The 55,983-nt window shown below is 68.7% G+C and carries 60 protein-coding genes and 1 tRNA gene (1 of these 61 only partly in view); 54 read left to right on the top strand and 7 right to left on the bottom strand.

The window, feature by feature from the left end:
* The 29 genes from VGV06_13520 to VGV06_13380 form a co-directional block, all read left to right on the top strand.
* Positions 1-1,774, top strand: the 3' portion of a protein-coding gene (locus VGV06_13520; GenBank protein HEV2056172.1) for a heavy metal translocating P-type ATPase. The gene continues 662 nt to the left of window position 1, outside the view; 1,774 of the gene's 2,436 nt are visible here — the last part of the coding sequence; its start codon lies off the left edge, out of view; the stop codon is at positions 1,772-1,774.
* Positions 1,771-2,655, top strand: coding sequence for a DUF2889 domain-containing protein (locus tag VGV06_13515; GenBank protein ID HEV2056171.1), 885 nt, complete (start codon positions 1,771-1,773; stop codon positions 2,653-2,655). The genes VGV06_13520 and VGV06_13515 overlap by 4 nt, the downstream gene beginning before the upstream one ends.
* Positions 2,656-2,668: 13 nt before the next feature.
* Positions 2,669-3,391, top strand: coding sequence for a dienelactone hydrolase family protein (locus VGV06_13510; protein HEV2056170.1), 723 nt, complete (start codon positions 2,669-2,671; stop codon positions 3,389-3,391).
* Between the two features lie 97 nt (positions 3,392-3,488).
* Positions 3,489-4,106 carry a TetR family transcriptional regulator C-terminal domain-containing protein gene (locus VGV06_13505; protein HEV2056169.1) on the top strand — a complete coding sequence of 206 codons (618 nt, stop codon included), beginning with the start codon at positions 3,489-3,491 and terminating at the stop codon, positions 4,104-4,106.
* 87 nt (positions 4,107-4,193) lie between these two features.
* Complete coding sequence (locus VGV06_13500; GenBank protein HEV2056168.1) at positions 4,194-4,817, top strand: RNA polymerase sigma factor; 624 nt, start codon at positions 4,194-4,196, stop codon at positions 4,815-4,817.
* Entirely contained in the window at positions 4,814-5,365 is a 552-nt protein-coding gene (locus VGV06_13495) for a glycine/sarcosine/betaine reductase selenoprotein B family protein (GenBank protein HEV2056167.1), read from the top strand. The genes VGV06_13500 and VGV06_13495 overlap by 4 nt, the downstream gene beginning before the upstream one ends.
* Before the next feature lie 27 nt (positions 5,366-5,392).
* Positions 5,393-5,680: a hypothetical protein gene (locus VGV06_13490; GenBank protein ID HEV2056166.1), complete on the top strand. Its 288-nt coding sequence runs from the start codon at positions 5,393-5,395 to the stop codon at positions 5,678-5,680.
* Between the two features lie 85 nt (positions 5,681-5,765).
* Positions 5,766-6,077, top strand: a complete 312-nt coding sequence (gene rplU / locus VGV06_13485; GenBank protein HEV2056165.1) for a 50S ribosomal protein L21 — start codon at positions 5,766-5,768, stop codon at positions 6,075-6,077.
* A 4-nt stretch (positions 6,078-6,081) separates the two neighbouring features.
* A complete protein-coding gene (rpmA, locus tag VGV06_13480) occupies positions 6,082-6,339 on the top strand; it encodes a 50S ribosomal protein L27 (protein ID HEV2056164.1) in 258 nt (85 codons plus the stop codon).
* A gap of 27 nt (positions 6,340-6,366) precedes the next feature.
* On the top strand, positions 6,367-7,386 hold the full coding sequence (gene obgE / locus VGV06_13475; protein ID HEV2056163.1) for a GTPase ObgE: 1,020 nt from the start codon (positions 6,367-6,369) through the stop codon (positions 7,384-7,386).
* The gene (gene proB / locus VGV06_13470) at positions 7,365-8,507 is read left to right on the top strand and encodes a glutamate 5-kinase (protein HEV2056162.1); all 1,143 of its coding nucleotides are present in this window, start codon (positions 7,365-7,367) and stop codon (positions 8,505-8,507) included. The genes obgE and proB overlap by 22 nt, the downstream gene beginning before the upstream one ends.
* A 2-nt stretch (positions 8,508-8,509) precedes the next feature.
* Complete coding sequence (locus tag VGV06_13465) at positions 8,510-9,766, top strand: glutamate-5-semialdehyde dehydrogenase (GenBank protein HEV2056161.1); 1,257 nt, start codon at positions 8,510-8,512, stop codon at positions 9,764-9,766.
* An 8-nt stretch (positions 9,767-9,774) separates the two neighbouring features.
* Complete coding sequence (gene nadD / locus VGV06_13460; protein HEV2056160.1) at positions 9,775-10,398, top strand: nicotinate-nucleotide adenylyltransferase; 624 nt, start codon at positions 9,775-9,777, stop codon at positions 10,396-10,398.
* Entirely contained in the window at positions 10,398-10,769 is a 372-nt protein-coding gene (rsfS, locus tag VGV06_13455) for a ribosome silencing factor (GenBank protein ID HEV2056159.1), read from the top strand. Before nadD ends, rsfS begins: the two co-directional genes overlap by 1 nt.
* Before the next feature lie 73 nt (positions 10,770-10,842).
* Positions 10,843-11,208: a TraR/DksA family transcriptional regulator gene (locus VGV06_13450; GenBank protein HEV2056158.1), complete on the top strand. Its 366-nt coding sequence runs from the start codon at positions 10,843-10,845 to the stop codon at positions 11,206-11,208.
* Between the two features lie 23 nt (positions 11,209-11,231).
* Complete coding sequence (locus tag VGV06_13445; GenBank protein ID HEV2056157.1) at positions 11,232-12,515, top strand: lipopolysaccharide assembly protein LapA domain-containing protein; 1,284 nt, start codon at positions 11,232-11,234, stop codon at positions 12,513-12,515.
* Entirely contained in the window at positions 12,485-13,246 is a 762-nt protein-coding gene (locus VGV06_13440; protein ID HEV2056156.1) for a ComF family protein, read from the top strand. Before VGV06_13445 ends, VGV06_13440 begins: the two co-directional genes overlap by 31 nt.
* Before the next feature lie 107 nt (positions 13,247-13,353).
* Positions 13,354-14,358 (top strand): type I glyceraldehyde-3-phosphate dehydrogenase, encoded by a 1,005-nt coding sequence (gap, locus tag VGV06_13435; GenBank protein HEV2056155.1) that lies wholly within the window; start codon positions 13,354-13,356, stop codon positions 14,356-14,358.
* Positions 14,359-14,373: 15 nt separating this feature from the next.
* Entirely contained in the window at positions 14,374-15,561 is a 1,188-nt protein-coding gene (locus tag VGV06_13430) for a phosphoglycerate kinase (GenBank protein HEV2056154.1), read from the top strand.
* Positions 15,561-16,340: a triose-phosphate isomerase gene (tpiA, locus tag VGV06_13425; GenBank protein HEV2056153.1), complete on the top strand. Its 780-nt coding sequence runs from the start codon at positions 15,561-15,563 to the stop codon at positions 16,338-16,340. The genes VGV06_13430 and tpiA overlap by 1 nt, the downstream gene beginning before the upstream one ends.
* A 7-nt stretch (positions 16,341-16,347) precedes the next feature.
* Positions 16,348-16,641: a preprotein translocase subunit SecG gene (gene secG, locus VGV06_13420; protein HEV2056152.1), complete on the top strand. Its 294-nt coding sequence runs from the start codon at positions 16,348-16,350 to the stop codon at positions 16,639-16,641.
* 1 nt (position 16,642) lies between these two features.
* Positions 16,643-18,304: a peptide-binding protein gene (locus tag VGV06_13415; GenBank protein ID HEV2056151.1), complete on the top strand. Its 1,662-nt coding sequence runs from the start codon at positions 16,643-16,645 to the stop codon at positions 18,302-18,304.
* Positions 18,305-19,297 (top strand): ABC transporter permease, encoded by a 993-nt coding sequence (locus tag VGV06_13410; GenBank protein ID HEV2056150.1) that lies wholly within the window; start codon positions 18,305-18,307, stop codon positions 19,295-19,297. It abuts the gene before it with no gap.
* 1 nt (position 19,298) lies between these two features.
* Positions 19,299-20,195, top strand: a complete 897-nt coding sequence (locus tag VGV06_13405; GenBank protein HEV2056149.1) for an ABC transporter permease — start codon at positions 19,299-19,301, stop codon at positions 20,193-20,195.
* Between the two features lie 43 nt (positions 20,196-20,238).
* Positions 20,239-20,323: transfer RNA gene (locus tag VGV06_13400), tRNA-Leu, on the top strand.
* 51 nt (positions 20,324-20,374) lie between these two features.
* The gene (locus VGV06_13395) at positions 20,375-21,538 is read left to right on the top strand and encodes a glycosyltransferase (protein HEV2056148.1); all 1,164 of its coding nucleotides are present in this window, start codon (positions 20,375-20,377) and stop codon (positions 21,536-21,538) included.
* Positions 21,528-22,691: a glycosyltransferase family 1 protein gene (locus VGV06_13390; GenBank protein ID HEV2056147.1), complete on the top strand. Its 1,164-nt coding sequence runs from the start codon at positions 21,528-21,530 to the stop codon at positions 22,689-22,691. Before VGV06_13395 ends, VGV06_13390 begins: the two co-directional genes overlap by 11 nt.
* Positions 22,684-23,802, top strand: coding sequence for a sialidase family protein (locus VGV06_13385; GenBank protein ID HEV2056146.1), 1,119 nt, complete (start codon positions 22,684-22,686; stop codon positions 23,800-23,802). Before VGV06_13390 ends, VGV06_13385 begins: the two co-directional genes overlap by 8 nt.
* The gene (locus VGV06_13380) at positions 23,802-24,527 is read left to right on the top strand and encodes a hypothetical protein (GenBank protein HEV2056145.1); all 726 of its coding nucleotides are present in this window, start codon (positions 23,802-23,804) and stop codon (positions 24,525-24,527) included. Before VGV06_13385 ends, VGV06_13380 begins: the two co-directional genes overlap by 1 nt.
* A gap of 13 nt (positions 24,528-24,540) precedes the next feature.
* On the opposite strand, the gene VGV06_13375 is transcribed toward VGV06_13380, so the two are convergent.
* Positions 24,541-24,942 (bottom strand): hypothetical protein, encoded by a 402-nt coding sequence (locus VGV06_13375; GenBank protein HEV2056144.1) that lies wholly within the window; start codon positions 24,940-24,942, stop codon positions 24,541-24,543.
* 338 nt (positions 24,943-25,280) lie between these two features.
* Here VGV06_13375 and lipA point away from each other — a divergent pair, with 338 nt between their 5' ends.
* The 17 genes from lipA (at position 25,281) to VGV06_13290 (ending at position 40,394) form a co-directional block, all read left to right on the top strand.
* Positions 25,281-26,207 carry a lipoyl synthase gene (gene lipA / locus VGV06_13370; GenBank protein HEV2056143.1) on the top strand — a complete coding sequence of 309 codons (927 nt, stop codon included), beginning with the start codon at positions 25,281-25,283 and terminating at the stop codon, positions 26,205-26,207.
* Between the two features lie 94 nt (positions 26,208-26,301).
* Complete coding sequence (locus VGV06_13365; GenBank protein ID HEV2056142.1) at positions 26,302-26,631, top strand: NADH-quinone oxidoreductase subunit A; 330 nt, start codon at positions 26,302-26,304, stop codon at positions 26,629-26,631.
* The gene (locus tag VGV06_13360; GenBank protein HEV2056141.1) at positions 26,622-27,080 is read left to right on the top strand and encodes an NADH-quinone oxidoreductase subunit B; all 459 of its coding nucleotides are present in this window, start codon (positions 26,622-26,624) and stop codon (positions 27,078-27,080) included. The genes VGV06_13365 and VGV06_13360 overlap by 10 nt, the downstream gene beginning before the upstream one ends.
* 9 nt (positions 27,081-27,089) lie before the next feature.
* The gene (locus VGV06_13355; protein ID HEV2056140.1) at positions 27,090-27,587 is read left to right on the top strand and encodes an NADH-quinone oxidoreductase subunit C; all 498 of its coding nucleotides are present in this window, start codon (positions 27,090-27,092) and stop codon (positions 27,585-27,587) included.
* A gap of 2 nt (positions 27,588-27,589) precedes the next feature.
* Positions 27,590-28,963, top strand: coding sequence for an NADH-quinone oxidoreductase subunit D (locus VGV06_13350; protein HEV2056139.1), 1,374 nt, complete (start codon positions 27,590-27,592; stop codon positions 28,961-28,963).
* Positions 28,953-29,441 carry an NAD(P)H-dependent oxidoreductase subunit E gene (locus VGV06_13345; GenBank protein ID HEV2056138.1) on the top strand — a complete coding sequence of 163 codons (489 nt, stop codon included), beginning with the start codon at positions 28,953-28,955 and terminating at the stop codon, positions 29,439-29,441. Before VGV06_13350 ends, VGV06_13345 begins: the two co-directional genes overlap by 11 nt.
* The gene (gene nuoF / locus VGV06_13340) at positions 29,441-30,712 is read left to right on the top strand and encodes an NADH-quinone oxidoreductase subunit NuoF (protein HEV2056137.1); all 1,272 of its coding nucleotides are present in this window, start codon (positions 29,441-29,443) and stop codon (positions 30,710-30,712) included. Before VGV06_13345 ends, nuoF begins: the two co-directional genes overlap by 1 nt.
* Positions 30,705-32,315 carry a molybdopterin-dependent oxidoreductase gene (locus VGV06_13335; GenBank protein HEV2056136.1) on the top strand — a complete coding sequence of 537 codons (1,611 nt, stop codon included), beginning with the start codon at positions 30,705-30,707 and terminating at the stop codon, positions 32,313-32,315. The genes nuoF and VGV06_13335 overlap by 8 nt, the downstream gene beginning before the upstream one ends.
* Complete coding sequence (locus VGV06_13330) at positions 32,312-33,424, top strand: complex I subunit 1 family protein (protein HEV2056135.1); 1,113 nt, start codon at positions 32,312-32,314, stop codon at positions 33,422-33,424. Before VGV06_13335 ends, VGV06_13330 begins: the two co-directional genes overlap by 4 nt.
* Before the next feature lie 2 nt (positions 33,425-33,426).
* Positions 33,427-34,065 carry an NADH-quinone oxidoreductase subunit I gene (locus VGV06_13325; GenBank protein HEV2056134.1) on the top strand — a complete coding sequence of 213 codons (639 nt, stop codon included), beginning with the start codon at positions 33,427-33,429 and terminating at the stop codon, positions 34,063-34,065.
* Complete coding sequence (locus VGV06_13320; protein ID HEV2056133.1) at positions 34,065-34,568, top strand: NADH-quinone oxidoreductase subunit J; 504 nt, start codon at positions 34,065-34,067, stop codon at positions 34,566-34,568. Before VGV06_13325 ends, VGV06_13320 begins: the two co-directional genes overlap by 1 nt.
* Position 34,569: 1 nt before the next feature.
* Entirely contained in the window at positions 34,570-34,872 is a 303-nt protein-coding gene (gene nuoK / locus VGV06_13315; protein ID HEV2056132.1) for an NADH-quinone oxidoreductase subunit NuoK, read from the top strand.
* 4 nt (positions 34,873-34,876) lie between these two features.
* Complete coding sequence (gene pdhA, locus VGV06_13310) at positions 34,877-35,875, top strand: pyruvate dehydrogenase (acetyl-transferring) E1 component subunit alpha (GenBank protein ID HEV2056131.1); 999 nt, start codon at positions 34,877-34,879, stop codon at positions 35,873-35,875.
* A gap of 4 nt (positions 35,876-35,879) precedes the next feature.
* Positions 35,880-36,857, top strand: a complete 978-nt coding sequence (locus VGV06_13305) for a pyruvate dehydrogenase complex E1 component subunit beta (protein ID HEV2056130.1) — start codon at positions 35,880-35,882, stop codon at positions 36,855-36,857.
* Between the two features lie 14 nt (positions 36,858-36,871).
* The gene (locus VGV06_13300; protein HEV2056129.1) at positions 36,872-38,158 is read left to right on the top strand and encodes a dihydrolipoamide acetyltransferase family protein; all 1,287 of its coding nucleotides are present in this window, start codon (positions 36,872-36,874) and stop codon (positions 38,156-38,158) included.
* Between the two features lie 4 nt (positions 38,159-38,162).
* Positions 38,163-39,560, top strand: a complete 1,398-nt coding sequence (lpdA, locus tag VGV06_13295; GenBank protein HEV2056128.1) for a dihydrolipoyl dehydrogenase — start codon at positions 38,163-38,165, stop codon at positions 39,558-39,560.
* 270 nt (positions 39,561-39,830) lie between these two features.
* Entirely contained in the window at positions 39,831-40,394 is a 564-nt protein-coding gene (locus tag VGV06_13290; GenBank protein ID HEV2056127.1) for a hypothetical protein, read from the top strand.
* A 1,016-nt stretch (positions 40,395-41,410) separates the two neighbouring features.
* Here the strand turns inward: VGV06_13290 and VGV06_13285 are convergent.
* The 4 genes from VGV06_13285 to VGV06_13270 all read right to left on the bottom strand — a co-directional run bounded on the left by VGV06_13285 (position 41,411) and on the right by VGV06_13270 (position 44,513).
* Positions 41,411-41,575: a hypothetical protein gene (locus VGV06_13285; GenBank protein ID HEV2056126.1), complete on the bottom strand. Its 165-nt coding sequence runs from the start codon at positions 41,573-41,575 to the stop codon at positions 41,411-41,413.
* Positions 41,576-41,681: 106 nt separating this feature from the next.
* A complete protein-coding gene (locus VGV06_13280; protein ID HEV2056125.1) occupies positions 41,682-43,526 on the bottom strand; it encodes a tetratricopeptide repeat protein in 1,845 nt (614 codons plus the stop codon).
* Between the two features lie 281 nt (positions 43,527-43,807).
* Complete coding sequence (locus tag VGV06_13275) at positions 43,808-44,122, bottom strand: YtxH domain-containing protein (GenBank protein ID HEV2056124.1); 315 nt, start codon at positions 44,120-44,122, stop codon at positions 43,808-43,810.
* Between the two features lie 19 nt (positions 44,123-44,141).
* Entirely contained in the window at positions 44,142-44,513 is a 372-nt protein-coding gene (locus VGV06_13270; GenBank protein ID HEV2056123.1) for a hypothetical protein, read from the bottom strand.
* Between the two features lie 162 nt (positions 44,514-44,675).
* Between VGV06_13270 and VGV06_13265 the strand changes: the two genes are divergently transcribed.
* From VGV06_13265 to VGV06_13245, 5 genes are all read left to right on the top strand, one after another.
* Positions 44,676-46,226 carry an acyl-CoA carboxylase subunit beta gene (locus tag VGV06_13265; GenBank protein HEV2056122.1) on the top strand — a complete coding sequence of 517 codons (1,551 nt, stop codon included), beginning with the start codon at positions 44,676-44,678 and terminating at the stop codon, positions 46,224-46,226.
* A 76-nt stretch (positions 46,227-46,302) separates the two neighbouring features.
* The gene (locus tag VGV06_13260; GenBank protein ID HEV2056121.1) at positions 46,303-47,973 is read left to right on the top strand and encodes a methylmalonyl-CoA mutase family protein; all 1,671 of its coding nucleotides are present in this window, start codon (positions 46,303-46,305) and stop codon (positions 47,971-47,973) included.
* A complete protein-coding gene (locus VGV06_13255) occupies positions 47,945-48,784 on the top strand; it encodes a hypothetical protein (protein HEV2056120.1) in 840 nt (279 codons plus the stop codon). The genes VGV06_13260 and VGV06_13255 overlap by 29 nt, the downstream gene beginning before the upstream one ends.
* A gap of 31 nt (positions 48,785-48,815) precedes the next feature.
* Complete coding sequence (locus VGV06_13250) at positions 48,816-49,529, top strand: hypothetical protein (GenBank protein HEV2056119.1); 714 nt, start codon at positions 48,816-48,818, stop codon at positions 49,527-49,529.
* Positions 49,530-49,560: 31 nt separating this feature from the next.
* Positions 49,561-50,562 (top strand): polyprenyl synthetase family protein, encoded by a 1,002-nt coding sequence (locus VGV06_13245; protein ID HEV2056118.1) that lies wholly within the window; start codon positions 49,561-49,563, stop codon positions 50,560-50,562.
* A gap of 23 nt (positions 50,563-50,585) precedes the next feature.
* On the opposite strand, the gene VGV06_13240 is transcribed toward VGV06_13245, so the two are convergent.
* On the bottom strand, positions 50,586-51,020 hold the full coding sequence (locus VGV06_13240; GenBank protein HEV2056117.1) for an FmdB family zinc ribbon protein: 435 nt from the start codon (positions 51,018-51,020) through the stop codon (positions 50,586-50,588).
* Between VGV06_13240 and VGV06_13235 the strand changes: the two genes are divergently transcribed.
* From VGV06_13235 to VGV06_13225, 3 genes are all read left to right on the top strand, one after another.
* Entirely contained in the window at positions 51,019-51,720 is a 702-nt protein-coding gene (locus VGV06_13235; protein ID HEV2056116.1) for a tetratricopeptide repeat protein, read from the top strand. The two genes, VGV06_13240 and VGV06_13235, sit on opposite strands and share 2 nt — an antisense overlap.
* Before the next feature lie 179 nt (positions 51,721-51,899).
* Entirely contained in the window at positions 51,900-53,741 is a 1,842-nt protein-coding gene (locus VGV06_13230; GenBank protein HEV2056115.1) for a hypothetical protein, read from the top strand.
* A 106-nt stretch (positions 53,742-53,847) separates the two neighbouring features.
* Positions 53,848-55,713, top strand: a complete 1,866-nt coding sequence (locus tag VGV06_13225) for a hypothetical protein (protein ID HEV2056114.1) — start codon at positions 53,848-53,850, stop codon at positions 55,711-55,713.
* A 145-nt stretch (positions 55,714-55,858) separates the two neighbouring features.
* Here VGV06_13225 and VGV06_13220 read toward each other — a convergent pair.
* A partial coding sequence (locus tag VGV06_13220; GenBank protein HEV2056113.1) for an IS110 family transposase occupies positions 55,859-55,983 on the bottom strand: 125 nt, incomplete at its 5' end.

Genomic DNA, 55,983 nt, shown 5'->3' with positions numbered 1-55,983 from the left:
GCTCGAGGCGCGCGCGCGGGGCGGCACCTCCGAGGCCATCCGGCGCTTGATCGCGCTTCGACCCAAGACGGCCCGCCTTGTGCGGGCCGGCAGGGAAGAGGACGTGCCCATCGGCCTCGTGTTGGTCGGGGACCTGCTCCGAGTGAGGCCCGGCGAGCGCGTCGCGGTGGACGGCCAGGTGGTCGAGGGCGCATCGGCCGTGGACGAGTCCATGCTCACCGGTGAGAGCCTTCCTGTCGAGAAGGGGCCGGGGACCGCGGTCGTCGGGGGCTCGGTGAACCGGACCGGCGCGTTCACCTTCCGGGCCACACGCGTTGGAAGCGAGACGGTGCTCGCCCAGATCATACGGTTGGTCGAGGAGGCGCAGGGATCCAAGGCGCCGATCCAGCGGCTGGCCGACCGCGTCGCCAGCGTCTTCGTGCCGGTGGTCCTCGTCATCGCCGCGCTTACCTTCTGCGTGTGGTGGGCGTGGGGTCCGGAGCCCTCCTTCTTCTACGCGCTGGCCAACGCCGTCGGCGTCTTGGTCATCGCCTGCCCCTGCGCCATGGGGCTGGCCACGCCCACGGCCATCATGGTCGGCACGGGCAAGGGCGCCGAGCTGGGCGTGCTCGTCAAGAGCGCGGGGGCGCTCGAGCTGCTCCACCGGGTGGGCATTGTCGTCTTCGACAAGACGGGAACGCTCACTGTCGGGAAGCCGGTGGTTACCGACGTCGTCCCGGCGCCCGGCTTCGCCGCCGACGGCCTCTTGGCGCTGGCGGCGGCCGCCGAGCAGGGGTCGGAGCACCCGCTGGGCGAGGCCATCGTCACCGAGGCCAAGGCGCGCGGGCTCGCGCTGCCGCCGGTGAGTGAGTTTCAGGCCGTCCCAGGCCAGGGCGTGGACGCGCTGGCTCCCGACGGGAGGATCCTGCTGGGCAACGCGCGCATGATGCAGGCGCGCGGCCTCGACGTCGCGGGGCTCGTGCCCGTGGCCCGGCGGCTCGCCGCCGAGGGCAAGAGTGTCGTGTACGTCGCCTTCGCCGGAGAGACCCACGGCCTCGTCGCCGTGGCCGATGTCCTCAAGCCGGACGCGCGCGCGGCGGTGGCGGCTCTCCAGGCGCTGGGCATCGAGGTCGCCATGCTCACGGGCGACACGCGGCTGACGGGGGAGGCGATCGCCCGCCAGGCCGGCATCGACCGCGTGCTGGCCGAGGTGCTGCCGGAGCAGAAGGCGGCCGAGATCAAGCGGCTGCAAGGGGAAGGCCGGTTGGTCGCGATGGTCGGTGACGGAATCAACGACGCGCCGGCCCTGGCCCAGGCCGACGTCGGTATCGCGATGGGCTCCGGCACGGACGTGGCCATCGAGGCTGCCGACGTCACGCTGATGAGGGGAAATCTCCATAGGGTCGTGACGGCGGTGGAGCTGTCGCGCCGGACCATCCGGATCATCAAGGAGAACCTGGGCTGGGCCTTCGGGTACAACATCGTGCTGGTGCCGGTGGCCGCCGGGGCGCTCTACCCGCTCTGGGGCATTCTGCTCTCGCCGATCCTGGCGGGCTTGGCGATGGCGCTGTCGTCGGTCTCGGTCGTCGCCAACAGCCTGAGGCTCAAGCGCTTCCACACCACACTGCCCGAGGAGGGAGAACGCGCCATGGCGAAGGATCCGGTGTGCAGTATGGAAGTCGACCCGAAAAAGGCCGCCGCCCAATCGAACTACAAGGGGCAGATGATCTATTTCTGCGCCGCGGGGTGCAAGCAGAAGTTCGACGCCAATCCGGAGAAGTACCTCTCCACGTGATCACCTCTCCGTACCTCGACGGCCGCGACGGCTACGAGCGGAGCATGGAAGGCTGGGTGGACAACACGCACGACGACGCCTTCACTCATACCGTGCGTCTCACCGACGACGACGCGGCCGTGGAGCTCGTGGCGGTGTGCACGCCATCGCCGCGCTATGAGGTGCGCGAGGCCGTGGCGCGGGTTCTCGACGGCGCGGCGGATCCCGCGGCCGCCGAGCGGTTCGGGCAGCTCGCCGGCGCGCGGATGGTGGCGGGCTTCAGCCGGCGCCTGGCGGAGCTGGCGGGGTCGGGGCCGGGCTCGCGGCTCCTCGTAGACGCCGGTATCGAGATCGCGCGCCTCGCGCGTCAGGCGACCAAGCTCCCGCGCGAGGCGACGGCCGGGCTGGCCGCCGGCGGCGCGCGCGCCTGCTGGGACCTCGATACTACTGGATGGATCGATCTCCCCGGCTCCTGCTTCACCTACAGCTCCGCGGGCCGCGCGCTGCTCGAGACGCGGGTCGTCTCGACGCCGATGGTCGCGGATCTCTACAGCCCGTCGCCCGGTGCGCGACGGATCTTCGTGCGGAAGAAAGTCATGCGGCTCGTGCGCACGGGATCGCGGCTCCACCTCTTCCACTCGATGCACGACAACGTCCACGGCTTCGACCTCCATGTCGAGATAAATTTGGAAGACGGAACCGTGGCCGCGGCAGACTCCATCACCTCGCGGCTGCCGTACCAGGGCATCTGCACGGAGCCCCAGGGCAAGATCGGGTCCCTCGTGGGCCAGCCGGCAGACGGGGAGCTGCGCAAGCGCATCCAGACACAGTTGGGCGGCGAGAGTGGTTGCGCCCAGCTGTACGACCTGACGGCGGACCTTCTCAAGCTCTTGAGCTTCTAGCGCGGGGGAACTCATGGACATTCGCACCGAGATGGAGTCGCTGCCCACGGCCGACGGCCTGATGCCGGCCTACGTCTGCAGGCCCGCAGGTCCCGGGCCCCATCCCGCCGTCATCGTCGTCATGGAGGCGTACGGCCTCAACGCCCATATCAAGGACGTAGCCGAGCGCATCGCGCGGGAGGGGTACGTCGCCATCGCGCCCGATCTCTTCTACCGCTTCGGCAGCCCGATCGTGCCATACGAGGACGTGCCGCGCGCGATCGGCTACATCCAGAAGTTCGACGACGCCGTCCTGATGGCGGAGCTGGGCGTGGTCATCCAGCACCTGAAGGGCCGGCCCGACGTGCGGGGCGATCGCATCGGCATCACAGGTTTCTGCGTCGGCGGCCGCATCGCCTTCCTCACCGCGTGCCGGCACCCCGCGGCCATCAAGGTCGCCGTGCCGTTTTACGGCGGCGGCATCGCGGCCGACACGCCGGCCGCGCCGATCAACCTGGCAGACCGCATCCAGTGCCCGGTGCTGTGCTTCTTTGGCGAAGCGGACCGCATGATCCCGATGGACCAGGTCAGGCGCGTGGACGAGACGCTCAAGCGGCTCAAGAAGACGGCCGAGGTGAAGGTCTACAAGGGAGCCGGGCACGGCTTCTTCTGCAACGACCGGGCCTCCTACGACCCGGTTGCCGCCCAGAACGCCTGGGAGACTATGCGCTCTTGGCTCAGCAAGTATCTGACTTAGAAGAATAAATATTCCAGATTGACACCGGAATTAGTCATGATCTAGACTTGTACTGACCGTTTGGTACAATACATTTCCAAGGGGACGTGACGGGCACATGCTGACCGAGACGAAGAGCGCAAAGGGAGCGGCAACGAGGGATCAGATCCTCGACGCGGCCGCCCGCCTGATCCACCTCCAGGGGTACCACTGCACCTCGCTCGACGATGTCCTCCGCGAGAGCGGCGTGGGCAAGGGCAACTTCTACTACCACTTCAAGAGCAAGGAAGAGCTTTGCTACGCCATCATCGACCGGCTGGTGCGCGGCTTTCTCGAGCGCACCCTCGAACCGTCCTTCGTCGATCCCGATCGCGATCCCGTCGCGCAGATCCACGGCTTCCTCGACCGTGTCCTCGACAACCTGCGCCAGCGCAACTGCGTCGGAGGCTGCCCCATCGGCAATCTCGCCTCCGAACTGTCCGACGTCCACGAGGGCTTCAGGCAGCGGCTGGCCGAGATCTTCGTCCAGTGGCGCGCGACGCTGGCCCGATCGCTCCGCCAGGGCCAGGCGTCCGGGCGGCTCAGCGCCGACTGCAATCCCGACGGGGCGGCCCACTTCCTCGTGGCCAGCCTCGAGGGCGCCATCCTCATGAGCAAGGTGACCAAGGACATCACGGTGATGGAGCAATGCGTGGACGAGCTCAAGCGACACCTGACCCTGTACTCCCGGTCTTGAGCGCCCAGTCTTAAGCCGACGACGACAAGCGTGCTCCGCACGGCGGGGCACAGGAGAGTCATGATGAGCTTCCCACAGGCGGAAACGATGACCGAGCCCGAGCCGCGGCCGGCCGGAGCCCCGCGCGTCGACCGCGACGCGGCCCTCCTGGAAGGGCTGCGCCGTGGCGATGCCGCGGCGCCAGAGCTGCTGCTCGATACCTACGGCGACCGCGTCTATCGCTTGGCCATTCGCATCACCGGCAACGAGCAGGATGCCGAGGAGGTCGTCCAGGACGCGCTCTGGACCGCAGCGCGCAAGATCGACACCTTTAAGGGCGAGTCGGCCTTCGGCAGCTGGGTGTACCGGATCACGGCCAACACGGCGTACCAGAAACTTCGCCGGCGGCGCGGCCGACGCAACGAGGTGCTGTGGGACGATCTCCAGCCCGCCTTCGACGAGCACCGCCAACACGCCGAGCCGGTCGCCGACTGGTCGGGCAAGGTCGAGGAGCCGGCGCTCCAGACAGAGCTCAGGACGGTGCTGACGACGGCGATCAACGACCTCCCGGCCGACTACCGGACGGCCTTCCTCATGCATGATGTGGAAGGGCTGTCGAACCCGGAGATCGCCGAGACGCTGCACCTGAGCCTGCCCGCGGTGAAGTCACGCGTGCACCGCTCGCGCCTTTTCCTGCGCGAGCGCCTCTCGCGCTACATGGCGGCCGCATGACCGCCCGCGCCAAGGCGGATACGCGCTGGATCGCCGATTTCCGATCACGCTATGCCGCGTGGTGGCCCGGGGCCGCGCCGCTGATCGAGCAGCACGACTACGCGTCGGCCTTCACGAGCTATCCCTGGCCGGCCTTCACCGAGACGCCCTGGACGCCGCTGACGAAGCCGCTCGCGGCCCTGCGCATCGGCGTGGTCACCACGGGCGGCCTCTATCGCACGGGCCACGACCTGCCCTTCGACGGCAAGGCTCCGGACGGGGACTGGAGCCTCCGCGCCATCCCGGCCGGGACCGCGATCCAGACGCTCGCCATCTCGCACGAGCATTTCCCCCACGAAACCGCGCGTGCGGACATGAACACGATCTTCCCGCTGGACCGGCTGCGCGAGCTCGAAGCGTGCGGCGAGATCGGCGGACTCACGCCGACCCACTACAGCCTGATGGGCTACTGCACCCGAGCGGCCGACATCGCCGAGACCATGGCGCCCGAGATCGCCTCGCGGCTCAAGGCCGAGGGCGCGGACGCGGCTTTCCTCGTACCCGTGTGACCCATCTGCCACCAGTCCGGCGGACTGGTGCAGCGCGAGATCGAGGCCTGGGGCATCCCGACCATCTCACTCTCCAACAACCCAGGGGCGACCGGGCGCGTCATGCCTCCCCGCTGGGCGCACGCACGCTTCCCTCGCGGCAGCATGCTGGGCGAGCCGGGAAACCACGACAAGCAGTTGGCCGTCCTGCGCGCCGCGCTCGCCGCGCTGGCGTCCATCACGACGCCCGGTGGGCACATCGAGCTGCCGTACCGCTGGGAGGCATCCCCGGTCATGTGGCGCGGCAAGCCGCTCCACGAAGGCTCGAACAGCTAACGCCGCGTCCTGCTTGACTTTCGAGCTCCTCCTGTGGTCACATGAGCGCTCGCTCAAATTTCATCCGAAGAGAGGTCAGAGGGCAATGGAAGCGGTCATCGCGACCGGCGGGAAGCAGTACCGGGTGGCCCCGGGCCAGGTGATCAAGGTCGAGCGCCTCGACAAGGCGGCCGGCTCGCCCGTGGAGTTCACGCAGGTGCTCATGGTCAGCAACGACGGGCGGGTGACCGTGGAGCCCAAGGCGCTTGCCGCAGCGAAAGTCACGGGCCAGGTGGTCTCCGAGAAGAAGGGCGCCAAGGTCCTCGTGGTCAAGTTCAAGCGCAGGAAGAACTACCGCCGGCACCGCGGGCACCGGCAGATCATGACCGCGGTCCGCATCACCAAGATCGAGGCATAGCGCGATGGCTCACAAGAAGGGCGTCGGCAGTTCCCGCAACGGGCGTGACTCGAATTCGCAGCGACTGGGCGTCAAGCGCTTCGGCGGGCAGTTCGTGACGTCGGGCAGCATCATTGTCCGCCAGCGCGGCACCCGCTTCAAGGCAGGCGTCGACGTCGGGCTCGGCACGGACCACACGCTGTTCGCCACCTCCGACGGCTACGTTCGCTTCGAGCGCAAGGGCGACGACAAGTACGTCAGCATCGCCCAGCAGCCAGCCTGATCGCGCCCGGCGTCCCCGGGGCCTGAGATGTTCGTCGACGAGATCGACGTCTTCGTCAAGGGCGGCGACGGGGGCGCGGGCTGCGTGAGCTTCCGGCGGGAAAAGTTCATTCCCCGCGGCGGCCCGGACGGCGGCGACGGCGGTGACGGCGGTAGCATCTTCCTCGAAGCTGATCCGTCCATCACCACGCTCCTCGATTTCCACTACCAGCGGCACTACACCGCCGAGCGCGGCCAGCACGGCAAGGGCGCCAACAAAACGGGCGCTTCCGGCGAGGACACGGTCCTGCGCGTGCCGCTCGGCACTGTGGTGTCGGGCCGCGCCACGGGCGAGCGCCTGGGAGACCTGACGGCGCCAGGCGAGCGCGTGCTCGTGGCGCGCGGCGCGCGCGGCGGGCGCGGCAATGCACGGTTCACCAGCTCCACCAATCGCGCGCCGCGCCGCGCCGACCTCGGGCGCCCCGGCGAGGAGCGCTGGATCCACCTCGAGCTCAAGCTCCTGGCCGACGTGGGCGTCGTCGGATTCCCCAACGCCGGTAAGTCCACGCTCGTCTCGCGGCTGTCGGCCGCCAAGCCGAAGATCGCGGACTACCCGTTCACCACGCTCCAGCCGAGCCTGGGGATCGTCCGGGTGGATGAGCATCGCTCCTTCGTCATCGCCGATTTGCCGGGGCTCATCGAAGGGGCCGCCGAGGGCAAGGGGCTCGGCCACCGCTTCCTGCGCCACACCGAGCGGACGCGCGTCCTCGTGCACCTGGTCGATCTCGACCCGGGCTCCGGCCGTGACCCGGTCGAGGACTGGCGCGTCATCCAGGGGGAGCTCGCCGCGTACTCCGGGGAGCTGGCGGCGCGGCCGCAGATCGTGGCGGGGAGCAAGGCCGAGCTGCCCGGCACCGAGGAGCGGCGCCGCGCGCTCGAGAGCTTGTGCGCGGCCGAGGGGCTCTCCTTCCACGCCATCTCATCGGTCACGGGCCTGGGGCTCGACGGGCTGCTGCGCGATATTGCCAAGATCCTGACGAGCCACATATGGGCGCCCGCCGCGGGCTGACACGGGCGCGGCGTCTCGTGGTCAAGGTCGGCAGCGGCCTGATCACGAGCCCGGGCGAAGGGCTCGACGGCAAGCGCATCACGGCGCTGGCCGGAGACATCGCCGCGCTCGTCGCCGAGCGCCGGGAGGTCGCGCTCGTGTCGTCGGGTGCCATCGCCGCGGGCATTGCGCGGCTGGGCCTCACGTCCCGCCCGCGCTCGATCCCGGAGAAGCAGGCCGCTGCGGCCGTCGGGCAGTCGGCGCTCATGTGGCACTACGAGCAGGCCTTCAAGCGCCACGGCATCAAGGTCGGCCAGGTGCTTCTGACCTCTCAGGACATCAGCGACCGCGGCCGGTACTTGAACGCCCGCAACACGCTGCTGGCGCTGCTCCACTTCGGCGTGCTGCCCATCATCAACGAGAACGACACGGTCGCCGTGGACGAGATCAAGGTGGGCGACAACGACAACCTGGCGGCCCTCGTCGCCCACCTCATCGACGCCGACCTGCTGGTGCTGCTGACGGACGTCGACGGCCTCTACACGGGCGACCCGCGGCGCGATCCCTCGGCGCGCCGCATCGAGACGGTCGAGGCCGTGACCGAGGAGATCCGCAAGCTCTGCTTCGACGAAGTCGGCCGGGTCTCGGTCGGCGGCATGGCCACCAAGCTCGAGGCGGCGCAGAAGGCCGGCGCCTCCGGCATCCCCATGGTGATCGCAAGCGGCCGCGAGCCCGGCACGCTGGGCCGCCTGCTCAAGGGCGAACCGCTGGGGACCCACTTCCTGCCGCGCGACGACAGGCTGGCGGCGCGTAAACGCTGGATCGCGTTCGCCGTCCCGCCGCAGGGGCGGCTGACCGTTGACGCCGGGGCGCGAAAGGCGTTGACTGAGAAGGGGAAGAGCCTTCTGCCGTCGGGTGTGGTGGGCGTCCAGGGCGAGTTCAGCGCCGGCGAGGTCGTGGCGCTGGCCGAGCCCGACGGCCAGGAGTTCGCGCGGGGGCTCGTCAACTACGACGCGGCCGAGTTGAGGAAGATCCGCGGCGCGAAGACGGCCGAGATCGAGAAGGTCCTGGGGTACAAGGGGCTCGCCGAGGTCATCCATCGGGACAACCTGGTGGTGCTCTCCGGCCCGGGAGGATGCTGACCATGGACGTGACGGCGCACGTGACCGCGAAGGCGCGGGCGGCGAAGGAGGCGGCCCGCGCGCTGGCCCTTGCCTCCACCCGCGCCAAGAACGAGGCGCTGCTTCAGATGGCCCGCGGGCTCGAGGAGAAGACGGCCCCCGTGCTCGAGGCCAACCGCGCTGACGTCGAACGCGGACGGGCCGCCGGGCTCACCTCGGCCTTCATCGACAGGCTGACGCTCTCCGAGGCGCGCATCGAAGAGATGGCGGCGGGTCTGCGCCAGATCGCGGCGCTGCCCGACCCCGTGGGCGAGACCGTCGAGGCCTGGCGCCGGCCCAACGGGATCGAGATCTCGCGCGTCCGCGTCCCGCTGGGCGTCATCGGCTTCATCTACGAGTCGCGCCCCAACGTCACGGCGGACGCCGCCGGCCTCTGCCTCAAGTCCGGCAACGCGGTGTTGCTGCGCGGCGGCAGCGAGGCGCTCGCGTCCAACGCCGCCATCGTCAACGTGCTCGGCAAGGCGGTGGAGAAGGCCGGCCTGCCCGCGGACTCGGTGCAGGTTGTGGACACCGCCGACCGCGCGGCGGTTATGGCCATGCTCACGCTCGACCGCTTCGTCGATCTCATCATCCCGCGCGGCGGCGAAGAGTTCGTGCGGCTGGTCGCCGAGCGCGCCACGGTGCCCGTCCTCAAGCATGACAAAGGCGTGTGCCACGTCTACGTGGACGCCGGCGCCGACCTCGACATGGCCGCGGCCATCGCGGTCAACGCCAAGGCGCAGCGCGTGAGCGTGTGCAACTCCATGGAGACCCTCCTCGTGGACGCCGCGGTGGCAGCACGCTTCCTGCCAAAGGTGGCGGCGCGGATGCGCGAGGCCGGGGTAGAGATGCGCGGGGACGACCGCACGCGGGCTGTCGTGCCCGACGCACGGCCGGCGACGGACGCCGACTGGGACACGGAGTACCTCGACTATATCGTCGCGATCCGGGTCGTCGACGGACTGGACGCCGCCATCGAGCACATCCGGCGCCACGGCTCCGGGCTGGCCGAGGCCATCGTGACGTCCGACCTCCGGAACAGCCGCCGCTTCACTCGTGAGGTGGACGCCGCCGCAGTCCTCGTCAACGCCTCGACGCGCCTCGTGGACGGCTCGCAGTTCGGCATGGGCGCCGAGATGGGCATCTCGACCTCGCGGCTGCACGCGCGCGGGCCCGTCGGCGTGCGCGAGCTGACCACGATCAAGTTCGTCTTGATGGGTGACGGCCAGGTGCGGGAGTAGCGGCCCCGGTGCCCAAGGTCGGCATGTTCGGCGGCTCGTTCAACCCGATCCACTTCGGACACCTGCTCCTCGCCGACGAGATCTGCGAGGCCCTGGCTTTCGACCGAGTGCTCTTCGTGCCGGCGGCCGTCCCGCCCCACAAGCCCGCGGCCGAACTGGCGTCGGCGGAGCATCGGTACCGGATGACCGAGCTGGCCGTCAGCCTACACCCGCGCTTCGCCGTCTCGGACGTCGAGCTCCACCGCCGGGGACCTTCCTACACCGTGGATACGCTCCAGGCGCTCCGGGGTGAAGGCGACCTCCATCTGCTGATCGGCTCGGAAACCTTTCTCGACCTCTTGAGCTGGCGGGAGCCGCGGGAGGTCGCCCGCCTGGCGCGTCTGGTCGTCGTGCCGCGCACGGGCGCCGACTTCGAGTCCGAGGCGCCGGCGGCCCAGAAGGTCCTCCACGAGCTTGGACTATCCGCCTTCGGTAGCGCGGACGGACCCGTGCTCTACCGCGCGGCCTCGCTGCCGATCTCGGGCTCGGACCTGCGCAGCCGCGCGCGTGACGGCAGGAGCCTCGCCTACCGGATGCCTGAGCCCGTCGCCGCCTACATCCGCGAGCACCGCCTGTACCGCCCGGCACCCTGATGGCACCCCTTTCCGCTGAAGTCACCGCGCGCCTGGCGGCCCGCGCCGCGCTGGGCAAGAACGCCGAGGACCTCGTCATCCTCGATCTCCGGGGACTGTCCACGGTCGCCGACTTCTTCGTCGTCACGAGCGCGCGCTCGACGACGCAGGCCGACACGATCGTCGAGGCCGTGCGTATGGCGCTCAAGGGCGCGGCTACGCGGCCGCGACACCAGGAGGGCAGCGCAGCGAGCGGGTGGCTGCTGCTGGACTACGTCGACGTCATCGTGCACGTCTTCGTCGGAGTGACGCGGCACTTCTACGCGCTCGAGCGCCTGTGGGGCGACGCGCCGCTCCTCTCCGTGGAGCGGGGAGCGGCCGCCGGCGATTGATTTCCGCTGGAGGGCGTGGTAGCCTTCGCCACTAATTCCGGCCCCGGACCGCCGTGTCGCGGAGGAGACAGCGATGAGGAAGGACCGCTTGGCCCAGTTCAAGAAGAAGCTGGAGGAGAAGCATCGCCAGCTCTCCGAAGGAGTGGACAAGACCGTGCTCTACGCCAAGGGTCCCGAGGACGACTCCACGAAGGACCTCGGCGACCAGGCCGCGATGTCCTACAACCGCGAGTTCCTCTTCGAGCTGAGCAACGGCGACCGCCGGGTCCTGAAAGAGGTCGTCTCCGCGCTGCAGAAGATCGACGGAGGCAGCTTCGGCGACTGCGAGCGGTGCGGGGAGGCCATCTCCGACAAGCGCCTCGAAGCGCTGCCCTTCGCCCGCTACTGCATCGACTGCCAGCGGCTCATCGAAGAAGAAGAGCGCACCGCCGCCGGGTAGCGCCGCCCGGGAGCCCTAAAGCCGTGTCCGTCCGCATCGGCGTCCTGCTTGCTCTCGGTTTCGGCGCCGCCGTCGCATACCTCGCCTCACTAAACACCGCGCGCGTCAGCATAGCCGTCGCCGCCGATTGGGCCTGGGAGGTCCCGCTGGCCGCGCTGGTGGTTGGCGCGTTCCTCGCCGGCGCGGTGCTGGCCTTGCTCCTCGGCTTCGTCCGCGACCTCGGACGCTCCTACCGCGACTACCAGCGCGCGCGCGAGGCCCGGCGCGCCGAATCCCTCGGGGACGTCTACCACCGCGGCGTGGACGCCCAGCTGTCCGGTCGCGCCGACGCGGCGCTCCAGATCTACGAGGAGCTCTTGACGCGGGATCCCGGCCACGCGCAGGCGCACGCGCGGCTGGGCGAGCTCGCGCTGGAGCGCGGAGACGCCCACGGGGCCCTGGTCCACCACCTGGACGCGCTCCGGGGCGAGGAGCGACCCGAGCTCGTGCTCGCGGCGGCGGAGGACTTCCGGCGGACGGGCCGCCCTGGGGAGGCCGCGGCCCTGCTCGAGCGCCTGCTGGTCCGCGACCACGACCACGTGGCCGCGCTTCGCGCCCTGCGCGATCTCGCCGTGGCCGAGGGGCGGTGGCAGCAGGCGCTCGGCGCGCAGGAGCGGTTCGTCGCCCTCGGCCCGGGCGAGCGGCGCCCGGAACAGGCGATGCTGGCCGGCATCCAGTACGAGCTCGGGCGGGCGCTTCTCGCCGGGGGCCAGGTTCAGGCCGCCATCGCCCGCTTCCGCGACGCGCTCCGCTCCCAGTCCGATTTCGTGCCCGCCATCATTTCGCTAGGAGACGCTCACAGGGCGGCGGGCGACAGCCGGGAGGCCCTCCGCGTGTGGGAGCGGGCGGTCGAGATCCATCCGGAGCTTCCGCTCCTGGCCCGCCTCGAGCAGGCGTACAGGGTCGAGGGCCGCCCGACACGGATGATCGCGCTGTACCAGGCTGCGAGCGCGCGCGCTCCGGAGAGCGTGCCGCTGGCCTTCGCCCTCGGCCGCGTCTATTTCGAGCTCGCCATGCTGGACGAGGCCGCCGACCAGTTTCAGAAGGTGGAGGTCCGGGAGCCGAACCTGCCCGGGCTCCACGCCGTCCTCGGTGCGATCTTCGAGCGCCGCGGACAGACGGCAGAGGCGTTCGAGGAATACCGGCGGGCGCTCACGCTCAGCGGCGCGTTCGACTGGCCCTACCGCTGTAGCGCGTGCGGGGCCGAGCACGGGCGCTGGATCGACCGGTGCCCGTCATGCCGCGGCTGGAACACGTCGCGCCCGTAGCTCCCCGCGAGGAGGCGGAGTGGCGGCAGTGGGTCACCGCCGCCCTCGACCTCGTCTTCCCTCCGCTCTGCCCGGTCTGCGACGGGATGCTCGGCGCCGGCCGGCGCGACCCGCTCTGCGGCGCGTGCTGGGAAGGCTTCGAGCGGATCGCGCCGCCGTGGTGCCGGTGCTGCGGCGCCCCGCTCGGTATCGAGGGGCTCTGCGGTGCGTGCCGGGGCCGGCGGCCGGGCTTCGCGTACGCGCGCGCGGCTGTGCTCTACGGCGGTCTCGTGCGCGAGGCGATCCACGCTTTCAAGTTCGGCGGACGGCGCGGGATGGCGAATCCGCTGGGCGACCTCCTCGCCGGGCTGGGTCTCTCTGCGCTGCCGGGCGCTGCGCCTGACGTCCTCGTGCCGGTCCCGCTCCATCCCCGCCGCGCGCGCGAGCGGGGCTACGACCAGGCGCTGCTCCTGGCCCGGCGCCTCGAGCGCGCCTGGAGCGTGCCGGTGGTGGCCGACGCCCTCCTGCGGGCCGTGCCGACCCAGCCCCAGACCGATCTCGACGCCGCGGCGCGCAGGCGGAATGTCCGCGACGCCTTCGCGGTGCGCCGCCCCGAGCTGATCGCCGATCGCCACGTCGTGCTTGTGGACGACGTGCTCACCACCGGCGCCACGGCGGGGGAGTGCGCCCGCAGCCTCTACCGGGCAGGGGCGGCCGCCGTCGGCGTCCTGACCGTCGCCCGGGCCCTCTAACCGTCCCCCAAAGACGTTGCGGGCCCGGCCCGCCCCGCCTATAATCAGGGCTCTCGTGAGGCGGAAGTCGCCGCCAATCCTCAATAATCGTCACCAAGGAGCGCATCATGGGCGTGCGGGTGGGGGTCAACGGGTTCGGGCGCATCGGTCGGGTGTTCTTTCGCGCGGCGCTCCAGGCGCCGGAGCTCGAGGTGGTGGCGGTCAATGACCTGGCGGACGCCAAGACGCTCGCCCACCTTCTGAAGTACGACTCGGTCCACGGCATCCTCGACGCCGAGGTGACGCACAAGGGCGAGGCGATCTTCGTCAACGGGCGCGAGGTGCGCGTCTGCTCCGCGAAGGATCCGGCGACCTTGCCATGGGGCGAGATGGGCGTGGACATCGTCGTCGAATCCACAGGTGTCTTCCGCGACAAAGCCACGACGACCAAGCACCTGCAGGCGGGCGCCAAGAAGGTCGTGATCACGGCGCCGGCCAAGGACCCCGACATCACCATCGTGCTGGGCGTCAACGAGCACAAGTACGACCCGGTCAAGCACGAGCTCGTCTCCAACGCCTCGTGCACCACCAACTGCCTCGCCACCGTCGCCAAGGTCCTGCTCGACAACTTCGGCATCAAGCGCGGCTTCGCTTCCACCGTGCACTCCTACACCAACGACCAGCCCATCCACGACTTCCCGCACAAGGATCTGCGCCGCGCGCGCGCGGGCGCCGTCAGCATGATCCCGACGACGACGGGCGCCGCGACCGCCGTGGGACTCGTGTTGCCCGAGCTCAAGGGCAAGCTCGACGGGATCGCGATCCGCGTGCCGACCGTCAATGTCTCGGTGCTGGACCTGACCGCTGATCTCGAGAAGCCGACGACGGCGGCGGCGGTCAATGATGCCTTCCGCGCCGCCGCGACGGGCGCGCTGCGCGGGATCCTTGACGCGACGGACGAGCAGCTGGTCTCGGTGGACTTCAACGGGAACCCGCACTCGTCCATCGTGGACCTGCAGTCCACCGCGGTCATCGACGGCACCATGGTCAAGGTCCTCGCCTGGTACGACAACGAGTGGGGCTACTCGAACCGAGTCAAGGACCTCATCCGGTATATGTCGAAGTCACTGTAGCCGGACCAAGGCAGCTTGCCCAAGCTCAGCGTCGATCAACTGGACCTCGCGGGGAAACGCGTCTTCCTCAGGGTGGACCTCAACGTCCCGCTCGAGGACGGCCGCGTCGCAGAGGACACGCGCATCCGCGCCGTCGTGCCCACGATCGAGCACTGCCTCAAGGCGGGAGCGTCGGTCATCCTCGCCTCGCATCTGGGGCGCCCGAAGGGCAAGGTCGACCCGCGCTACTCGCTCGCGCCGGTGGCCGCGCGACTCGATGAACTGCTCGGCCGACGGGTGCCCCTCCTGCCCGACTGCGCCGGGCCCGAGGTCGAGGCGGCCGCGGCCGCCCTCAAGCCGGGCGATACCGTCTTGCTCGAGAACCTGCGCTTTCACCCGGGCGAGGAGGCCAACGACCCCGAGTTCGCGCGCCGGCTTGCCGCGCTTGCCGACGTCTACGTCGACGACGCCTTTGCGGCGGCGCACCGAGCGCACGCCTCGACCGAGGGGATCACGCTCTTCCTCCAGCCCGCCGCGGCCGGGCTGCTCATGGCGCGCGAGCTCGCGGCGCTGGGGCGGATCTTCGAGCGGCCCGAGCGGCCCGTGGCCGCTGTGCTGGGCGGGGCGAAGGTCTCCGACAAGCTCGCCCTGGTCGAGCACCTGCTGACCCGAGTGGATGCCCTCCTGATCGGCGGCGGCATGGCCTTCACCTTTCTCGCGGCGCTGGGTCACGGCGTCGGCCGCTCGCTTCTCGAGGCCGACCGGCTCGAAGAGGCGCGCGGCATCCTGGCGCGCGCCAGGAGCCTCGGCGTGCGGGTGGGGCTGCCGGTGGACCTGGTCGTGGCGCCGTCCTCCGACAACGCGGACGGCGTCCGGACCGTGGGCGTGCGCGAGATCCCTGACGAGCTGATGGGCCTCGACATCGGCCCGCTGACCGTGGCCCAGTTCGGCGCCGCGCTCCAGGGCGCCAAGACCGTCGTCTGGAACGGGCCGATGGGCGTCTTCGAGAAGCCGGCCTTCGCGGCGGGCACTCTCGGTGTCGCGCGCGCGGTGTCAGGGTGCGGCGCCTTTTCCGTCATCGGCGGCGGCGACACCATCGCGGCGGTGCGGGAGGCGGGCGTCATCGACCGCATCGGCTACATCTCGACGGCCGGCGGCGCCTTCCTCGAGTTCCTCGAGGGGCGCGTGCTGCCCGGAGTGGCCGCCCTCGGCGAGGCGCCCTGATGCGGACACCCCTCGTCGTCGGCAACTGGAAGATGCACGGCGGGCTCGCCGAGGCGCGGGAGCTGGCCTCGGGAGTGCGCGACGGGCTCAAGCGCCCGCGCGGCGTGGAAGTGGCGCTCTGTCCGCCGTTCACGGCGCTGCCCGCGGTGGCGGAGGTGCTGGCGGGCTCGCCCATCGGCTGGGGCGCCCAGAACTGCCATTGGGAGGACAAGGGCGCCTTCACCGGCGAGATCGCGCCCGGCATGCTCGCCGAGCTGGGCTGCCGCTTCGTCATCCTCGGGCACTCGGAGCGCCGGCACCTCTTCCGCGAGACCGACGACGACATCGCCCGCAAAGTCGCGGCGGCGCTTCGCCACGGGCTCCAGCCGCTGCTCTGCGTCGGCGAGACCGCGGAGGAGCGGCGCCAGGGGCTGACCTTCACCGTGGTCGAGGGGCAGCTGCGCGCCGGGTGGGCCGGCCTCGGGGCCGACGAGATCGCGCGCACCGTCCTGGCCTACGAGCCCGTGTGGGCCATCGGCACCGGTGTCAACGCCACGCCCGCCCAGGCCGCGGAGGTCCACGGCTATCTGCGCGGGCTCGTTTCCGAGCTCGCCTCGAAAGAGACCGCCCAATCCCTGCGAATCCTCTACGGCGGCAGCGTCAAGCCCGACAACGCGGCGGCGCTCTGCCAGGAGCCGGACATCGACGGCGCCCTCGTGGGCGGCGCCTCGCTCCAGGCGCAAGGCTTCATCACCATCGCGAAGAAGTCCGCCTCGAGGGGCGGATCATCGAAGGAGTGACCCGCGCATGTTCACCTTGCTCGTCATCATCCACGTCATCGTGAGCCTCATCATCATCGGCCTGGTACTGCTCCAGGCGGGCAAGGGCGCCGACATCGGCTCGGCCTTCGGGGGCAGCGGGAGTCAGGCGGTGTTCGGCTCGATGAGTACGCCGACCGTCCTCGGCAAGATCACGACGGTGGTCGCCGTGGCCTTCATGGTGACGTCGTTCTCGCTGGCCGTGCTGGCCCACAACCGCTCGACGACGATCATGCCGGCTTCCGCGCCGGCAGTGCCCGCGCCCGCGCCGGAGAAGAAGTAGCATGCGCCCCGCGCGCGGAGCCACCCTGCTGGCGCTGGCCGCGCTCTTCGCCTTCGGCGGCAGCTGCGGGCGCGAGGCCGAGATCGCGGCCGACGAGACTCCGGCGGCGAACGAGAAACCCGCCCATGGCGAGACCCTGGTCCAGGCCTCGATCGGGGACATCACCGGGCTCATCCCGAATATCACGACGGATGGCGCCTCGCACGCGATTGGCGCGCTTATCTACGACGGGCTCGTGCAGACCGACAAGGACCTGAACTGGGTGTCGTCGATGGCCGAGTCCTGGCAGTTCAGCAAGGACTGCCTGACCCTGACCTTCAAGCTGCGGAAGAACGTGAAGTGGCACGACGGCAAGCCCTTCACGGCCGACGACGTGCTCTTCACCTACAAGGCCATCATGAATCCCAAGACGCCGACGGCCTACCGGAATGACTTCGAGCCCGTCAACGAAGTCACGGCGCCGGACGCCTACACCGTGCGGGTCACGTACAAGGAGCCCTTCGCCAAGGCGCTCGGAAGCTGGAGCACATACATCCTGCCCAAGCACGTGCTGGAGAAGTACGTCGAGGAGGGCAAGCTGCGGGAGGCGCCCCAGAACACGACGCAGCCCGTCGGCACCGGACCCTACCGCTTCCAGGAGTGGAAAAGCGGGGAGAAGGTGGTGCTGGTGGCCAACAAGGACTACTACGTCCAGGGGCGGCCGTATCTCGGGCGGATCGTCTACCGCATCATCCCGAGCCAGGCGACGATCTTCCTCGAGCTCAAGGCCAAGGGCGTGGACATGGCCGATCTCACGGCCGTCCAGTACGCTCGCCAGACCGACTACCCCGCCTTCAAGAAGGACTACCAGAAGTTCCAGTACCCGGGCAACGCCTACACGTACCTCGGCTTCAACCTCAAGGACAAGCGCTTCGCCGACAAGCGGGTGAGGCAGGCCTTCGCCCACGCCATCAACAAGCAGGAGCTGATCGACGGCGTGGTCATGGGGCTCGCGCGCGACGCGACGGGGCCGCTCCGACCCGGGAGCTGGGCCTACACCGACAAGGTCAAGCGCTACCCGTATGACCCGGCCAAGGCCAAGCAGCTCCTCGCCGCCGCGGGGTGGACGGACAAGAACGGCGACGGCATCCTGCGGAACAAGGACGGCCAGCCCTTCACCTTCACGATCCGGACCAACCAGGGCAACGACGAGCGGAAGAAGATCGCCGAGATCATCCAGGAGCGGCTCAAGGAGATCGGCGTCCAGACGGACATCCAGACGATCGAGTGGGCCGCCTTCCTCAAGGAGTACATCAAGCAGAGGCGCTTCGAGGCCATCGTCCTCGGCTGGAGCACGGGCACCGACCCCGACCAGTACCCGGTGTGGCATTCCTCACAGGCCGGCCCGGACCAGTTGAACCACATCTCCTACGCCAATGCCGAGGTGGACGCGCTCCTCGAGAAGGGCCGCATCTCCTGCCAGCAGAAAGAGCGCGTCGCCACCTATCACCGCATCCAGGAGATCCTGGCCGAGGAGCAGCCGCTGATCTTCCTGTACTTCAAGGACGTGCTGCCGGCGGTGTCCTCGCGTGTGCGGGGCGTCAAGCCGGAGCCGGCAGGGATCGGCTACAACTTCATCGACTGGTTCGTGCCGAAGGCCCTGCAGCGGTATACATCCGGCTAGATGGCGCTCTTCGCCCTGCGCCGGCTGGTGCTGGCGGTCCCGCTGCTGATCGGGATCACCTTCATCTCCTTCCTGGTCATCCAGCTGGCTCCGGGCGGGCCCTTCGACTACCTGCTGCCGATCGACGGCGTTGCCGACCCGACACTCGTCAAGCGGCTCAACGCGGAGTACGGCCTCGACCAGCCCCTGTACGTCCAGTACTGGCGGTGGCTGACCCGCATCGCGCGCCTCGACTTCGGCCGGTCTTTCCAGCCCGACGCCAGACCCGTCCTGATCAAGATCGGCGAGCGGCTGCCGATCACGCTCTTCATCAACTTGGTGCAGATGCTCATCATCGTCTCGCTGGCGATCCCCATCGGCGTCGGCTCGGCGACGCGCCAGTACTCGCTCTTCGACAAGGCCACCACGGTCTTCGTCTTCATCGGGTTCGCCACGCCCGACTTCTGGCTGGCCCTCCTGCTGATGATTCTCTTCGGGGTGCAGCTCGACTGGCTGCCCATTTCCGGGCTGCGCTCGCTCAACTACGAGTACCTGAGCTTCTGGCAGAAGCAGTGGGACCTGCTGAGCCACCTGGTCCTGCCGGTCTTCGTGGTGGTCTTCGGCGGCCTGGCGGGGCTCTCGCGCTACATGAGGCAGAGCATGCTCGAGGTCGTCCGCCAGGACTACGTGCAGACGGCGCGGGCCAAGGGCCTGCCCGAGCCCGTCGTCATCGGCAAGCACGCGCTGCGCAACGCGCTTCTGCCTGTCGTGACCATCCTCGGGCTTTCCCTGCCCGGCCTCATCGGCGGCGCCGTCATCATCGAGACCATCTTCGCAATCCCGGGCATGGGCCAGCTCATGGTCCAGTCGGTCTTCTCACGCGACTACCCGGTCATCATGGGCAACCTCGTCATCGTCGCGACGCTGACGCTCCTGGCCAACCTCTTCGCCGACATCGCCTACGGGCTCGTGGACCCGCGCATCCGCTTCGCGGGGCGGCGGAGGCGGCGCTAGGATGCTCCCGGCGGCCCGTGCGCGGCGAGGGGAGATCCGCCAGTTCTGGCGCACATTCTCCCGCAACCAGCTGGCCTGCTGCGGCGCAGCCGTGGTCGGCATCCTGGTCGTGATCGCGGTGCTGGCGCCGGCGCTGGCGCCGTGGGACCCGACCAAGACCGACATGAAGAGGATCCTCGAGGGGCCGTCCATGAAGCACTGGCTCGGCACCGACCAGATCGGGCGCGACGTGCTCTCGCGCCTGCTCTACGGCTCCCGCATTTCGCTGGCGGTCGGCTTCGTCTCGGTGGGGATCGCGGTGCTGATCGGCATCCTGCTGGGCGCCACGGCCGGCTACAACGGCGGCATCGTGGATGCGTTCATCATGAGGCTGGTCGACCTCATGCTGGTTTTCCCGCGCTTCTTCCTGTTGCTGGCCGTGCTGGCCTTTCTCAAGCCCTCGATCTGGACCATCATGGTGGTGATCGGCCTGACCGGCTGGATGGGCGTCACCCGCCTCGTGCGCGCCGAGTTCCTGGCGCTCCGCGAACGGGAGTTCGTCATCTGGTCGGAGTCCATCGGGGCCGGCGCGCTGCGCGTGATCTTCAAGCACATCCTGCCCAACGCGCTGGCGCCCGTGCTGGTCGCGATGACGCTGGGCATCCCGGCCGCCATCCTGACCGAATCCGGGCTGTCCTTCCTGGGCCTGGGCGTCCAGCCGCCCTACGCGACCTGGGGCAACATTCTCAACGACGGCAAGGACCTGATCACGTACGCCTGGTGGCTGACGCTCTACCCGGGGCTCGCGATCCTCGTGACCGTGCTCTCCTACAACCTGATGGGCGAGGGGATCCGCGACGCCCTCGACCCGCGGCTGCGCCAGTCGGCGGTGGGACGCGTGCTCCGGCTCGGGCGCTGATTGACAAGCCGCTCGCGGCCACGGCATACTTTGCCTTCGCCGGGCCGAAGTGGCGGAATTGGCAGACGCGCACGTTTGAGGGGCGTGTGGGGCAACCCGTGGGGGTTCGAGTCCCCCCTTCGGCACCAAGAAATGGCGGGTCAGGCGATCTTCACGGGGAGCCGGGGAGGCAGAAGCCCATGGCTCGCCTGAGCCGCCGCATCGGTGTCCTCGAGCTGCTGCCCACTTCCACTCCCGGCGGCGGACCGAAGCACGTCTATGACCTCGTCCGCGAGCTTCCCAAGAGCGAGTTTGACGTGGTGGTCGGCGCGCCGCGCGACGGGATTTTCTTTGAGCGCTTCCAGGCGCTCGGGCTCCGGGTCGTGGAGTTCCCTCGGCGCCGCCTGGGCCTCGGCCACCTGCTGCTGGCCATCCGCCTGATCCGTCAGTTCGACATTGCGGTGGTCCACACCCACGGCAAAGGGCCAGGCGTCTACGGTCGGCTGGCCGCCTGGTGGACCGAGGCGTCGTCGGTTCATACCTTCCATGGCATTCACTACGCCAACTATTCCCCCATAGGCCAGTGGCTCTATCTGGCGCTCGAGCGTCAGCTTTCGCGCCTCAGTCGCACGATCATCAACGTGTCCGCCTCCCAAAGCGTCGAGGGGCTCGGCCTCCGGCTTTTCAAGGCCGAGCAGAACGCGGTGGTCGTCAACGGCATCGCTCCGGAGGAGATAAGCCAGGCGATGTCCGAATCTCCTGTCCGCCGCGACAGCCTGGCGCTGACCGCTGACGATGTGGTGCTCGGATGCATCAGTCGCTTCGACCCGATCAAGCGGCTCGAGGTGCTTCTGGCGGCGGTCCAGCGGCTGGTCGGACGGCTCCCGCGCGTCACCCTCCTCCTGGTAGGGGCCGGCACGGAAGAGGATCGGATCCGGCGGCTGACGTTCGAGATGGGCTTGCAGGCCCGCGTGATCTTCACCGGTTTCCTGGAGAATCCGGTCCGGGTTTACCCGGCACTCGATCTCTACGTCACCGCATCGCAAAAGGAAGGCCTGCCCCTGTCCCTCGTCGAAGCGATGTGCGCCGGACTCGCCGTCGTTGCGACCGATGTGCCCGGCCACCGCGACGTCGTGATCCATGGCGAGACCGGGCTTCTGGTCCCTCCCAACGACAGCGCCGCGCTGGCCGACGCGATCGCGGAGCTCATCACCGACCCTGTTCGGCGCAGGGCGATGGGCGAGGCGGGACGGCGGCGCGCCCTCGGGAATTTCGGAATCCGGCTCATGGTGGACGCAACCGCGGCGATCTTCCGGCGGGCCCGAGCGTCCCAAGCGAGTCACCGGGACGGCGATGACGGCTGACGCGAGGCTGGCGATCAACGCGTCCATCGTCGGAGGCAACCCGACCGGGCTCGGCATCTACTCCATCAAGCTCGTTCGCGCGCTGGACGAGATCCGCAGCGACTTCTTCGTCTACGCGTCTTCCGGCGGCGCATTCGGAGCCCTTCGAGCCCGGATCGGGCGAGTGCCCCGGGCCACACGCCCGGACTATGGAGCTCGGGGACACGTCGTCCGCCTCCTGTGGCTTCAGGGCGCGCTCCGGCTGTGGCTGTCGAAGACCGGCGCGAAAGGGCTCTTGAACACCGTACCGGAAGGGGTCCTGCGCTCGCCGGTTCCCCAGGTCACGGTGGTTCACGATCTTTTGCCTCTGAGGTTCCCGCCTGAATACCCGCGCCAGCAGTACTACTTTCGCATTCTCGTTCCGCGGATCCTCAAGGATTCGAGGCTGGTGGTTGCGGACTCCGAGCACACGCGCAGTGATATTCTCGAGCACTATGGCGTTCCCGCCGGGAAGGTCAAGGTCATCTATCCGGGATACGACGCCGGCACTTTTTTCTGCAGCGAGCCCAACTCGTCGCCGCGACCGCCCGAGGATCCGTACATCCTGTACGTCGGCAATCTGCTGCCGCACAAGAACCTCCCGCGCCTTCTCGATGCCTTCGCGCTGCTTCGCCGGCGTCGTCCGTGCAGGTTGATCATCCGCGGGGAAGGCCGCCCAGCCTATGCGCGCCTCCTGCGGGAGCGGCTCGAGAGCCTGGGACTTCGCGACGCCGTCACCTTCGCGGGCTACGCGGGCGAGGACGGTCTTCGCCAGCTCTACTCGGACGCCGTGTGCCTCGTGCTCCCTTCGCTCGGCGAGGGGTTCGGTCTCCCCGTACTCGAGGCGATGGCCTGTGGGACGCCGGTCATCACGGCCAGCGCGTCCTCGCTGCCGGAGGTCGCGGGAGACGCCGCGCTCATGGTTGACCCGTATGATGCTCTCGGCTTGGCGGACGCCATGTACCGTACGCTGACCGATAGCGGCCTTCGCGAGGATCTCCGCGAGCGGGGCCTGCGGCGGGTCTCGGCCTTCACCTGGAGGCGGACGGCGCTCGAGGTTTCACGGGAGCTCGACGGGGCCGCCGGCCAGAACGAAACGCACTCTCTGGCCTCATCTCCTCACGACCGTGCGTGAGCGCGTCTGCCTGCTGGCGCTCTGTGGCTTGGCCTGGCTGGCGGGCCCCGCCGGCGCCGAGCCCCTGTACGAATGGGAGTGGACGGTTCCGCCAGGCACCCTGCTTTCGAATCAGGCGCCGACGATCGCCGCGCTCCCGGACGGCACCCTTCTCGTATGCTGGGCGGCGGGGAGCACTGAGAAGGCCAGGGATGTGCAGATCTATTGCAGCCGCTCCGGGCCCGGCTCCCGCAGCTGGGAGCGACCACGGCCGGTCGTGCAGCGCGGGGAGCGCGCGCGGGGCTCGTGGCTCAGAAACCTGACCCTGGGTAATCCCGTTCTGTTCCTCGATCACCAGCGCTACCTCTGGCTCTTCTACGCCGCCGTGGACGCCCCGTTCGGCTGGAGCGGCTCGCACGTGGACTACAAGGTCTCCAATGACCTGGGAAAAACCTGGGGCTCCAGCCGGCGACTGGTGGCGGGCTGGGGCAACATGCCGAGAAACAGCGCGCTGGCGCTGGGCTCCGACGGCCGGGTCTTGCTCCCCGTGTACCACGAGCTGTACGGCACGCACGGCTACGTCCTCGAGCTGAAGATCAACCGTGGCGTCGTCGAAGCGGTCGAGTCGCGGAGCATTCCGGGCGGTGATCACCTCCAGCCCGCGCTCGCGTGGGCCGGGCCCCGGCGGGTCGTCGCCTACTTGAGGACGGCCATCTGGAGCGTGCCCCACGTGCTCAGGTCCGAATACGACCAGTCGCGCGGCCGATGGAGCACCCCCGAAGCGCTGCTGCTCCCAAACCCGAAATCGGCCGTCGACGCGGTGAACACGGCGGACGGGGGAATCCTCCTCGCGTACAACGATTCGCCGAAAGAGCGTACCCCCCTCAGCCTGGCGTACTCGCGGGACAGCCGGCGCTTCACCAAGATTTGGGACTTCGAGATCGCGCCGGACCTGCGCTTCTCCTACCCGGCGCTGATCCGGGCGGCGGACGGCATGTACCACTTGGTGTACCGGGCTCAGGAGAGCTGGGCGCCCGCGGCGATCAAGCACGTCATGTTCAATCAGGAGTGGCTGACGCTCAGGCTTCGCTCCGCGGGAATCCCCCCCGCGGGAATTCCCAAAGGCAACTGATGACACGCCGGGTCGCCGTGATGCTCGCCGGGGTCGTGTGGCTGACGCTTCCGCTGATCGCGTCGAGCGGCGCGGCCGACTCCACGGCGCTGAGCCTGCCCGCGGACATCCCGGCGGCCGAGCGCAGCCGACTCACGGGCGTCGCTGTCGACGCGTCCATCGCGACGCGGGTCGATGGGGAACCGTTCCTGGCCCGCCGCGACATCTTTGAGTATCTTCTGAATCACCTCGCCTTCACGACCCATGTGACCCAGGCGCTCCGGATCACGCGCCTGCGCATCTGGCCGACGGCGGAGGGGCTCTTCTTTGACGAAGGGTGGGGGACGACGGGGCGGCTCTGGGTGGTCTACGCGACGGACGGGACGCGCGTCATCTATACGCGTGGCCAGCATAACATGGCGCTGCTGCCGGCGATCCATGGCGAGGTGCTTCTGATCATCGACTACCAGTACGTCCCGGGAGCTCCAGGCCGGGTTCTGGTCAAGAGCGTTGTGGCCAGCTTCGTCAAGCTCGACAGCCGGATCTTGAGCGGCGTGCTCAAGCTCGGGAGCGCCATCGCCCAGAAGACGGCCGATCGAGAAGCCCGGGGTATCGTGAAGCTCTTTGCCAAGGTGAGCCGGGCCATCGAGGAAGATCCCGCGCGTGTCTACGCGAAGCTTCGTGACCGGCCCGATGTTCCGCACGCGGAGCTGGAAGAGTTCCGGGCGCTGCTCGCGATCCGCTAAACGCGCTGGCAGCTCAGCTCGCCACCCGCCGCACCACCCGGCGCAGGACGAAGAACCCGATCCAGAGCGACACGACGAGCACGGCCGCGGAACCCGTCAACTGCGAGTCTGCCCACCACCAATACTCGGGACCCCGTACCACCACGACCTCCTTGATCTGATCCGCCGAGACCCCGTCGGGCGCAAATCCTCCCGCGGTCGCCGGACTGGCGATGGACACCTCCGAGGCAAGCAACGTGCGGACCAGCTTGGGATCGGCCCACACGTACGCCTTGGGCACCTGCAGGGGGACCGTCGCCTGTCGGCCATCGACTGACGTGACCCGGACGGTCGTGTGAGGCACGAGCGTCGCGATGTCGAACGCGACCGCGAGCGCGACGGGGAGGACGGACAGGGCGACCGCGAGACGAAGCATCGCGAACCATTATGACATCCGGCGCCCTCTCTCTTCCTCGATATAGTCGAGGACGACCAGGCCGAGGACGTCGCGTACGTCAACGGAGAGCGGGCGAAGCGGGGCAACGAGAAGGCGGCCGCGATCGGAGAGCGAGCCCTGGTCGTCGGGAGCATCGCGGCCATCACGGGCTTTCTGGTCGCGGAGATGTCGGAGCACAACTTCGGCGATTCCGAGGTGGTGATGCTCGCCTGGGTCATCGTAGCGCTCCCGTATGTCGTCTCCCGCGGAGGGCCTTTTGCGCTTGTGAAAGGTGTGCCATAATGACCGGAGTCAAACGGGAAAAAGGACAAACTTCCATGGGACTTCCGCTTCCCCTCCTCGAGCCGCTCGGGCCGCCGGCAGCAAAGAAGCCGGCGGGGCTCCCAAAGCCGGCCTGGCTGAAAGTCCGCGCGCCCGGCGGGCCGAACTACATACGGCTCAAGGGGCTCATGCGCGAGTGGAACCTCCACTCGGTCTGCGAGGAGGCGCACTGCCCGAACATCGGCGAGTGCTGGGAGGATTCGACCGCGACGTTCATGATCCTGGGGGATGTCTGCACGCGGAACTGCGGCTACTGCGCGGTCGCGCACGGCAAGCCCGTCTGGGAAGATCGCGAGGAGCCGGAGCGCGTGGGGCGCGCCGTGGGCGAGCTCGGCCTCGAGCACGTTGTGATCACGTCGGTGAACCGCGACGACCTGGCCGACGGCGGGGCGGGGGCCTTCGCGGCGACGGTGCGGGCGCTCAGGCGTTTTGCGCCCGGCTGCCGCGTCGAGCTGCTGATCCCCGACTTCCAGGGCAAGTCCGACGCGCTCCAGGTCGTGATCGACGCGGCGCCGGACATCCTCAACCACAATACCGAGACCGTGCCGCGCCTCTACAAGCTCGCGCGCCACGGCGGCCGCTATGAGCGCACGCTGGAGCTCTTCCGCCGGGCGCGACGCGCGGCGCCGCGCCTGCTGACCAAGTCCGGCATCATCCTGGGTCTGGGCGAAGCGCGCGACGAGCTGCTCGAGACGATGCGCGACCTGCGCCGGGCGGACGTCAACATCCTGACCCTCGGCCAGTATCTGCGGCCGTCGGCGCAGCACCTGCCGGTCGCGCGCTACTACACGCCCGAGGAGTTCGTGGAGCTCGGTGAAGCCGGACGCGCGATCGGCTTCGCCCACGTCGAGTCGGGGCCGCTGGTCCGCTCCTCCTATCACGCCAAGCTCCAGCTCGCCGGCGTCGTCGCCACACGATCATGAGCCAGCGCGGGACGATTTCGAACCGGTGGGGGGGGCCGGGGGAGGAGCGGCGGTCGCTCCCCCCCGGAACATAATGGAGTACGTTTCTATCCTGATGGTCTTTTCGGCTTCGGCGGCGGTCGCGGGCGCGCTGCTCGGCATCCCGCTGATGATCGCGCCCCGGCGCTACTCGGCGGCCAAGATGGAGACCTTCGAGTGCGGCAAGGATCCGATCGCGCTGCCCGAGGGACGCTTCGCCATCAAGTTCTCCACCGTCGCCATCTTCTTCATCATCTTCGACATCGAACTGTTGTTCGTCTGGCCGTGGGCGACGGTGTTCAGGAGCCTCGGCTGGTTCGGCTTCTCGGTGATGCTCGTCTTCCTGGGCATCCTGATGCTCGGCTTCCTCTACATCTGGCAGAAGCGGGGGCTCGAATGGGAGTAGGGACCTTCTTCACCTCCAAGCTCGACGAGGCGATCGGCTGGGCGCGCAAGTTCTCCATCTTCCAGTACCCGTTCGTGACGGCGTGCTGCGGCATGGAGTACATGGCCACCGCCTGCTCGCATTATGATGTCGACCGGTTCGGCGCGGGACTGCCGCGCTTCTCACCGCGCCAGGCCGACGTGCTCTTCGTTGTGGGCACCATCAGCCACAAGATGGCGCCCGTGCTCAAGCGCATCTACGACCAGATGTGCGAGCCCAAGTGGGTGGTCGCCTTCGGCGTCTGCACCTGCACGGGCGGCTTCTACAACAACTACGCGACGGTCCAGGGGATAGACACCATCATCCCCGTGGACGTCTACATCCCGGGCTGTCCTCCCCGTCCCGAAAGCGTCATCGACGGCCTGATGAAGCTGCAGGACAAGATCGCCGCGGGCGCGCAGCGCTACTAGGCCCCGATCATGGACGGATCCACCATTCTCGCGCGACTGCGCGCGCGCTTGGGCGCGCGGGTGCTCGAGACCCACGAGCACCACGGCGATCACACGGCCGTCGTTGCCCGCGAGGGCATCGTCGACGCGCTCTCGTACTGCCGGGACAACGCCGAGCTCCGCTTCGACATGCTGATGGATCTCACCGCCGTCGACTACCTCAAGTTTCCCGGCCGCGAGGATGGGCCGCGCTTCGACGTCGTGTACCACCTGTACTCCGTCGCGCACAACCATCGGGTAAGGTTGAAGGTGCAAGTCGAGCAGGACGCGGCGTCCGTGCCCACCGCCACGGGGCTCTGGCCCATCGCCAACTGGTTCGAGCGCGAGGTGTGGGACATGTTCGGCATCCGGTTCGAGGGGCACCCCGACCTCAGGCGCCTGCTGATGTACGAGGAGTTCGTGGGCCACCCGCTCCGCAAGGACTATCCCATCGAGCGCCGCCAGCCGCTCATAGGGCCCAACGTCTAGCTATGCCTGAGCGTACCGCGCGCGAGCTGTTCCTCGGAGAGGGCCCTGGCACGGGCAGCGGCAGCCAGAACCTCTACGTCAACATGGGTCCTGCGCACCCGGCCATGCACGGCATCATCCGGATCTTCGCCGAGCTCGACGGCGAGGTCGTGGTCAAGGGCGATGTCGAGATCGGCTACCTACACCGCGCGTTCGAGAAGGAATGCGAGATCGGCCCGTACAACAACGCCATCCCCTTCACGGACCGCCTCAACTACGTCTCGCCGCTGATCAACAACTTCGCCTACGCCTCGGCCGTCGAGAAGCTCCTCGACATCGAGATCACCGAGCGCTGCAAGTACATCCGCGTGGTCATGAGCGAGATCTCGCGGGTCTGCGACCACCTGACGTGCGTGGGCGCCTCCGCCATGGAACTGGGCGCCTTCACGGTCTTCCTGTACATGATCAAGGCGCGCGAGTTCCTCTGGGAGCTGGTCGAGGACGTCACCGGCGCGCGGCTGACCATCTCCTACGGCCGGGTCGGCGGCGTCAAGGCCGACCTGCCCGATGGATTCGGCATCAAGGTGCGGAAGGCCTTCGCCGAAGTGCGGCAGGTGCTCTCGGAAGTCCACACGCTCATCACCGGCAACCGGATCTTCATGGACCGCATGGTCGGCGTGGGGGCGCTCTCCGCCGGGGAGAGCATCGCCTGGGGCATCACGGGGCCACTGCTCCGTGCGGCCGGCGTGCCCTTCGATCTCCGCCGCGTCCAGCCCTACTGGGCGTACGACCGGGTCGAGTTCGAGGTGCCGCTCGGCAAGAACGGCGACAACTTCGACCGCTACCTCGTCCGCATGGCCGAGATGGGGCAGTCCATGCGCATGGTCGAGCAGGCGCTCGAGCGCATGCCGGGCGGCGCCATCAACGTGGACTTCGAGGGCCGCGAGATTCCCGTGGACGCGTACGTGGACCTGGGCAAGCAGGGCAAGACCGAAGGGCTCCTGCTGCTGCCCATCACGCTCTCGCCCAACCTCCAGGGACAGGGGCGTGCCGCGCAGGAGCGGGTGAACGTCGCCGACAAGACGGTCGTCATGCCGCCGAAGGAGACCGCCTACGGCTCCATCGAGGGGCTGATGAACCACTTCATGCTCGTGATGGACGGCTACGGTATCAGGCCGCCCGCGGGCGAGGCTTACTTCGCGGCCGAGGGCGCCAACGGCGAGCTCGGCTTCTACGTCGTCTCCGATGGCAGCGACCGGCCGTACCGCGTGCGCTGCCGCCCGCCGTGCCTGCCGCCCGTGGCCGCGCTGCCGCGCATGATCGAGGGGCAGATGGTCGCCGACATCATCCCCACCTTCGGGTCGGTGAACATGATCGGAGGCGAGCTTGACCGCTGACGCGCGGAGGCCGCAGTTCACTCCCGAGCAGTTGGCCGAGGTCAGGCGGCTCCAGGGGCTCTACCCGGACAAGCAGGGCGCGCTCCTGCCCGTGCTGCATCTGGCACAAGAGGCGTATGGCTACGTGTCGCTCGAGGTGGAGGAATACGTCGCGGGGCTGTTCGAGATGAGCCCGGCCCACGTCCACGAGGTGGTCACCTTCTACACGCTCTTCTTCCAGAAGCCCAAGGGGCGGCACGTCGTCTCCGTCTGCCACAACCTCTCCTGCCACCTCATGAACGCCAAGGGCATCATCGGGCACCTCGAAGAGCGGCTTGGAGTCTCTCCCGGAGAGACCACGCCGGACGGCCGGATCACCTTCCTCACCGTCGAGTGCCTCTGCGCCTGCGAGCAGGCGCCGATGATGCAGGTGGACGACCGGTACGAAGGCAACCTGACGCCGGAGAAAGTCGACCGCATCCTGGACGGGCTCCCCTGATGAGCGAGAACAAGACGAGCGAGAAGATCTTCACCCGCAACTTCCACCTGGCGGACTCGCACACGCTGCGGCTCTACCGGGAGACGGGCGGCTACACGGCGCTGCCCAAGGCGCTCCGGATGGAGCCGGCGGCCATCACGGAGGAGGTCAAGAAGGCCAACCTGCGGGGACTCGGCGGCGCGGCCTTTCCGACGGGCGTCAAGTGGGGCTTCATCCCGAAAGGCTCGACTGAGCCCAAGTACCTCGTGGTGAACGCCGACGAGGGCGAGCCGGGCACATTCAAAGACCGCTACCTCATGGAGCGGGACCCGCACGCCCTCATCGAGGGAATGGTCATCGCGGCGCGCGCCATCGGCTCGCACACGGGCTTCGTCTACATCCGCGGCGAGTACGTGAAGCCGTGGCGGGTCCTGGACGGCGCGGTCAAGGAAGCCTACGCGGCGGGGCTCCTCGGCCAGAACATCCAGGGCTCCGGCTTCGACTTCGACATCGTGCTCCACCGCGGCGCCGGCGCGTACATCTGCGGCGAGGAGACGGGGCTCCTGTCTTCCCTCGAGGGGAAGAAAGGGTGGCCCAAGATCAAGCCGCCGTTCCCCGCGATCAAGGGAGCGTTCGGCCACCCCACCATCGTCAACAACGTCGAGACCATCATGGCCGTGCCGCACATCATCAACCGAGGTGCTGCGTGGTTCGCGGGCCTGGGCACCAAGAGCCAGGGCGGTACCCGGCTCTATTCCGTGTCCGGGCACGTCGTGGTGCCTGGCGTCGTCGAGGCGCCGGTGTCGGTCACGCTGCGGCAGCTGATCTACGATCGTTGTGGCGGTATCCGTGGAGGCAAGAAACTCAAGGCCGTGGTGCCGGGCGGCTCGTCGGCCGCCATCCTGACGCCCGACGAGATCGACATCCAGATGGACGTGGAGGGGCCCAAGAGCAAGGGCTCCATGATCGGCTCCGCCGGCATCATCGTGATGGACGAGACCGTGTCCATTCCTGAGGCGCTCATGGTCGTCGCGCGCTTCTACGCGCACGAGAGTTGTGGCCAGTGCACGCCGTGCCGGGAGTCCACGGGCTGGATCTACAAGATGTCCCGGCGCATCATCGAGGGCAAGGGGCGCAAGGAGGACCTGGACACGATCCTGGACGTCGCGAAGCGCGGCGCCGGGACGACCATCTGCGCCTTTTACGACGGCGCCGTCGGGCCGTACATCAGCTACATCGAGAAGTTTCGCTCGGAGTTCGAGGACCTGATCATGCGCTCTGCCCATGCCTAAGCTCACGATCAACGGGAAAGAGGTCGAGGTCCCGGAAGGGACCAACCTCATCGAGGCCGCGAAGGCCGCCGGCGCCGACGTGCCGCACTACTGCTACCACCCGGCGCTCTCGATCGCCGGCCAATGCCGGCTCTGCATGGTGGACATCGACAAGGTGCCGCGCCCGCAGATCGCGTGCAACATCCAGGCGGCCGAGGGCATGGTGGTCCACACCGAGACCGAGCAGGTCAAGGAGACCCGGCGCTCGATGATGGAGTTCCACCTGATCAACCACCCGCTGGACTGCGCCGTGTGCGACCAGGCGGGCGAGTGCTTCCTCCAGATCTACTACATGAAGCACGGCCTGTACGACCCGCGGATGACGGACGAGAAGGTCCACAAGCCGAAGGCAGTGCCGCTCGGCCCCCACGTCATCCTCGACGCCGAGCGCTGCATCCTCTGCTCGCGCTGCGTCCGCTACTGCGACGAGGTGACGCACACCGGCGAGCTCGGCATCTTCCACCGGGGCGACCACTCGGAGATCGGCCTCTTCCCGGGCAAGACGCTCGAGAACAAGTACTCGGGCAACGTCATCGACATCTGCCCGGTCGGCGCGCTGACGGACCGGGACTTCCGGTTCCAGGTGCGCGTCTGGTACCTCGACACGGCCAAGAGCGTCTGCAACGGCTGCGCCCGCGGCTGCAACATCGAGGTCCACACCAACAAGCACCGGACCCACCACAACGAGGGCCGGCGCGTGGCGCGGCTCAAGCCCCGCTTCAACGCGGACGTCAATAAGTGGTGGATCTGCGACGCCGGCCGATACGGGTTCAAGTGGATCGACGACAAAAGCCGGCTCGCCCAGCCGCTCCATAGAGTCGGCGCGCAGGCCACGGAAGTGTCGTGGGACCGCGCCCTGCCCGAGCTCGTCACGACGTTGCAGCGCACGCGGCCCGAGGAGATCGGCTTCCTCGCCTCGCCCCAGATGTCGAATGAAGACCTCTGGGTCCTGCGGCGGCTCGCCGAGCAGCTGGGAGTGAGGAACGTCGACTTTCGGGTGCCGCCGCGCGCGCCGGGCGACGAGGACAGCTTCCTGATCCGCGCCGACAAGAACCCCAACAGCCGTGGCGCGGAGTTGCTCGGCATTGGGCCTGGGCAGGGGGCCCTGGACGCCGCCGGGATGCTGCGCGCCGCCCGCGAGAAGCGGCTCAAGCTCCTCTGGGTCTTCCACCACGACCTCTGGGCCGCGGCCTGGCCGGAGGCCGAGGTGCTGGAAGCTCTCGAGGGCGCGGAGACCGTGGTCTTCCAGGGCACGAACGCGAACGACGCTTCCGCCAGGGCACACCTCGTGCTGCCGAGCGCCGCCTACGTGGAGCGCGAGGGCACCTTCACGAACTTCGAGGGGCGCGTCCAGCGCTTCCGCACCGCGCTCACGCCCCCGGGAGAGGCCTGGCCCGACTGGATGATCCTGTCCTTCGTCGGGAAGGCCCTGGGCTTCCAGGACTCTGTCTTCGCCGCCGAGCGCTCCGAGCAGGTCTTCAACGCGTTGGCAAAGACCGTGCCGGCCTTCGCCGGCATGACCTATCGCGGCATCGGCGACGCGGGCGCGACGGTGAAGGCATGAGCGGCACGGCTCTCGATCTCCTGCTGATCGCCCTGCCCGTCGCGTTCACGATGTTCGTGGTGCTCAACTTCGGCGGCCTCTTGACCTGGGTCGAGCGCAAGCAGTCGGCCATCATGCAGGACCGGATCGGCGCCAACCGCGCGAGCATCTTCGGCATCCGCATCTTTGGCCTGCTCCACCCGCTGGCCGACGCGATCAAGATGCTGACCAAGGAAGATTTCATGCCGGCACGCGCCGACCGGCTGATGTTCACGCTGGCGCCGTTCGTGTCGGTCTTCTTCGCGCTGGCGGCCTTCGCCTCGATCCCCTTCGGCGACACGCTCTGGATCGCCGGGCGCGAGATCCAGCTTCAGGCGGTGACGCTGAACGTCGGCGTCCTCTACGTGCTGGCGATGCTCTCCCTCGGCGTCTACGGGCTCATGATGGCCGGGTGGTCCTCGGCCAACAACTACGCGCTCCTGGGCGGCCAGCGGGCCGCCGCGCTCATGATCTCGGCGGAAATCGCCATCGGCGCCTCGATCATGGGCGTGGTCATGGTCTACGGCTCGCTCAATATGCAGGATATCGCCCGCGGCCAGGGACTGCCCCTCCTGCCGCAGTACTTCGGCCCGTGGATTCCCGCCTGGGGCATCCTGACCCAGCCGCTGGCCTTCGTCCTCTTCCTCACGGCCGGCATCGCGGCGACCAAGCGCATCCCCTTCGACATGCCCGAGGGCGAGTCGGAGATCATCGGCTACTTCGTGGAGTACAGCGGCATGAAGTTCGGCATGTTCGCCATGGCGGACTTCCTCGAGACCGTCGTGATCGCGGGCATGACGACCGGGCTCTTCCTGGGCGGCTGGCAGGTTCCGTACCTCGCCTCTTCGGGCTTCTCGTTCCCGTGGGGGCTCGAGGTGCCGCTGGCCCACCTCCTGGTGACCGCGCTCCAGGTCGGCGCGTTCCTCACCAAGGTCGTCGTCCTGATCTGGTTTCTCATGCTGATCCGCTGGACGCTGCCCCGCTTCCGCTACGACCAGGCGATGCGGCTGGGCTGGCTGGGTCTCTTCCCGCTGTCCATCCTTAATATCGTGCTGACGGGGCTGGTGCTCCTGCTCCTGGGAAAGGCCTGAGCATGACGTCACCCTACCAGGCATCCAACACGCCCGCGGATCCGAGGCACTCGAGCCGGCTCGGGTTCTTCCAGCGCTTCTACCTGGTCGAGGTGATGCTCGGCCTCAAGCTGACCGGCATCCGCTTCTTCACCAACATGTGGCGGCACACGCTGCACACGGTTTTCGGCGTCAAGAGCGCCCACGGCGCGGTCACCTTTCAGTACCCGGACGAGCGCCGGCCCTACGCGGCGCGGCTCAGGAGCCTCCACCGCCTTGTGAGGCGCGAGGACGGTTCGCCTCGCTGCGTCGCCTGCATGATGTGCGAGACGGTCTGCCCGGCCCACTGCATCTACATCGTGGCCTCGGAGCACCCGAACCCCGAGATCGAGAAGGTGCCCGAGCGCTTCGACATCGACCTCGGCAAGTGCGTCTTCTGCGGCTACTGCGTCGAGGCGTGCCCCGAGGACGCCATCCGCATGGACACGGGCATCCTCGAGTTCTCCTCCTACAGCCGCGGCGGGATGATCTACACGAAGGAGACCTTGCTGGCGCTCGAGCCCGCCGGGCGCGACGGTGCCCCGACCTCGCCCGTGCCCATCCCCGCCGACTGGGGCATGCCCCTCGAGCGGGGCGCACTACCCAAGCGGGGCATGCCCTGATGACGCCGGGACAAATCGCGTTCTGGATCCTCGCGGTGATGGCCGTCGGCTCGGCCGTGGGCGTCGTGCTGAGGCGCAACCCCATCCACAGCGCGCTCTTCCTCGTGGCGCATCTCGCGACGCTGGCCGCGCTCTTCCTCAAGATGCGCGCCGAGTTCCTCGCGGCCGTGCAAGTCATCGTGTACGCCGGCGCCATCGCCGTCCTGTTCGTCTTCGCCATCATGGTGCTGATCCCGGGCAAGGAGGAGACCGGCCCCGACGCGCTGCGCTCGCAGCGCCTGCTTGCCGGCCCTGTGGCGGGGCTCCTGCTCATCCTCCTGGCGGTGATGCTGCGCTCGGCGCTGTTCAAAGGCGAAGCGCCCGCGACGGCCGTGCCCGGCGGCGTGGCCGCGATCGGCCGGGCGCTCTTCACGGACTACCTCTTCCCGTTCGAGGTCACGTCGGTGCTTCTCCTTGTCGCCCTGGTCGGCGTGATGGCCTTGGCCAAGCGCAGGGCGGCGTAGCATGGTCCCCACGTCCGACTACGTCGGGCTCTCGGCCGTCCTCTTCGTCATCGGGGTGCTGGGCGTGCTGGTCCGGCGCGACCCGCTCGTGATCTTCATGTCGATCGAGATCATGCTCAACGCCGCCAATCTCGCCCTCGTGGCCTTCGGCCAGCGCCACGGCTCCGTCGACGGGCAGGTGCTCGTGTTCTTCGTCCTGTGCGTGGCCGCCGCGGAAGTCGCGGTCGGGCTCGCGATCATCGTCGCCATCTTCCGGCTCCGCCGCCGCCTCTCGGTGGACGAGCTGTCGCTGATGCGGGGGTAGCGCCATGGCGCAAACGAAGGCCGCGGTCCCCAGCGCCAGGCTCGACGCCGCGCTGGCCCGGGGACTCCTCACCCAGATGCAGCTGATCCGGCGCTTCGAGGAGAAGGCCGCCGAGATGTACTCGATGGGCAAGATCGGCGGGTTCCTGCACCTCTACATCGGCCAGGAGGCGGTGGCGGTCGGCGCCACGTCCGCGTTGCGCCCGGACGACTACTCGGTGTCGTCGTACCGCGAGCACGGGCACTGCCTTGCCAAGGGCTCCGACCCGAAGCGCATCATGGCCGAGCTCTTCGGACGGCGCGACGGGCTCAGCCACGGCAAGGGCGGCTCGATGCACCTCTTCGACAAGAGCGTCAACTTCCTCGGCGGCCACGGCATCGTCGGAGCCCACCTGCCGCTGGCGGCCGGCGCCGGCTTCGGCATCAAGTACCAGGGCGGCGACCAGGTGGTGCTCTGCTTCTTCGGCGACGGCGCGGTACCGGAGGGCGAATTCCACGAGTCGCTCAACCTCGCGGCGCTCTGGAAGCTGCCGGTGCTCTTCATCTGCGAGAACAACCGCTACGCCATGGGCACGGCCATCCACCGGGCCCTCGCGCAGACGGAGATCTGGCGCTTCGCCGAGACCTACGGCATCCATGGCGAGCCGGTGGACGGCATGGACGTATTGGCGGTGCGCGAGTGCGTCGGGCGGGCCGTCGAGCGGGCGCGGCGGGACCGTTCTCCGGCTCTCATCGAGGCGCGCACGTACCGCTTCCGGGGGCACTCGATGCGGGACCCGGCGGGCGCGGTCTACCGCACCAAGGAGGAGGTCGAGCGCGAAAAGCTGCGCGATCCGATCGACCTCTTCTCCGAGCGCTGCGTGAAGGACGGGGCGCTGACCGCCGCCGACATCAAGATGATCGAGAAGTCCGTGAGCGACCAGGTGGACGAGGCCGTCGCCTTCGCCGAGGCCTCGCCCGTGCCCGCGCCGGAAGAGCTCTTCACAGACGTGTACAAGGACTAGCGCGATGGCCGTCATGACGTATCGCGAAGCGCTCAACCTGGCCTTGAGAGAGGAGATGCGCCGTGACCCGCGCGTCTACGTCATGGGCGAAGAGGTCGGGCTCTACGAGGGCGCCTACAAGGTGACGCAGGGCCTCCTCAAGGAGTTCGGGGAGAAGCGCATCATCGACACGCCGATCTGCGAGTCGGGCTTCACCGGGATCGGCGTGGGCTCGGCCATGCTGGGGCTGCGCCCCGTGATCGAGATGATGACCTTCAACTTCTCCATCCTGGCGCTCGACCAGATCGTCAACTCGGCCGCCAAGCTCTGCTACATGTCGGGCGGGCAGTACAACATCCCGCTGGTCGTGCGGGGTCCCGGCGGACCCGCCTCCCAGCTCGCCGCCCAACACTCCCAGAGCATGGAGACGTACTTCTACCACGTGCCGGGGCTCAAGGTCGTCCGCCCCTCGACGCCGGCCGACGCCAAGGGCCTCCTCAAGTCCGCCATCCGGGACGACAACCCGGTCATCTTCATCGAGTCCGAGACGCTGTACGCCATCAAGGGCGAGGTGCCCGATGACCCGGACTTCCTGGTCCCGCTGGGCGAGGCCGCAATCCGCCGTGAAGGCACCGACGTCACCGTTGTCGCGTACATGGGCATGCTCTACCGCGCCCTCGAGGTCGCCGAGGAGCTCGCCAAGGACGGCATCTCCATCGAGATCGTCGACCCGCGGACCCTGCGCCCGATGGACACGGGCACGATCCTGCGCTCGGTGCGCAAGACCCACCGCTGCGCCGTGATCGAGGCGGGCGCGGGCTTCGCCGGCATGGGGTCGGAAATCGCCGCCACCGTCCAGGAAGAGGCCTTCGACGATCTCGACGCGCCGGTCTGCCGCATCACAGGCGAGAACGCGCCCATGCCCTACGCGCGCAACCTCGAGCTGCTCAAGACCCCCTCCAAAGCCAAGATCGCCGCGGCTATCCGAAAGGTCTGCTCATGATCACCAAGGTCATAATGCCCAAGCTCAGCGAGGCCATGGAGACCGGCAAGGTCATCAAGTGGCTGAAGAAGGAAGGCGATGCCATCAAGGGCGGCGACGTCATCGCCGAGATCGAGACCGACAAGGCCAACGTGGAGATCGAGGCCTTCGGCGGTGGTGTCCTGCGCAAGATCGTCATCCCCGAGGGCGGGCAGGTGCCGGTGGGCGAGCTGATCGGTGTCATCGCCGACGCCGCGGATGACATCGGCGCCGTCGCCTCCGCCGCTCCGTCGCCTCAGGCTTCTGCGCCGGCTCCCGCGTCGGCCGCGCTGCCGGCCATGGAATCCTACCGATCGGTGCCGGAGACGAGCGCCGTGGTGCCGATGGCGGCGGTGTCCTCTGTGGCGGCGCCGGCAGGCGGCAGGGTCAAGGCCTCGCCGCTGGCCCGCAAGGTCGCCGCCCAGTCCGGCGTGGACCTGCGATTGATCCAGGGGACAGGTCCCGGCGGCCGCATCGTGAGGCGCGACGTCGAGTCCGCCGCCGCGTCGCCCCGTCCCGCTGCCGCAGCCGGCCCGAGCCCAGCGGCGCCCGCTGCGGCGCAGGCACGCCCACAGTTCGTGATCCCGCCTCGAACGGGCGCCGAGTTCGAGGACAGGCCGCTCAGCTCGATGCGCGCCATCATCGCCAAGCGCATGCCGCTCTCCAAGGGTCCGGTGCCGCACTTCTACGTCACGTCGGAGGTCTCGATGGACCGCGCCTGGGCGCTCCGCGCCGAGCTGAACGCCCTCGAGGGGCAGCCGAAGGTCTCCGTCACCGACATGATCGTCAAGGCCTGCGCGTCGGCGCTGCTCAAGAACCCAGGCGTGAACGCACAGCTCCAAGGGCAGAGCATCCGCGTCTTCCACCGCGCCCACATCGGCCTCGCCATCGCCCTCGACGAGGGTCTGATCACGGCCGTGCTGCGCAATTGCGACGCCAAGCCGCTCGGGCAGATCGCCGTCGAGGCCCGTGACCTGGCCGAGCGCGCGCGGGGCGGCAAGCTCCGCGCCCAGGAGATCTCCGGAGCGACCTTCTCCATCTCCAACCTCGGCATGTACGACGTCGAGGAGTTCTCGGCCATCATCAACCCGCCCGAGGGCGCCATCCTCGCGGTAGGGTCCGTGCTCGAGAAGCCCGTCGTCGAGGGCGGCCAGCTTCGCGTCGGCCGCCGCATGAAGATGACCATCTCCTGCGACCACCGCGTGATGGACGGCGCCATGGGCGCCCGCTTCCTCCAGGACGTCAAGCGCCTGCTGGAAGAGCCTCTCCGGCTTCTCGTGTAGCGCCGTGGCGAACCAGGCGTTCGACATCGTCGTGGTCGGCACGGGTCCCGGCGGCTACGTCGCCGCGATCCGCTGCGCCCAGCTCGGGCTCTCGGTCGCCGCGGTGGAAGACGACAGGCCCGGCGGCGTCTGCCTCAACTGGGGGTGCATTCCCACCAAGGCCCTCCTGCGCAACGCCGAAATAGTCGACCTCTTTCACCGAGCAGAAGAGTTCGGCATCACGGTCGGGGAATGGCGGGCCGACTACGGCCAGGCGATCCAGCGCTCACGGCGCGTCGCCGACCGCATGGCCAAGGGCGTCGAGTTTCTCTTCCGCAAGAACAAGATCACCCTCGTCGCGGGCGTGGGCTCCCTCAAGTCGAAGAGTGTCGTCGAGGTCAAGGGCAAGGGCGGCGTGGAGATCCTCGAGGCTCGCCGGGCGATCATCCTCGCCACGGGCTCCGAGCCCAAGTCGCTGCCCGGCGTCACCATGGACGAGACCCAGGTGATCTCCTCCAACGGCGCGGTCCGCTCCGAGATCCGGCCCGCCTCGCTGATCGTGATCGGCGCGGGCGCGGTCGGCATGGAGTTCGCCGACATCTACCGCGCCTACGGCGTGGAGGTGACCGTCCTCGAGGCGCTGCCGCGCGTGCTGCCCGTGGAGGACGAGGAGGCGTCGGCCCAGATCGCGCGGCTCTTCACGCGCCGGGGCGTGACCGTGCGCACGGGTGTCAAGGTCGTGAAGGTCACTCCGGGCAAGGGGAGCGTCGCCGTGGAGATCGACGCCGAAGGCAAACGCGAGACGCTCACGGCCGCTCAGGTGCTCATGGCCGTCGGGCGCGCCGCGAGGACGAAGGGTCTCGGGCTCGAAGCCCTCGGCGTGACGACGGACCGCGGTCTCGTGACGGTGTCACCCACGATGGAGACGTCGGTGAACGGCATCTTCGCCGTCGGCGACATGGCGGGGCGCCAGATGCTGGCGCACAAGGCCATGGCCGAGGGCGTGGTCGCGGCCGAGACCATCGCGGGCCGGTCGCCGCGCCCGGTGGACTACGGCAACGTCCCCTCGTGCACCTACTGCCGCCCGCAGGTCGCGTCCATCGGCCTCTCCGAGGCCGCGGCGAAGGCGAACGGACGCGAGGTCAGTGTGGGCCGCTTCCCCTTCACGGCCAACGGCAAGGCGGTGGCGCTGGGAGAGACGGACGGCTTCTTGAAGGTGGTGGCCGACAAGCGGACGGGGGAGATCCTCGGCGTCCACATCGTGGGTCCCGAGGCGACGGAGCTGATCCACGAATTCGCGGTGGGACGAACGCTCGAGGCCACGCTCGAGGAGATCATCCACACCATCCACGCCCACCCGACCCTGTCCGAGGCCTCTCTCGAGGCCACGCTCGCCGCCCTGGGTCAAGCGATACACATCTAACTTTCCAAGCAGCCTGTTAGCGTCGGCGCCGGCTTTCGGCGTCGTAGAGGGCTGCGTCGAGGTTCCGCTGGGCCGCGGCGAAGTCCGGGCGCAGCTCGACCCCAGCCGGAATTCCCGCGCCGCGCCCTCCGGGTCGCCCTGGCGGGCGAGAGCGACGCCGAGGTTGTTGCGCACCTCGGCCGGGTCCCGCGACTGCTTGAGCGCCGCCCGGAATTCCCGGATCGCGCGGGGGAGATCGCCCCGCCGCATGAAGGCGAGCCCCAGCCCCTCGTGCGCCTCGGCGAAGTCGGGCGAGAAGCGCAGCGCCTCCTCGAACTGCTCGATGGACTCGGCGTCGCGCCCCTGGCGCCCCAGCGCGTCGCCCAGGTTCTTGTGCGCCTCGGCCGAGCCCCCTTCCAGGGCGACCGCGCGGCGAAGCTCGGTGACTGCCTCGTCGAACCTACCCTCCTTCATGAGCGCGGTGCCCAGGTAGTTTCGGAAGTGCGGGTTGGCGGGGCTCAGGCGTACCGCCTTGGCGTAGTGCTCGGTCGACTCGGGAAGCCGACCCAGGCGCTCGAGGGCGGCCGCGACCTCGTAGCGTTCCACAGGACCGTCCGGTCGGAGTTCGACGCGGGCTCGCAGGTGAGGCAGGGCTTCGCCGACCCGCCCGCGCCGCACGAGCTCGCGACCCAAGCTTTGGTGAGCGTGCGCGGACGGCGCGGCCCGGAGCGCGCTCGCCCAGAGAGTCTCGGTGTCGTGCCAGACCTGGACCTGGCGCCACGTGAGGGCGCCGAGCACGAGCTCCAGGAGCAGCGGGGCCACGGTGAGCACAGCGACGCGCAGCCTGGGGCGTGAGGCGAGGACCGCGTCGCATTGGCCGAGGAGCGTGGCGCCGAGGAGCGCAGCGCCGAGGAGCACCGCCCACGGCAGCGAAGCGAGGCAGGTGTAGCGGTCAGCGGCGATCTGGCGGCCGGTGTGGAATATGCCGATGACCGGAAGGAGGATCAGCGCCGCCACGCCCGCGGCGCTCAGCACGATCGGAGAGGCGAGAGGATCGAAGGGGATCGGCAGCTCGTAGAGATTCGCGAGCCGAATCGGGAAGATCGACTTCCAGAGGTAGAAGGCGAGTCCGTAGACCGAGACGGCGGCGCGGTCCACCCAGCGCAGTGTGGTCTCTGGCGTCAGGGAGTCTGCGGCAATCGTGGCCCTGAAGGCCCCGATACTTGCCAGCGCACTGAGGGCGAAGAAGGGCAGCTTCTCGAGGAGCGCCCCGCGGGCCTGCGAGGATCCCAGTCCGGCGACGGTGAGGGGGAAGCGGCGGAGGGGATAGATGTCGAGCAGGAGCAGCACCGCGGGCAGGGTGACCGCCATGGACTTCGAGAACAGCGCCACGATGAAGAGCAGAAGGCAGGCCCAGTACCGCCGGCGCCGGGCGGCGGGCCCCCCGCTCGAGTTCTGCTCCCGCCTGAGATAGACGAGGACGGCCAGGAGGTAGAAGAGACCTGAGAGGACGTCCCTCCGCTCCGTGGCCCAGGCCACCGACTCGACCCGCAGCGGGTGAACCGCGAAGACCAGCGCGGCAAGGGCGGCGGAGAGCCGGAGTGGCAGCGGGCGGTCCTTCGCGCCGGGAATCCCCCCCTGCAGCAGGCGGAACGCGATCAGGTAGAAGACGACGGCGTTGGCCGCGTGCAGCAGGAGATTGGTCAGGTGGTACCCGAGCGGGTCGAGGCCGCAGACGACGTAATAGGCGCCGAACGTGATCCAGGTGAGCGAGGCATAGTGCCCGAGGTGGAACGCCGTGAACATCCACTTGAGCTGGGTCCAGCCGGCCCACGATAGGACTCGTTGAGCTGCAAGTTGGGCTCGTCGTCTCAGTCGACGAAGTTGTTCTCGAGCGTGGGCAGGAAGGCGACGAACGTCAGGATGGCGACGGCGCTGGGAAGAGCCAAGGCCTGCAGCCTGGCGATCGTCTCGCGGGAGAAGTCCCAGAGAGCGCCGCCGCGGTGGGGCGCGGCTGCCGTCGGAGCCGGGCCCATCAGCTGTGGGGGCGTGGATGCTCCCCACCATGGCGCGATTCTACCCGCTGGAGCGGACCTTGCCCATCTCTTCCCTCATGGCCGAGCGGCCCGCGAGGGGGGTCTCCTACCGCGGCCCCTTGCCTCGAAGCGACACGAGTTGCTCCAGGTTGTTCCGGGCGTCTCGAAGGTCCGGGTTGAGCCTCAGCGCCTCGCGAAACTGCGCCTCGGCCTCCTCGCTCCGGCCCGCCTTGACCAGCATGAGGCCCAAGTTGTTGCGCGCCTCGGCAGAGCGCGGCTGGAGGGCCACCGCGTCGCGAAAGTGTTCGAGCGCCTCCGCCGTTCGCCCCTGATTGGCAAGCGCAATGGCGAGATTTGTGTGCGCTCCGGCGAGATTGGTGCGCACTTCGGCGGAGTCGGGGCGCAACCGCAGCGCCTCGCGGTAGTGCTCGACCGCTTCCGCCAGACGGCCCTGCCGAGCAAGCGCGAGACCGAGATGCTTGTGGGCGTCCGCGTACGTGGGCAGTCGTTTCACCGCCTCCCGATAGCGCTCGATCGCTTCATCGGTGCGGCCCTGCGCGGCCAGCGCCGCGCCGAGGTTGTTGTAGGGGACCGCCGACCCCGGCATGAGCCGCGCCGCCTCCTCGTAGTGGCTGATTGCCTCCGACAGGCGCCCTTGATCGGCGAGGGCGACGCCGAGGGCGACGTGCCCCGGCCCGTAACTCGGCCTCAGCCGTATCGCCTCCTCGTAGTGCGTGACGGCGTCGGCAATGCGTCCCCGTCCCTCGAGCGGATCCCCGAGGTTCACGTGCGCCACGGCCGACGGAGACGCGCTCACCGCCTGAGTCCATAACGTCTCTGTGTCGTGCCAGACTCCCACCTGCCGCCAGGTCAGGCCGCCGAGGCAGGCACTCAAGACCAGCACGACGGGTAGGATCCGCCAGGCTGCCACTGACACGGGCCGTGTCCGCCGGAGGTGAAGCCAGCCGGCGCCCAGCCCGGCAGCGGCCAGGAGCGCCCAGCCGAGACAAGGCAGGTAGCTGTAGCGGTCGGCCGCGATCTGCGGTCCAGCCTGCACGATGCCGGAGACGGGAAGGAGCATGACGACGTAGCTCGTCCAGACTGCGGCCAGCGCCGGCCAGCGGCGCCGGAGTCCCAGGACCAGCCCTGTGATCGTGAGCACGACGAGTCCGCTGAGCACGAATGAGGGCGCCCACCAACGGATGGACTCTGGCATCTCGTAGAGCGGGGACAGATCCAGGGGCACGACCATCTTCCAGAGGTAGAACGCGAGGGAGAAGTTCGCGACGCTCACGCGCTCGACGATCCCCAGTTGGCTCATCGGCATGAGGCTCTCGGCCTGGCGGGTGGCAAGGATCTGCAGGACCCCGGCGGGGGCGCCGAGGAGGAAGTACGGGATCTTCTCTGCCAACACCCGCCGCTGTCCTGCGTCGGCAAAAATGCCGCGGCCGAGCGCGAGCCGTCCAAGCGGGTAGACGTCGAGCACCAGCAGAATCAAAGGCAGGCTGACCGCCATGGATTTTGACAGCAGCGCGGCGCCGGATGCGGCAATGGACAGACCGTACCAGGCCCGTCCGCCCCGAGCCGCAAGGGCCCGGGCGTCGCACGCGCGGAGATAGGCGAGGATGGCGAGCAGGTAGAAGCACGCACAGAGGACGTCCCGGCGCTCCGTTGTCCACGCCACCGATTCGACCCGCAGCGGATGCAGGGAGAACAGGAGGGCCGCAGCCGCAGCCGCGAGCCGGAGCCCAAGCCATTCCGAGGCGAGGGCGGGGTTTGCCCGCGCCAGGAGTCTCACGGCGATCAGGAAGAAGAGGGCGGCGTTGGCCGCGTGAAGAACCAGGTTCGTCAGGTGATACCCGAAGGGGTCCATGCCCCATACGATGTAATCGAGCCCGAAGGTGACCCACGTCAGGGGGGTGTAGTGTCCCAAGTGGAACGCGGTGAACATCCACTTGAGCTGGGCCCAGTCGAGCCCGCGGTAGGATTCGTTGAGCCGAAAGTTTACGTCATCGTCCCACTCGACGAAGCCGTTCTGGAAGGTGGGCAGGAACGCGAGGAAGGTCAGGACGGCGATGGCAGCGGGGATGGCGACGCGCCGCAGCCTGTTGATCGCTTCGCCGGAGGATGCGGTGAGCCGCCCGCCGCGGAGGCGCGCGGCCGCCGGGGCCGTCGGTCGGCCGCGCGAGTTCCGTGGGCCAAGCTTCCCGATGTCTCCGTCTCCCGCGGCCGCTACCCGTCGGAGCGGACCTTGCCCATCTCCTCTTTCATGGCCGAGCGGCCGGCCTCGAAAGCCCCGACCACGCGGTTGCGCTGCTCCTCGAAGTACTCGCGGCCCTTGCCGAAGAGGTCGCCGGCTTTCTCCTGCGCTTCCTCCGCCGCCGCCTGCGCCTTCTTGAGCCACTCCTGCCCGTGCTCCGTCAAGAGCTCGCGGGCCTCGGTGCCCGTTTTGGGCGTCAGCAGCAGCATCGCCGCCGCGCCTGCGATGGCGCCGAGGAAGAACCAGCCCATGTAGCCTGCCGCGTCCCCACCACGCTCGTCCGACATGATCGCGTCCTCCCTCTCTCTATGTCCTGAGTCTCGACACAAACACGCTGAGCGCCGTCCGGAGGCCTGAGCCAACGTTCGTGACCCCGCGAAATGACGCCAGGCTGTTCGCCACGCCGACCACGCGCGCGATCTTGAGCGAGATGTCCTCCACGCGGCGGACCACGCCGCTGACCCGCTCCAGCTCGCGGTTGGCCGTCTGCGACAGCGCCCGCACGTCCGCCGCCAGCGCCTCGACCTGGCTCGCCAGCGGGCGGATCTCCCGCTCCACCAGCTGCAGCACGATCTCCGCCCGCGCGGTCGCGCGCCTGAAGGTCGCCAGCGTCACGACGAGCGCCACGGTCAGCACCACGGCGCAGATTACCAGCGCGGCCTGGGCCAGCGGAGTCATAGGGCGGGAAGTATGCCAGACGGCGCGTCGCGAAGTCAAACCGGTCAGCGAAAAAGCCGCGCATTCATTGACTTTCCCGGCGACGGGCCTCTATACTCCCCCACAGACAGGAGCGCACCGCCGGGCACTCCCCAGCGTCGGCCACTCCAAGGAGCCGCACCCATGTCCCTCCAGGATCGCTTCGAGGAACTCCACCGCCGCAACGAGGCCGCCGACGCGGCCGGCGGGCCGGAGCGGATCGAGCGCCAGCACAAGGCGGGGAAGAAGACGGCCCGCGAGCGGCTCGAGATCCTCCTCGACAAGGGATCGTTCGCGGAGGTGGACCGCTTCGTGGTCCACCAGAACAATGACTTCGGCATGGACGCCCAGCGCATCCCGGGCGACGGCGTGGTGACAGGCTCGGGGCGCGTCCACGGCCGCCCCGTCTTCGCCTTCGCACAGGACTTCACCGTCTTCGGCGGCTCGCTCTCTGAGGCGTATGCGCGCAAGATCTGCAAGATCATGGACCTCGCCATGAAGACGGGCGTGCCCGTGATCGGACTGAACGATTCCGGCGGCGCGCGGATCCAGGAGGGGGTGGTCTCGCTCGCGGGCTACGCCGACATTTTTCTGCGCAACACGCTGGCCTCGGGCGTCGTGCCGCAGATCTCCGCCGTGATGGGCCCGTGCGCGGGCGGCGCCGTCTACTCGCCCGCCATCACCGACTTCGTCTTCATGGTCAAGCACTCTTCCTACATGTTCGTGACGGGCCCCGACGTCATCAAGGCCGTCACGCACGAGGAGGTCTCCTTCGAGGAGCTGGGCGGCGCGGCGACGCACGGGACGACGTCCGGCGTCGCGCACTTCGCCGCGGAGAGCGAGGAGGAGTGCCTGGCGCTGATCCGCGAGCTCATGACCTTCCTGCCTCAGAACAACCTGGAAGACCCGCCCGTGCGGCCTACGACCGACCCCGCGGACCGCGTGGATGAGGAGATGCAGACGGTCGTCCCCGACCAGCCGAACAAGCCGTACGACATCAAGGACATCGTTCAGCCGGTGCTCGACGACCGGTACTTCTTCGAGGTGCACGCCGGTTACGCGCCCAATATCGTGGTCGGCTTCGGGCGGCTCGGCGGCAGGCCGGTCGGCGTCGTCGCCAACCAGCCCGCGCACCTGGCCGGCTGTCTCGACATCAGCGCGTCCCTGAAGGCCGCGCGCTTCGTGCGATTCTGCGACTGCTTCAACATTCCGCTCGTCACCTTCGAGGACGTGCCCGGCTTCCTGCCCGGGACGGCGCAGGAGTTCGGCGGCATCATCAAGCACGGGGCGAAGCTCTTGTACGCCTACTGCGAGGCGACGGTGCCCAAGCTGACCGTCATCACGCGCAAGGCCTACGGCGGCGCGTACTGCGTCATGTCCTCCAAGCACATCCGGGGCGACGTCAACTTCGCCTTTCCGACCGCCGAGATTGCCGTCATGGGTCCCGACGGGGCGGTGAGCATCCTGTACAAGCGGGAGATGGACGCGGCGACGGACCCGGCGAAGCTCAAGGACGAGAAGACCCGCGAGTACCGGGAGAAGTTCGCAACTCCCTACGCCGCGGCGGAGCGCGGGTACATCGACGAGGTCATCGAACCCAGGGACACCCGCCGCCGGCTGATCCAGGCGCTCGAGGTCCTGCACACCAAGCGGGACTCGAACCCGCCGCGCAAGCACGGGAACATTCCGCTATGAAGCATGGGCCGCTATGAGGCATGGGCCGCTATGAGGCATGGGCCGCTATGAAGCCTGCTCTGCGTCGGAGTCCGCTATGATACCCGAAGAAAAGAAGCGGCTCGACGACGCGAGGCGTGAGTGGGAAGCGCGGACGCTCAAGCCCGCGCTCGAGAAGTCGCCCGACAGGCCGGGGCTCTTCGCGGGATCCGACGGCGCGCCGCTCGAGCGCGTGTACACGCCGGAGCACACGGCGGCCCAGGACTACGTTCGCGACGTGGGTTTCCCGGGTGAACACCCGTACACGCGCGGTGTACAGCCCACGATGTACCGCGGCAGGCTCTGGACCATGCGCCAGTACGCGGGCTTCGGCTCAGCGGTCGAGACCAACCGGCGCTATCGCTACCTCCTCGAACAGGGGCAAACGGGGCTCTCGGTCGCCTTCGACCTCCCGACGCAGATGGGCTACGACGCCGACGACGCGATGGCGAAGAGCGACGTGGGCAAGGTCGGCGTGTCCATCTCGAGCCTGGAGGACATGGAGGAGCTCTTCGCGGGCATCCCGCTCGATCGCGTGTCCACCTCCATGACCATCAACGCCACGGCCGCGATCCTCCTGTGTCTGTACATCGCCGTGGCGGAGAAGCAGGGGATCGCGCCGGACAGGCTCTCCGGCACCGTCCAGAACGACATCCTCAAGGAGTACATCGCGCGCGGCACGTACATCTACCCACCGGCGCCGTCCATGCGGCTCATCACCGACATGTTCGCCTTCTGCAAGGGCCGCGTGCCGCGCTGGAACACGATCTCCATCTCCGGCTACCACATCCGCGAGGCCGGCTGCACGGCGGCGCAGGAGGTGGGTTTCACGCTCGCCAACGCCGTTGCCTACGTCACGGCCGCGCGGGCGGCGGGGCTCGAGGTGGACGAGTTCGCGCCGCAGCTGTCCTTCTTCTTCAATGCCCACAACCACCTCCTCGAGGAGGTGGCGAAGTTCCGCGCGGCCCGCCGCCTCTGGGCGCGGATCATGACTGAGCGCTTCGGGGCTCGGGACCCGCGCTCATGCACGCTGCGCTTCCACGCGCAGACGGCGGGCAGCATGCTGACGGCACAGCAGCCCGAGAACAACATCGTGCGGGTCGCGGTGCAGGCCCTGGCGGCCATCCTCGGCGGGTGCCAGTCGCTGCACACCAACTCGATGGACGAGGCCCTCGCGCTGCCCACCGAGGCCTCCGTGCGCGGAGCGCTTCGCACCCAGCAGGTGCTCGGCTACGAGTCCGGCGTCGCCGACACCGCGGACCCGCTGGGAGGCTCCTACGCGGTGGAAGCCATGACCCGCAGGATCGAAGAGGAGGCCGAGACCTACATCGCCAAGATCGACGGCCTCGGCGGCTCCGTCAGCGCCATCGGCTTCATGCAGCGCGAGATCCAGGAGTCGGCGTACCGCTACCAGCAGGACGTCGAGTCGAAGGCGCGCATCGTCGTGGGCGTCAACGAGTTCGTCATGGACGAGCCGCCGCCCAGCGGCCTCTTCCAGATCGATCCCGCGGTCAGCGCGGCGATGGCCGAGCGCCTGGATCGCCTCAGGCGCACCCGCGACGCAGGGGCCGCGGCGCGCGCGCTCGAGGCCGTGGATCGGGCCGCGCGCGGCCGCGACAACCTCATCCCGTTCATCCTCGACGCCGTCCGCGCGAAGGTGACCCTCGGGGAGATCTGCCACGCGCTGCGGAAGGTCTTTGGTGTCCACCAGCCGTCGGTCGTCTTCTAGGACCGCCGCGGCGCTTTCTAGGGCCGCCGCCGCGCTCGCTCTGGCCGCGTTGGTGCTGGCGGAGCCGGCCCACGCGGGGATCGCGGACCAGGTCGGCGCCACCTTCGGCCTGATGCTCCAAGACGTCGTCACGGCGTTCCCGCCCGTCGAAGGTCTGGTGGTGCAGGTGGACGGCGAGAGCATCTATATGGACCTGGCCAAGAAGAACGGCGTGCTCGCCGGCCAGGAGTTCACCGTCTTCCGAAAAGGCGAGGTCTTCCACCACCCGACCTCGGGCAAGCCGCTCGGCCGGTACGAGGAAGTCTTGGGCTACGCCCAGGTGCAGCGCGTAGAGGCGACCTTCTCCGAGGCCGGATTCGTCCCCATCGAGGGCCGGCCGCAGCCCCGGCCCGAGGACGGCGTGCGCATCACGCGCGGCCGCATTCGCGTCGCTGTCGTGCCGCCGGTCGACCTGACGGCGGCCAAGGCCGACTTGCGCCGCGTGCCCTTCATGCTGGCGCTGGCCATGGACCAGACCCGCCGTTTCCAGAGCGTGGACTCGGGGCAGGTCAACGAGGCGCTGCTCAACAGCAAGACGAAGGGCGAGGAGATGCTGGTGCGCCCGGACCGGGCCGTGGCGCTCGGCAAGTCCCTCGACTTGACAGCGTGGCTGGTGCCGGTGCTGATCGAGCGTCGGGGCGTCGTGTACCTCGACGTGACGTTTATATCGGCCGTCACGGGCGCCGCGCTCTTCTCCAGGCGGCAGGCTCTCTCCAAGTCCGAGGGCGCGGCCGACCAGCGCTTCCCGTGGGAGCCGCGCCCCGAGGACTGACCCGCGCCGAATCTGCTATGCTTGAGACCCCATGAACGCCACCGCGCTCCGTCTCTTGGCCGGCCTGGCGCTGGCCGCGGCCTTCGTCGCCGGCTGCGGGGAGCTGCCGAGCCTGCGGGAGCTGGCGGGACTGCCCAAGGATTCCGATCCCAGCGTCGGCATCAAGGCGGCGGAGAACAAGTGGCTCCTCATCAAGAACCCCCGCTTCGGCGACGTGGCGAGCGAGCCCGAGTACATCTGGGTGGAGGACGACAAGGTTCCCACCACCATGGGCACGCTGATCTTTGGTAAGGACAGCCTCATCGCGCCGCCGGAGATCGTGGCCAAGTACGGCGCGCCCCCGGGCGGCGGCCGCATCAGCCCGCGCCAGAAGATGGCGGTGTCCGTCGAGGCCGCGCCCCCGCCGCCGAAGCCCGGCGCGGCGGCCGCCAAGGGCGGCGCCACCCAGCCGGCCGGCGCGCCCACGCTGCCGGCCAACCGCGGCTTCGTGGTGTTCGTGGACACGAGCCGGGTCGTGATCGACCTCAACGGCAAGGACGGCGTCAGGCCGGGCGCCCAGGTCAGCGTGCGCCGAGACAAGATCGCCATCGTCCACCCCGTCACCGGTGAGCTCCTGGGCGAGCTGGACGAGGAGGTCGCCACGGGCCGCGTGACCGAGGTCAGGGACAAGTTTTCCGTGGTCGAGCTGTCGAGCGTCTCCTCAGGCAACCAGGTCAAGGTCAAGGACCGGGTCGTTATTCGTTGATCCACCCCTTGGCGCTGATCCACCCACGCCAGTGAAAGCCCCGACGCCGCTGGAGGCGCTCCTCAAGGAGCGCGTCGCCCTGGCCGTGGGCCCCGAGATGCGTGCCATCGAGGAGGCCATCGCGCGCGAGCTCGCCTCCCCCGTCGGCCTGATCCACGAGATGGGCGAGTTCATCGCCGGCGCCGGCGGCAAGCGGCTCCGGCCGATCCTCTTGCTGATGGCGGCGCGCGTGGCGGGCTACGGCGGCCCGCGCGCGGTGCGCATGGGATGTGTGGTCGAGCTCCTGCACACGGCGACCCTCATCCACGACGACGTCGTGGACCAGGCGCCGCTCCGGCGCGGCCACCCCTCGGCCAACGCGCGCTGGGGCGACGACGCCTCCATCCTCGTCGGCGACCACCTCTACTCGAAGTCTTTCGCCCTCATGGTCGAGGACGGCGACGCGGCCGTGCTCGAGACTCTCGCGCGCGCCACCGTCTCGATGACGGAGGCCGAGGTGCTGCAGCTCGAGCGGAAGCGGAGCGGCACCGCGAGCGAGGCCGACTACCTGCGCATCATCACCCAGAAGACGGCGTCCTTCATCTCGGCCTGCTGCCGGATCGGCGCGCTCCTGGCGAAGGCGCCCGAGGACCGCGTCGAGGCGCTCACCCGCTACGGGCTCCACATCGGCATCGCCTTCCAGATCAGCGACGACTCGCTCGACTTCGTCGCCGACCAGGTGCGCCTGGGCAAGGCGGTAGGCGCCGATTTGAAGGAAGGCAAGCGGACACTGCCGCTCATCGCGACGCTCGAGCGCGCCAGCCCTGCCGAGCGCGACAGGATACAGTCCGTGCTCAAGCGGCACGCCGTCGGCCCGGGCGAGTTCGAGGAGATCCGCCTGCTGGTCGAGCGCTACGGCAGCGTCGAGTACGCGCAGGCGCGCGCGCAGGACTACTCCCGGAGCGCCAAGGAGGCTCTCGCCGCCTTCCCCGACGGCGAGGACAAAGACACGCTGCTCCTCGTCGCCGACTACGTGGTGGATCGCGACAAGTAGCCGCGGTTTCAGGAAGACCGGTTTTAGGAAGACGAAGACGACGACGACGAGGAGGAGGAGCCGGACGCCTTGGGCTTGGGAGCCGGCTCGCTCTTGGTTTTCTCTGTCTTGGGCTTCTCGGAAGGGGAGGGCGTCGGCTGGGCCGTGCTAGACTTCTCTCCGGCGGGGCTCGGGGCCGCCTTGGCCGAGTCGCCCGCCGCCGGGGCCGAATCACCCGCCGCCGGGGCCGATTCACCCGATGTCGACTCCGACTTGGACGCCTTCTTGCGGGACTCGGACGGGTAGTCGGTGACGTACCAGCCGCCCCCCTTCAGGATGAACGGGGTGGCCGACAGGAGCCGGTGGATGGGCCCGCCGCACCGTTCGCAGACCTCGAGCATGGGCTCGGTGATCCGCTGCTTCACCTCGAAAACGCGGGGGCACTTCGGGCATTCGTACTCGTAGGTCGGCACAACCATGAAGGTTAACAGGGCGGAAACGACCCTGTCAAGACTAGGCGCCGCGCGCGGCCCGCTCCTTGTCATCGCGGCACTCGTGCTCGTGTCGGGCTGCGCCTCCAAGCAGGACGAAGAGGTGCGGAAGCTCCAGGCCAGGGCGACGTACGAGCAGGCCGTGCGCAACCTGAGCGACAACCGGCTGGCGCTCGGCATGGCGGCGCTCAGGGAGGCTCTCCAGCTCGACCCCGAGAACGCGCAATACCACAACACGCTCGGGCTGGTCCTGCTGAACCTGGGCCGACCTGTCGACGCGCAGGCTGAGTTCCAGACGGCGATTGGCCTCGAGAAGACCAGCCCGGACCTGCAGCACAACCTCGGCATCGCTCTGGCCCAGCAGAACCGCTTCGACGACGCCATCGCCGCCTACAAGAAGGCGCTGACCTACCCCACCTATACGACGCCCGAGGTCGCCTACTACAACATGGGCGAGGCGTACATCAGGCTGGGCAAGCCGCAGGAGGCGCAGGAGTCCTTCCGGGCCGCCATCCAGGTCGAGCCGACCATGGTCGCGGCCCACTACGGGCTCGGCCTCGCGCTCTCCCAGGGCGGGCGGCAGGACGAGGCCAAGGCCGCCTTCAGGCAGGCCAGGGACCTCGACCCGGCCTCACCCTTCTCCGAGCTGGCCAAGAATGCCCTCAGGCAGCTTGGCGACGGGGGCTGAAGCGCCAAACGTATGGCGAGTCATTGCGCCCTTTTCGCTTGACGGGGTCGGTCCACCCGGGGTACAAGTGTCAAGTCGTAGAAAGGCCGCAGCCGAAGCGCCGTTGTCGCGCGGACGTGATCACTGGCAGGACGCACCGTGTGCAGCACGTGGTTCACTCACACCATGAGGAGGCGATAATGAGAAGGATTCTGTTCCTTTCTCTCGCCCTGATGGCACTCCTCGGCTTCGTCGCGCCCCCTGACCTCCTTGCTCAGGCGGCGGCGCCCCAGCCGAAGTTCACCATCACGGGTTTCATCGACAACGTCGGCACGTGGACTCAGAACATGAGCATCTCCGACCTCAACGTCAACCGCAACAGGGACCACCAGATGTACGGCCGCACCCGCGGCCGGTTCGACATCATCGGCGAAGTCGGCTCGGCCAAGGGAGTGTTCGGATTCGAGATCGACTCCTATTGGGGCCAGACGGGCTTCATCGACAGCAACAACGGCCCGGGTTGCGCCTCCGCTTCGTCGATCTCGACGCTTCAGTGCGGCGCCGTCGGCAACGGCGCCGAGTCCTCGTTCGACCTGAACACGGACACGCAGGGCAACTTCCAGGTCAAGTGGCTGTACGTCGAGTTCCCGCTGCCGCTCGTGCCGTTCTCGACGATCGCCCGGCTCGGTGGGCAGCCCTTCGCCACGGCCGCCAACTACAAGCTGGCGACCTACGCCAACGGCGATTTCCCGGGCGTGAACCTCTACACCACGTTCAGCCCGACCTTCAAGCTGCAGATGACCTACGTCGCGATCGACGAGAACCTGCTGGGCAAGGGGAGCGCTCCCTTCGGCCCGTTCGCCAACTCGCTGAACGCCCCCGGCACCGCGACCTTCAACAACAAGTGCCAGACCGCTACTGCGACGCTGGCGAACTGCACACCGCAGTCGCGCGGTGACAACTTCGCGCTCATCGGAAGCCCCGAGATCACGGTTATGAAGGGGCTCGACATCAAGCCGATGTACTCGTACGCCTTCTTCAACGGGCTCACCAGCGGCTCGGCCCGCCAGGGCCGCGGCGGCGTGTCGACCCTGGCCGGTGGTCCGTTCGCTCCGATCGCCTCTGCGAACGCCAACGGCAGCTCTGGCGTCGGCGGCAACGACGGCGCGGGCACGGGCGTGCACGAGTACCGCCACACCGTCGGCTTGGACGCCAGGTGGCGCTCGGGCCCGTTCTCGCTTGACCCGACGATCCTCTACCAGTTCGGTACCCAGGCGAAGTGGCTCCAGGACTTCGCCGGCGTTGCCGCCTGCGGTGCCGCCTGTAGCAACCCGTACGGCACGGTCGGCACGCGGAAGTCGGCCGACATTAACGCCTGGCTTGGCGACATTCGCACCAGCTTCCAGTTGGGTCCGCTGCTCCTTTCCCACATGGTTATGTGGACCACGGGGCAGGACGCGAAGAGCAACCCGTACAAGAGCATCAAGTACTTCACTCCGCTCGATACGGACACCTCGTACCTGGCTGACTGGGGCACGCAGATCATGTCCCTGGGCGTGGACTACTACCAGATCCTCTGCTCCAATACCGCGGCCTGTGGCTCGAACCCCGGCACGGCCATTGGCTGGGACAAGTACGGCCGCGTCAGCACCGGCGTGAAGGCCAGCTACGCGATCACGCCCGCGCTCACCGTCGGCGCCGGCATAACCCCGAACTGGACGTGGAACAAGGTGGACACCGACGCCTTCGTCGTGGCGGGCAGCGGTCTCCAGCCTAACTTCGTCTGCCGGAAGACCCTGATCAACTGCCGGCCTCAGGGTGAGAGCAACTACCTCGGGACGGAGTTTAACGCGGCCCTCACGTACCGCTTCGCGCCGGGCCTGGTGTTTGACTGGGCCGTCGGCTACCTGGAGACCGGCAACGCAATGTCCCACCGGTATATCGGTGGCACCTACAACGCCGGCGCCAACTTGCCGGTCCGCAAGGACATCGGCGTCGAGCCCATCGCGATCTCGACGGCTCGCGTCCGCTTCAGCTTCTAGGACGCGCGCTTCGGCAGTACGCGGGCCCGGGGGGCACAACCCCCCGGGCCCGTAGTCTTTTCCCCCATTGCTTGCCCTGTGCCCCGGGGGTCGGTATCATGGCGCCATGATCCGCGTCACCCTGTCTCTCCTCCTGCTGGCTCTGGGCGCCGTGCCGGCCTGGGCCCAGTCTCCTCCGCCCGCAGTCGGGCCGGCGCCCACCCCGATCACGTCGCTCGTGGCCCAGGTCACGGCGCTCTTCCCCAAGGTCGAGGGTGACGTGTTAAAGGTGGAGGGCCCCCAGGTAACGCTGTCCATAGGCCAGCGGGACGGAGTCGTGGCGGGGGTGGAATTGGTGGTCGTCCACGAGGGGGACGAGCTGAAGCACCCCAAGACCGGCGAGGTCCTCGGCAGGAAGGAGGAGACGGTGGGGCGGGTGAGAGTGGAGGAAGTCGCCGAGGCCTACTCCGTCGCCCGGGTCACCACGAGCAGGGGCAGCGGGATCGCCCCCGGGGACAAGGCGCGCGTGTCGGCCGGCAAGATCCGCCTCACGGTGCTGCCGCTGTCCACGGGCGTGAGAGACAACCTGGTCGAAGCGGCCGTCCAGGAGCTGGTAGATGGGCTCACGCGCACGGGGCGCTTCAGCGTGGGCATGGGCGACTCCCTCGGCGTGGCCCTTGCGCAGCAGGGCGTCAAGCCCGAGGACGCCCTCGAAGGCAAGGGGCTCAAGCAGGTCGCCGATCGCTTCAAGGTCGAGAACGTCCTCGTCGTCCACTTCAAGCGGGTCGAGACCAAGCCCTACATGGACGTGCGCCTCTACGAGCTGCCCCGCGCGGAGGCCGCGCTCTCCACGGCCTTCTTCGTGCCGCCCTCGATCCGCCCGACCACCCAGGGCAGCCGGTTCTCCCAGGGCGGTCTCGCCAACCCGCCGCAGGCCAAGCAGCGCTCGCTCCTGTCGCGGCTCCTCGGGCGCGAGCTCGAAGCGGGCTCCTACTCGAGCGGCGAGAACAGCATTCCGCTGAAAGAGGTGGCCAAGTTCCCCTTCGCCGTCGTGGCCATCGACGTGGGCATCATGCCCAAGGACAAGATCCCGCGTATGGTGGTCAGCGACGGTGACAAGGTCTACATGTACAAGGTCGTGGGCACGAAGCTCGAGCCCGAGTGGTCCATGTCGGTGCGCTCCCGGGGCCGGGTCTTCTCCATCTACTTGGTGGACCTGGACGGCGACGGCGTTTTCGAGGTGCTCGGCAACCGGCACGACCCGGAGAGCGGCCTCAACTCCTTCATCCTCGGCGTCAAGGACGGCAAGCCCCGCTTCCTTCAAGACAGCATCGAGGAGTTCCTCTTCGCCGTGGACATCAAGGGCGAGGGACACAAGCAGACCGTCTGGACCCAGCGCTTCAGCAGGGAGAAGTTCTTCACCCAAGGCCAGGCCGAGCAGATGGCCTGGAAGAACGGCAAGCTCGTCACCGACAAGGCGGTGCGAGTGCACTCGGCCTTCAGGCCCATGGGGGCGGTCTTCTCCAACATGAACGGCAAGGACTCGCGGGTGCTCGCCTTCATCGACGAATACAACCGGCTCCAGATGGCCACCGAGGGCGAGGACATCTGGCGCTCAGGGACGGCTGTCGGCGGCGGCGCCGTCACCATCGAGCAGGACACGGGTATCGTCACGGCCCGGGTCCGGCGGACGGCCTTCTACAAGATCGAGCCGACGCCGCTCGCCATAGATCTCGACGGCGATGGGGTGGACGAGATCATCGTCCCCCAGAACATCGTCAAGGAAGGGCTCATCGCCGTCATCTTCAAAGGGCCCGCGGGCTTCAGGCTGCAGTCCATCGACACGGGCTTCGAGGGCACCATCACGGCGCTGGGCGGCTTCAAGACGGACGACGCCACCCAGCCGACCATCATCGCCACCGTCGTCCGCTACAAAAACATCTTCAAGGGTGCGGCCGAGACCCAGGTCATCATGACCGTCCCGCAGGAGTAGTCTGCTCTGCCCACGGTTGCCCCGATGATCGGCCCCCTCGCCTTTGGCCCCCTCACCCTACCCTCTCCCCCGCGACGGGGGAGAGGGTTTCGTTTTCCCCGCCCCCCTCTCCCCTCAGGGGAGAGGGGGGCGACTGTCTTAGGTGTCAAGCGTGCTGAGCCATGACGAGGGCCCAGCGGGTGTGATGCTTGAGCATCGCGTTGAGGATCGTGAGCAGCTTGCGCATGCAGGCCGTGAGGGCGACCTTGGGCGCCTTGCCCGCGGCGCGCA

The organism is Candidatus Methylomirabilota bacterium (genome assembly GCA_035936835.1).
Taxonomy (GTDB): domain Bacteria; phylum Methylomirabilota; class Methylomirabilia; order Rokubacteriales; family CSP1-6; genus AR37.
The sequence above is the reverse complement of the archived record's forward strand: the minus strand, read 5'-3'. Positions and strand labels throughout refer to the sequence as shown.

Coding starts and splice junctions, on each gene's coding strand:
- VGV06_13235 (HEV2056116.1), top strand. CDS start 51,019: ATGAAGGTTAACAGGGCGGAAACGACCCTGTCAAGACTAGGCGCCGCG.
- secG (HEV2056152.1), top strand. CDS start 16,348: ATGTTCACCTTGCTCGTCATCATCCACGTCATCGTGAGCCTCATCATC.
- rsfS (HEV2056159.1), top strand. CDS start 10,398: ATGGCACCCCTTTCCGCTGAAGTCACCGCGCGCCTGGCGGCCCGCGCC.
- VGV06_13405 (HEV2056149.1), top strand. CDS start 19,299: ATGCTCCCGGCGGCCCGTGCGCGGCGAGGGGAGATCCGCCAGTTCTGG.
- VGV06_13280 (HEV2056125.1), bottom strand. CDS start 43,526: ATGTTCACCGCGTTCCACTTGGGACACTACACCCCCCTGACGTGGGTC.
- VGV06_13500 (HEV2056168.1), top strand. CDS start 4,194: ATGACCGAGCCCGAGCCGCGGCCGGCCGGAGCCCCGCGCGTCGACCGC.
- VGV06_13225 (HEV2056114.1), top strand. CDS start 53,848: ATGATCCGCGTCACCCTGTCTCTCCTCCTGCTGGCTCTGGGCGCCGTG.
- VGV06_13360 (HEV2056141.1), top strand. CDS start 26,622: ATGGGAGTAGGGACCTTCTTCACCTCCAAGCTCGACGAGGCGATCGGC.
- VGV06_13240 (HEV2056117.1), bottom strand. CDS start 51,020: ATGGTTGTGCCGACCTACGAGTACGAATGCCCGAAGTGCCCCCGCGTT.
- VGV06_13285 (HEV2056126.1), bottom strand. CDS start 41,575: ATGGGCCCGGCTCCGACGGCAGCCGCGCCCCACCGCGGCGGCGCTCTC.
- nuoF (HEV2056137.1), top strand. CDS start 29,441: ATGAGCGAGAACAAGACGAGCGAGAAGATCTTCACCCGCAACTTCCAC.
- VGV06_13270 (HEV2056123.1), bottom strand. CDS start 44,513: ATGACTCCGCTGGCCCAGGCCGCGCTGGTAATCTGCGCCGTGGTGCTG.
- tpiA (HEV2056153.1), top strand. CDS start 15,561: ATGCGGACACCCCTCGTCGTCGGCAACTGGAAGATGCACGGCGGGCTC.
- VGV06_13300 (HEV2056129.1), top strand. CDS start 36,872: ATGCCCAAGCTCAGCGAGGCCATGGAGACCGGCAAGGTCATCAAGTGG.
- VGV06_13510 (HEV2056170.1), top strand. CDS start 2,669: ATGGACATTCGCACCGAGATGGAGTCGCTGCCCACGGCCGACGGCCTG.
- VGV06_13330 (HEV2056135.1), top strand. CDS start 32,312: ATGAGCGGCACGGCTCTCGATCTCCTGCTGATCGCCCTGCCCGTCGCG.
- VGV06_13390 (HEV2056147.1), top strand. CDS start 21,528: ATGACGGCTGACGCGAGGCTGGCGATCAACGCGTCCATCGTCGGAGGC.
- gap (HEV2056155.1), top strand. CDS start 13,354: ATGGGCGTGCGGGTGGGGGTCAACGGGTTCGGGCGCATCGGTCGGGTG.
- nuoK (HEV2056132.1), top strand. CDS start 34,570: ATGGTCCCCACGTCCGACTACGTCGGGCTCTCGGCCGTCCTCTTCGTC.
- VGV06_13495 (HEV2056167.1), top strand. CDS start 4,814: ATGACCGCCCGCGCCAAGGCGGATACGCGCTGGATCGCCGATTTCCGA.
- obgE (HEV2056163.1), top strand. CDS start 6,367: ATGTTCGTCGACGAGATCGACGTCTTCGTCAAGGGCGGCGACGGGGGC.
- VGV06_13440 (HEV2056156.1), top strand. CDS start 12,485: ATGCCGCGGCTGGAACACGTCGCGCCCGTAGCTCCCCGCGAGGAGGCG.
- VGV06_13275 (HEV2056124.1), bottom strand. CDS start 44,122: ATGTCGGACGAGCGTGGTGGGGACGCGGCAGGCTACATGGGCTGGTTC.
- proB (HEV2056162.1), top strand. CDS start 7,365: ATGGGCGCCCGCCGCGGGCTGACACGGGCGCGGCGTCTCGTGGTCAAG.
- VGV06_13380 (HEV2056145.1), top strand. CDS start 23,802: ATGACACGCCGGGTCGCCGTGATGCTCGCCGGGGTCGTGTGGCTGACG.
- VGV06_13305 (HEV2056130.1), top strand. CDS start 35,880: ATGGCCGTCATGACGTATCGCGAAGCGCTCAACCTGGCCTTGAGAGAG.
- VGV06_13465 (HEV2056161.1), top strand. CDS start 8,510: ATGGACGTGACGGCGCACGTGACCGCGAAGGCGCGGGCGGCGAAGGAG.
- VGV06_13260 (HEV2056121.1), top strand. CDS start 46,303: ATGATACCCGAAGAAAAGAAGCGGCTCGACGACGCGAGGCGTGAGTGG.
- VGV06_13350 (HEV2056139.1), top strand. CDS start 27,590: ATGCCTGAGCGTACCGCGCGCGAGCTGTTCCTCGGAGAGGGCCCTGGC.
- VGV06_13450 (HEV2056158.1), top strand. CDS start 10,843: ATGAGGAAGGACCGCTTGGCCCAGTTCAAGAAGAAGCTGGAGGAGAAG.
- VGV06_13415 (HEV2056151.1), top strand. CDS start 16,643: ATGCGCCCCGCGCGCGGAGCCACCCTGCTGGCGCTGGCCGCGCTCTTC.
- rplU (HEV2056165.1), top strand. CDS start 5,766: ATGGAAGCGGTCATCGCGACCGGCGGGAAGCAGTACCGGGTGGCCCCG.
- VGV06_13395 (HEV2056148.1), top strand. CDS start 20,375: ATGGCTCGCCTGAGCCGCCGCATCGGTGTCCTCGAGCTGCTGCCCACT.
- VGV06_13335 (HEV2056136.1), top strand. CDS start 30,705: ATGCCTAAGCTCACGATCAACGGGAAAGAGGTCGAGGTCCCGGAAGGG.
- VGV06_13375 (HEV2056144.1), bottom strand. CDS start 24,942: ATGCTTCGTCTCGCGGTCGCCCTGTCCGTCCTCCCCGTCGCGCTCGCG.
- VGV06_13355 (HEV2056140.1), top strand. CDS start 27,090: ATGGACGGATCCACCATTCTCGCGCGACTGCGCGCGCGCTTGGGCGCG.
- VGV06_13250 (HEV2056119.1), top strand. CDS start 48,816: ATGAACGCCACCGCGCTCCGTCTCTTGGCCGGCCTGGCGCTGGCCGCG.
- VGV06_13320 (HEV2056133.1), top strand. CDS start 34,065: ATGACGCCGGGACAAATCGCGTTCTGGATCCTCGCGGTGATGGCCGTC.
- pdhA (HEV2056131.1), top strand. CDS start 34,877: ATGGCGCAAACGAAGGCCGCGGTCCCCAGCGCCAGGCTCGACGCCGCG.
- rpmA (HEV2056164.1), top strand. CDS start 6,082: ATGGCTCACAAGAAGGGCGTCGGCAGTTCCCGCAACGGGCGTGACTCG.
- VGV06_13410 (HEV2056150.1), top strand. CDS start 18,305: ATGGCGCTCTTCGCCCTGCGCCGGCTGGTGCTGGCGGTCCCGCTGCTG.
- VGV06_13505 (HEV2056169.1), top strand. CDS start 3,489: ATGCTGACCGAGACGAAGAGCGCAAAGGGAGCGGCAACGAGGGATCAG.
- VGV06_13325 (HEV2056134.1), top strand. CDS start 33,427: ATGACGTCACCCTACCAGGCATCCAACACGCCCGCGGATCCGAGGCAC.
- lipA (HEV2056143.1), top strand. CDS start 25,281: ATGGGACTTCCGCTTCCCCTCCTCGAGCCGCTCGGGCCGCCGGCAGCA.
- VGV06_13365 (HEV2056142.1), top strand. CDS start 26,302: ATGGTCTTTTCGGCTTCGGCGGCGGTCGCGGGCGCGCTGCTCGGCATC.
- VGV06_13265 (HEV2056122.1), top strand. CDS start 44,676: ATGTCCCTCCAGGATCGCTTCGAGGAACTCCACCGCCGCAACGAGGCC.
- VGV06_13230 (HEV2056115.1), top strand. CDS start 51,900: ATGAGAAGGATTCTGTTCCTTTCTCTCGCCCTGATGGCACTCCTCGGC.